This is a genomic window from Izhakiella australiensis (assembly GCF_002006995.1).
GTDB lineage: Bacteria > Pseudomonadota > Gammaproteobacteria > Enterobacterales > Enterobacteriaceae > Izhakiella > Izhakiella australiensis.
In genome coordinates, this window is sequence record NZ_MRUL01000010.1 from 57,672 (window position 1) to 115,342 (window position 57,671).

Below are 57,671 nucleotides of genomic sequence, written 5' to 3' on the forward strand. Positions count from 1 at the left end.
GCGGCGCAGCTGGGTTTACCGTTCGCTTTTGCTTCGCACTTCGCACCCGATATGCTGTTCCAGGCGCTGCATCTCTACCGCGAAAAGTTCCAGCCATCAGCCAGGCTGGAGAAACCTTACGCCATGGTGTGCATTAATGTGGTTGCCGCCGACAGCGAACGGGACGCACGCTTCCTGTTTACCTCCATGCAGCAACAGTTCATTAATCTGCGTCGTGGTAAGCCCGGACCGCTGCCCGCTCCGGTGGACAATATGGACAATATTTGGTCGCCGTCGGAGCAGTTCGGTGTTCAGCAAGCTCTGAGCATGTCCATCATCGGCGATCGAGACACGGTGCGTCAGGGGCTGGCAGGGCTGCTGCGTGAAACGCAGGCCGATGAGATCATGGTTAACGGTCAGATTTTCGATACCCAGGCGCGTTTGAACTCTTTCGCCCTGACGAAAGCAGCCTACGACGATCTGCGATAGCGGCCTTTTACCGGCATAAAAAAAGCCCGCTAAGCGGGCTTTTTTGTTTTTATATCATACTGACGTATCAGGCATCACGACGACGCACCGGCGCGCTGTCATCGCGACGGCCGCGGCCGCCTTCACGACGCTCGCCGCCGAAACCACCGCGACCACCTTCACGACGCTCACTGAAACGACGACCGCCTTCGCTGCGCTCAGCGCCACCGAAGCTACGGCCGCCATCACGCCCACCGCGGCGCTCGCCGCGTCCAGGCTGGGCATCGCCGATCAGCTGCATATTCATCGGCTTGTTCAGAATACGCGTACGGGTAAAGTGCTGCAGCACTTCGCCCGGCATGCCTTTCGGCAGCTCAATGGTCGAGTGAGAAGCAAACAGCTTGATGTTACCAATATAGCGGCTGCTGATATCGCCTTCGTTGGCAATAGCACCCACAATATGGCGAACTTCAACACCGTCATCGCGGCCCACATCAATACGATACAGCTCCATATCACCAACGTCGCGACGCTCACGGCGCGGACGGTCTCCGTCGCGCGGGGCATCACGTCCACTACGGCGATCATCGCGACGGTCATCACGACGATCGTCGCGATCGCGGAACTCACGGCGAGCAGGACGAGGCGCATCAGGCGGCAGGATTAACGGACGTTCGCCCTGGGCCATCTTCAACAGCGCAGCGGCCAGGGTTTCCATATCCAGCTCACTCTGCGGCGCAATTTTACTCAGCAGGGCGCGATACTGATCCAGATCGCTGCTTTCCAGCTGCTGCTGTACTTTTTCCGCAAATTTAGCCTGACGGCGATCGCCCAGCAGATCTGCATTCGGCAGCTCGACTTCCGGAATAGTCAGCTTCATGGTGCGCTCAATGTTGCGCAGCAGACGACGTTCGCGGTTCTCAACGAACAGCAGCGCGCGGCCAGCGCGACCTGCACGACCGGTACGGCCGATACGGTGAACGTAAGACTCGGAGTCCATCGGAATATCGTAGTTAACAACAAGGCTGATACGCTCAACGTCCAGTCCGCGAGCGGCAACGTCGGTGGCGATCAGGATATCCAGTCGGCCATCTTTCAGGCGTTCCAGCGTCTGCTCGCGCAGCGCCTGGTTCATGTCACCGTTCAGCGCGGCGCTGTTATAGCCACTGCGCTCCAGCGCTTCCGCCACTTCCAGCGTCGCGTTTTTAGTGCGTACAAAAATAATGGCAGCGTCGAAATCTTCAGCTTCCAGGAAGCGTACCAGTCCGTCGGTTTTGCGGCCCCATACGGTCCAGTAGCTTTGACTGATATCCGGACGGGTCGTTACGCTGGACTGAATGCGCACTTCCTGCGGTTCATTCATAAAGCGACGGGTGATACGGCGGATCGCTTCCGGCATAGTGGCAGAAAACAGTGCGGTCTGATGACCGTCCGGGATCTGCGCCATGATGGTTTCCACGTCTTCGATAAAGCCCATACGCAGCATTTCATCAGCTTCGTCGAGTACCAGACCGCGCAGGTTAGACAAATTCAGGGTACCGCGCTTCAGGTGGTCCAGCAGGCGGCCGGGGGTACCGACAACAATTTGTGGCCCCTGACGCAGCGCGCGCAGCTGCACGTCGTAGCGCTGACCGCCGTACAGGGCCAGCACGTTTACGCCGCGCATATATTTAGAAAATTCAGTTGCAGCTTCAGCTACCTGCACCGCCAGTTCGCGGGTCGGTGCCAGCACCAGGATCTGCGGTGCTTTCAGTTCAGGATCAATATTGTTCAGCAGCGGCAGGGAAAACGCTGCCGTTTTTCCGCTCCCGGTCTGGGCCATACCCAGTACGTCACGGCCTTCCAGCAGGTGCGGAATGCAAGCCGCCTGAATTGGTGAAGGCTTCACATAGCCCATATCGTTCAGTGCTGACAGGATGGATTCGTTCAGGCCAAGGTCGGAAAAATTGGTTTCAATATCAGTCATGTAGTACACGTGCCTCTTGGATTGCGGCGGCCAGTCTACATAACTCGTCATGAAAATCTTCAGTCATTTTCATCGAAAAGTGTGAACCGGCTCAAATTAGTAGTTTGGACGAACAACAAAGCCCTCACCCGCGAGGATGATGACTTTTAAAAACCTCAGGCAATGAAAGTTCGTCAGCTATTGCTGGTCAGATTCTGATAAATCGTCTTGTGTCTGGCCAAGGAGCGCCAGTTCCAACAATGCATATCGGTGCTCAACAAAATTATTCACGTTGTTGGCGACCGTCAGCTTGAATAACGCTTCCGCGTTATCCTTATCCCCCAGACTTAGGTAGTACTTACCTAAATAGAAGTTGGTTTCACTGAGATGTTCAGCGAGCGAGGTGTTATCCGGTGCGTCCGCCTTGAGACGTTCCATTAGCGTTTTTTCGCTGATGTCGCCCAGGTAGAACTCGACAATGTTCCATCCCCACTGGTCTCTGACCGCTTTGTCATAACGCTGCTTCAGCGCCACTTTAGCTTGTTTGGCATTCATCTCACGCTCCGTGAGATAGAGCCACAAACTGCGGAAAGGATCATTAGGATCGTCTTGATAAAACGCCAGCAGATCATCTTGCGACAATTTATACCGACCGCCATAGTAAAGCGCGATACCCCGGTTTAAATGCGCATAGTTATAAGTTGGATCAAGCTCAAGTACAGAATCAAACGCTTCGTAGGCAGCATCAAAATTGCCTGCCTGCGTTAAATATATGCCTAAGTAATTGAATACTTCAGGCATATCAGGTCTGATAGACAGCGCTTGCGAAAAATCGTTACGCGCTAATGCCCTCAAACCCAAACTATCATACAACACTCCGCGCTCATATAATAGCTGTGCGCGTTCATCATCGCTAAGTGCGCGACTGGCAAGAATTTGTTCCATGCGTGCCAGAATGACTTCCTGTTGCAGCGTCGGTTGTAAAGGAACCGCCAGCACTGCATCTTTACGCCAATTCGCGTTGCTGCATCCTGCCAGCGTTAAAGCCGTCGCAACAACACACAAGCGCAAAAAAGGCTTCATTTCCCACTCCCGAATACAAACATTGGGATAACGTTCCAGTTATCCGCCTGCCGTGCACAAGGTTTCCCGACCTCGCAATGAAACGTCGCCCTGTACATATTAGTTACCGTTACGCTGGCAGTTTTACACTGTCTAAAACAGGCTGTCATCACAATCTCAGCACTCACGGTAACCATTGTGTAACACAGAATGTACAGGACAACAGCCCCCTAAATTCGCTTATCGTGTTGTCAGCCAAAGCCGGGCGAGTTACAGGAGCTATCAGTATTCCCTGCGCTCCGACACGCACGGGCGTGCCGGAAGCGCGAGGCATACTAACTTATTACATTATTCTGCTTCAGGTGCAGCAGGCTCTGCCGGGGACGATTCGCTGGCTTCTTTAATGCTCAAACGAATACGGCCCTGGCGGTCAACTTCCAGCACCTTAACCGGTACTTCCTGGCCCATTTGCAGATAGTCAGTCACTTTCTCAACGCGCTTATCGGCGATTTGAGAGATGTGAACCAGACCTTCTTTGCCGCCGCCGATTGCCACAAAAGCGCCGAAATCAACGATGCGAACAACTTTACCGCTGTAGATACGGCCCACTTCAATTTCTGCGGTAATCTCTTCAATACGGCGGATAGCATGTTTAGCTTTGTCACCATCGGTAGCCGCGATTTTCACCGTGCCATCATCTTCGATTTCAATGGTGGTGCCAGTTTCTTCCGTCAGCGCACGGATCACCGAACCGCCTTTACCAATCACGTCCTTAATTTTGTCCGGATTGATGCGGATGGTGTGAATGCGCGGAGCGAATTCAGAGATATCGCCACGAGGCGTGCTGATCGCCTGCTCCATAACGCCGAGGATATGCAGACGGGCGCCTTTCGCCTGATTCAGCGCAACCTGCATGATTTCACGGGTGATGCCTTCGATTTTGATATCCATCTGCAGCGCAGTGATACCTTCACGGCTACCTGCAACTTTGAAGTCCATATCGCCGAGATGATCTTCATCACCAAGGATGTCGGACAGCACGACAAAGTTGTCACCTTCTTTAACCAGGCCCATTGCAATACCGGCAACGGCCGTTTTGATCGGCACGCCGGCATCCATCAGCGCCAGAGAGGCACCACAAACGGAAGCCATGGATGAAGAACCGTTAGATTCGGTGATTTCAGATACCACACGCACGGTATAAGGGAACGCTTCCTGCTTCGGCATTACCGCCAGCACGCCGCGTTTTGCCAGACGACCGTGACCAATTTCACGACGTTTTGGCGAGCCGACCATACCCGTTTCACCCACGGAGTACGGAGGGAAGTTATAGTGGAACAGGAAGCTATCGGTGCGTTCACCCATCAGCTCATCAAGATTCTGCGCGTCGCGAGCGGTTCCCAGCGTGGCGGTAACCAGTGCCTGAGTCTCACCACGGGTAAACAGCGCGGAGCCATGAGTACGGGGCAATACGCCGGTGCGCACGTCCAGACCGCGGATCATATCTTTTTCCCGGCCATCGATACGCGGTTCGCCACGCAGTACGCGACTGCGCACCACGTTTTTCTCGATGGTGTGCAGAATCTCGCCCAGTTCGTTTTCGTCCAGGGCTTCGTCTTCTGCTAACAGCGCCGCAATAGCTTCAGATTTAATCGTGCCGATCTGCTCGTAACGAGCCTGCTTATCGGTGATGCGATAAGCGTCGCTAAGACGCGATTCTGCCTGAGCCGCAACGCGCGCATTCAGCGCTTCATTAACGACTTCAGGCTGCCAGTCCCAGCGCGGTTTGCCAGCTTCAGCAACCAGTGAGTTGATGTTGTCGATCACTACCTGCTGCTGCTCATGGCCGAAAACCACGGCGCCCAGCATCTGATCTTCGCTCAGCAGCTCGGCTTCGGATTCAACCATAAGTACCGCGCCTTGAGTACCCGCGACAACCAGGTCGAGCTTGCTCTGTGCCAGTTCGTCAACCGTCGGGTTCAGTACATATTGATCGTTGATATAACCAACGCGCGCAGAACCAATCGGACCGTTAAAAGGGATACCAGAAAGCGACAGCGCAGCGGAAGCGCCGATCATAGCGACAATATCAGGGTTAACCTGCGGGTTAACGGAAACCACGGTCGCAATAACCTGCACTTCATTAACGAAACCTTCAGGGAACAGCGGACGCACAGGGCGGTCGATTAAGCGGGCAATCAGGGTTTCACCTTCGCTGGGACGGCCTTCGCGACGGAAAAAGCTTCCGGGAATGCGGCCAGCAGCGTAAGTACGCTCCTGATAGTTAACGGTTAACGGGAAAAAGTCCTGTCCGGGCTTGGCTTTCTTCTGACCGACCACGGTCACAAATACAGCGGTGTCATCCATGCTGGCCATTACGGCAGCAGTCGCCTGCCGCGCCATCATACCGGTCTCAAGGGTGACGGTATGTTGTCCATACTGAAATTTACGTACAATCGCGTTCAGCAAAATTTTATCCTTAACTTCATGGCAGAAAATACGCACCCGCGTTCTGCCGTGGATCTCTAAATCTTCTGATGCATCCTCGCGACTAATGACAACCTTCAATCCACAGGAATAAAGCCTCTCATTAGCCGCGCGAACCTCTGCAACAAAAGATCACCCATGCAACAATACATTAGTTTGGCTTGAATTGCTGCCGGTTACTTGAAAAAAGGGGCCATGATGGCCCCTTTTTAGTGAAACTCACATAAATCCGAATATATCACTACGCATTGTACTGAAAGCATCGGATTCTTAAGACTTAGCGACGCAGACCCAGGCTCTCAATCAGGCTTGAGTAACGTGCAACGTCTTTGCGTTTCAGGTAGTCCAGCAGCTTACGACGCTGAGATACCATACGCAGCAGCCCACGGCGGCTGTGATGATCTTTTTTATGCTCAGAAAAATGACCCTGCAGGTGATTGATCTGGGCAGTCAGCAGGGCAACCTGAACTTCGGTAGAACCACTGTCGTTGGTGCCGCGACCGTATTTAGCAACGATCTCAGCTTTAGCTTCTACGCTTAGAGACATAGTAAACTCCGTTATAAGTGAATGATGGCGGCCGATCTCTAATTCAGCGCACCCAGTGTAAAGCCGGCGTATTCTACTCCGCGTTTCAGTCGATAGCAAACGCAGAAACAGACACCACCCGCAGTCGGCAATCAGCACCCGGTATTCTCTCCCCGGGCGCGATTTTTAACCCGGCGAATGCTCAGGCGTCCGGATACTCAACAACCAGCCGGCGGGGAGCTACGCGACCAAGGTCATCGATTTCCGCCATGCCGATAAAGTCGCGGCCATCGCCTTCAGTGACGCGAACCAGACCATCAGGCGGCACGCCAGCAACCTGAACCGGCTGCCCCTGCTTAAAATAAGCGGCAACCGAAGACTGGATATTAACTTCGGGCAGGCTGGCCGCCGGGCTGTCCATTGGCATCAGCAAAGCATCGAGTCGATTATTAGGTGAGCACTCACTTTCATTTGTTTCGCTGACCACAGCTTGCAACTGCTCAAGCGTAATCATCTTTTCAACGGGATAGCTCGCTACCTGCAGACGACGCAGCATAGTCACGTGCGCACCGCAGCCCAGCTTTTCGCCAAGATCGTCGATAATCGTACGGATGTATGTGCCTTTGGAGCAGTAGATTTCTAATTCCAGCTCCTCAGCTTCATGGCGAATAAACACCAACTGATAAACGGTAATCGGACGCGCTTCACGTGGGACCACAATGCCTTCACGCGCATATTCATACAGTTTACGCCCCTGATACTTTAGCGCCGAATACATGGAAGGCACCTGCATTGTTTCGCCGCGGAAACTATCCAGTACATCTTGCAGCTGAGCATCGCTAAATGTCAGTGGGCGCTCACTAATAATTTGACCGTCGGCATCAGAAGTATCGGTACGCTGGCCAAGACGCGCAATAACCCGATAACGCTTATCGGAATCCAGCAAATAGCGGGAAAACTTGGTGGCCTCTCCCAGACAGATCGGCAGCATACCGGTTGCCAGCGGATCTAAGGCGCCGGTATGACCCGCCCGATTGGCGTTATAGATACGTTTGACCTTTTGCAGCGCGTCGTTTGAAGAGAGGCCCGGCGGCTTGTCCAGCAACAGTACGCCATGTACGTCACGCCCGCGGCGGCGAGGACGACTCATTAATCCTCCCTGGATTCATCATCGTCGTCATTAACCCGACGCGCATCATCATTGCGGATAACCGAGCTAACCAGGTTAGACATGCGCATCCCTTCTATCAGCGAATTATCATAAAAGAAGGTCAGTTCAGGAACGATGCGTAAACGCATTGCTTTGCCCAGCAGCGTACGAATATAGCCTGACGCCTCTTTAAGCGCTTTCAGACCATTTTTGATAGCGTCTTCATCCTGATCATTGAGGAAAGTGACAAACACTTTCGCGTAGGCCAGGTCGCGTGAAACCTCAACGCCGGAAACGGTTACCATCATTCCCAGGCGCGGATCTTTAATTTCGCGCTGCAAGATGATAGCAATCTCTTTTTGCAGCTCCTGTGCAACGCGCTGTGGGCGACCAAATTCTTTCGCCATAAAATTATCTCCAAATAATTAGGAGGCCGAGCGGCCTCCCAAAAGTGTCGTTGTCATGCGCAGTGGATTAATCAATCGTGCGTTTTATTTCGATCACTTCAAACACTTCGATCATGTCACCGGTGCGAACGTCATTATAGTTCTTCACGCCGATACCGCATTCCATACCGTTGCGGACTTCGTTGACGTCATCTTTGAAGCGGCGCAGAGATTCCAGCTCGCCTTCATAAATAACAACGTTCTCACGCAGCACGCGGATCGGGTTATGACGCTTAACCAGGCCTTCAGTAACCATACAGCCAGCAATGGCGCCGAATTTCGGTGACTTAAATACGTCACGAACTTCAGCCAGACCAATAATCTGCTGTTTGTATTCCGGCGCCAGCATGCCGCTCATCGCCGCTTTAACTTCATCAATCAGATGATAGATGACCGAGTAGTAACGCAGATCCAGGCTTTCAGCTTCAATCACCCGCCGCGCTGACGCATCGGCACGCACGTTAAAGCCCAGGATAATCGCGTTGGAAGCAGCGGCCAGCGTTGCATCGGTTTCAGTGATACCACCAACGCCGGAGCCGACGATTTTCACTTTCACTTCATCAGTTGAAAGTTTGATCAGCGAGTCGGCAATCGCCTCGACAGAACCCTGAACGTCAGCTTTCAGAACGATGTTCAGTTCAGAAACTTCACCTTCAGACATGTTGGCAAACATGTTTTCCAGTTTAGATTTCTGCTGACGCGCCAGCTTAACGTCGCGGAATTTGCCCTGGCGATACAATGCCACTTCACGCGCTTTCTTCTCATCACGAACGACAGTTGCTTCATCGCCGGCAGCCGGTACGCCCGACATGCCGAGAATTTCGACCGGAATAGAAGGACCCGCCTGGGTGACTTCACGGCCCAGCTCGTCACGCATCGCACGCACGCGGCCGTATTCAAAGCCACAAAGTACGATATCGCCTTTGTTAAGCGTACCTTCACGTACCAGCACGGTAGCAACCGGACCACGGCCTTTGTCGAGGAAAGATTCAATAACGACGCCGCTGGCCATGCCGCTGCGAATAGCAGTCAGCTCCAGAACCTCGGCCTGCAGCAGAATGACCTGCAGCAGATCATCAATTCCGGTACCCGCTTTGGCGGAAACGCTGACGAACATGTTCTCACCGCCCCACTCTTCAGGGATGATGCCGTACTGAGTCAGCTCGTTTTTAACCCGGTCCGGATCGGCTTCCGGTTTATCGATTTTGTTAACGGCAACCACTACCGGAACGCCAGCGGCTTTCGCATGCTGGATTGCTTCGATAGTTTGCGGCATCACGCCATCGTCGGCGGCAACCACCAGTACCACGATATCCGTCGCCTGCGCACCGCGCGCACGCATTGCGGTAAACGCGGCGTGTCCCGGCGTATCGAGGAAGGTGATCATGCCATTTTCGGTTTCGACGTGGTATGCACCAATATGCTGTGTAATACCGCCAGCTTCGCCAGACGCCACCTTCGTGGAGCGAATATAGTCAAGCAGCGAGGTTTTACCGTGGTCGACGTGACCCATAATGGTTACTACCGGCGCACGGGATTCCATTGCAGCGCCAGTGTCACGGTCACTCATCACCGCTTCTTCCAGCTCGTTTTCACGACGCAGGGTAACTTTGTGGCCCATCTCTTCGGCTACCAGCTGTGCCGTTTCCTGGTCGATGACCTGGTTGATAGTCGCCATCGCGCCCATCTTCATCATCACCTTGATGACCTGAGAGCCTTTTACCGCCATTTTGTTTGCCAGCTCGGCGACGGTAATCGTTTCACCGATGATGACATCACGGTTCACTGCCTGCGCGGGTTTGTTGAAGCTTTGTTGCAGGGTGCTGCCTTTGCGGTGTTTACCGCCTTTGCCGCCGCGAATAGCGGCACGCGCTTCTTCACGATCGGTTTTCGCTTCCGCGTGCTTGTTGCCTTTTTTGGCGCGCGCTGGTTTCGCACTGCGACCGTGTGAGCGACCGCCTTCTACTTCGCGATCGTTCTCATCCTCAGCCTGACGAGCATGCTGTGAGGTAGTGACGTGATAGTCAGTCTCTTCCTCGACTTCAGGTTTTTCCCATTCGCCGGCTTTTTCTTCGGCCAGACGACGGGCTTCATCAGCAGCCTTTTTGGCGCTTTCTTCCAGTTTGCGACGTGCTTCTTCTTCCGCTTTACGCTGCAGCTCAGCCGTTTCAGCTTCGCGACGCGCCTTTTCGGCCTGGTTCATTCGGGTTGCTTCGTCGATAGGTTGATTGCTCACTTTACTTTTTTCCGCTGCCTCACGTTTGGCTTTTTCTGCAGCCTCACGTTTGGCTTGCTCCTCGGCTTCACGCTTCGCTTTTTCTTCAGCTTCGCGTCTGGCTCGCTCTTCTGCTTCGCGCTGAGCCTGCTCTTCGGCTTCACGCTGCGCCTGGGCTTCAGCCTCTGCCTGCTCAGCATCAGCGGCATCACCCTTCATATAAGTACGCTTTTTACGCACTTCAATTTGTACCGACTTACTTTTACCCCCGGAACCAGGAATATTCAAGGTGCTGCGCGTTTTACGTTGCAAAGTCAGTTTACCGCCGTTGCTGTGGTCGCGGCTAAGGTGAGTCAATAAAGTCTCTTTTTCTTGTTGGCTTACAGAGTCATTTTCAGACTTGCGGATCCCCGCTTCAGCAAACTGCTGTACCAGGCGTTCTACCGGGGTCTGAATCTCTGCAGCCAGGGATTTTACAGTTACATCTGTCATGCTGTTCCTTCCTGCTACAGTTTATTACGCGTCGTCACCGAACCAGCAAATATTGCGTGCAGCCATAATCAGCGCACCGGCTTTCTCATCATCCAGCCCTTCAATATCTGTCAGATCGTCGACACCCTGTTCGGCAAGATCTTCCAGCGTACATACGCCTTTTGCTGCCAGTGTGAATGCCAGGGCACGATCCAACCCTTCAAGGTTCAGCAGATCTTCCGCAGGTTTGTTGTCGCCCAGGCTCTCTTCCTGTGCCAGCGCGAGGTTAGTCAACGCACTCTTCGCACGTTCACGCAAGGCTTCCACTGTCTCTTCGTCCAGGCCATCAATTTCCAGCAATTCGTTGATGGGTACGTAGGCCAGTTCTTCCAGTGATGAAAAGCCTTCTTCAACCAGCACCGTGGCGAACTCTTCATCAATATCGAGATGTTTGGTGAAAGCATCAATTGCCGCGTGCGCTTCAGCCTGATGTTTGGCCTGAAGATCGTCAACGGTCATTACGTTTAGTTCCCAACCGCTCAGTTGCGATGCTAAACGGACGTTCTGGCCATTACGGCCAATCGCCTGAGCCAGATTTCCGGCTTCTACGGCAATATCCATGGTGTGATTGTCTTCATCCACCACGATAGAAGCGACATCCGCCGGCGCCATCGCATTGATAACGAACTGTGCCGGATTATCATCCCACAGAACGATGTCGATACGCTCACCACCCAGCTCACTGGACACCGCCTGAACGCGCGCACCGCGCATGCCCACACAGGCACCCACGGGATCAATGCGCTTATCATTGGTTTTTACCGCAATTTTGGCGCGTGAGCCCGGATCGCGGGCGGCAGCTTTAATTTCAATCACTTCTTCGCCGATTTCCGGTACTTCAATGCGGAACAGCTCAATCAGCATCTCCGGACGCGAACGGCTGACAAACAGCTGAGCCCCGCGTGCTTCCGGACGTACCGCATAAAGGATACCGCGAATGCGGTCGCCGGGGCGGAAGTTTTCGCGCGGCAGCATGTCTTCACGAATGATTACCGCTTCGGCATTATTGCCCAAATCGAGGGTGATATTGTCACGATTTACTTTCTTCACCACGCCGGTGATGATATCACCTTCCTGCTCACGGAATTGGTCAACGACCATCGCGCGCTCGGCTTCACGCACTTTTTGCACGATGACCTGCTTGGCAGTCTGCGTAGTGATGCGGTCAAAGGTTACCGACTCAATCTGATCCTCAACATAATCATCAAGGTTAAGGTTTGCATCTTCAAACTGTGCGGCTTCCAGCGTGATTTCACGCGTTGGTTGTGTCACTTCCGTAACAATTAGCCAGCGGCGGTAGGTATCAAAGTCGCCGCTCTTGCGGTCGATGCTGACGCGAACATCGATTTCCTGCTCATATTTTTTCTTGGTTGCTGTCGCCAGTGCGCTCTCCAGCGCCTCGAAGATCTTCTCACGGGGCAGAGCTTTCTCGTTGGAAACGGCTTCAACGACAGCTAAGATTTCTTTATTCATCCTGGTTAGCCTCAATCCTGACTTTTAAAAGTGGGGGACCAGATTCGCCTTCTGAATATTGCTCAGCGCGAACACTTCATCGTTACCCTCAACGGTCACAGTGATCATTTCACCGTCGACAGACTTAATTATACCCTGCCATTTGCGGCGGTTTTGTACAGCCATACGTAATACGAGGCTGACTTCCTCCCCCTGAAAACGGACATAATGCTCAGCAGTGAACATTGGACGATCGAGCCCGGGCGAGGAAACTTCGAGGTTGTAAGCGACGCTGATCGGATCTTCAACATCCAGAACCGCGCTGACCTGATGGCTGACATCGGCGCAATCATCGACAGTAATACCGTTGTCACTATCAATATAGATGCGCAGCGTTGAAGTGCGGCCGCGCACGAACTCAATACCAACCAATTCATAGCCGAGCGCTTCAACGGGAGCCGAAATCAGCTCTGTCAATTTTTGCTCTAATGTGGACAAAGCCACCTCCAGGACATAAAAAAAGGGCTTACAGCCCAGTGATGCAATTGCCTGATAACAAAAAACCCCGATAAATCGGGGCTTTATGCGACTGGACCCTGTATGTCGCATTATGCGACACGGCACACTATCCAGAAGAATTTTTTTCAAAACTCGCCGTAATGCGCCGATAGATGCTTACAGTATATTTGAAAAAGAACTCTATGGGAAAGTGGTTGCGGGGGCCGGATTTGAACCGACGACCTTCGGGTTATGAGCCCGACGAGCTACCAGGCTGCTCCACCCCGCGTCCGAAAACGTGGCGAATATTACGCCTAACCTGCATAAAATGCAAGTAAAACTAAGATTTGGTACCGAGGACGGGACTTGAACCCGTAAGCCCAATCGGGCACTACCACCTCAAGGTAGCGTGTCTACCAATTCCACCACCTCGGCACTAATGTCTGCAAATTTTCTACTTCATTTGCAGAGAAAGCGTGATGCCAGCTTATTTAGGGATATCGTTACCCGGAGCTGGTTTAGCAGGCTGTTCCTGCGGTGCCTGCTGGCTTTGGGCAGGAGCAGTCAGATTATCCCACTCGCTGCCTTTCTGCGTTTTGTTGCTGTTCAGGTTGCCCAGCACCAGACTGATAATGAAGAACAGGGTTGCCAGCACTGCTGTGGTTCGGGTCATGAAATTACCTGAACCGGAAGAACCAAACAGCGTTGCGGAGGCGCCCGCACCAAAAGAGGCACCCATATCAGCGCCTTTACCTTGCTGCAGCATGATAAGACCGACCAGGCCAACAGCTACAATAAGGAAAACAACTAACAGAGCGTCGTACATAATCAACCTTTTTACTGGCGGAGCTAACCGCACCTGAAGTAGCTTCAAATACCCCACGGGGATGATATCACCGTCACCCACTGAAGCGGGTGAGAATACTAACTAATGCCCCCTGTCCACGCAAGCGCAATTTACATGGAAATGGTTGTTTGCAGAAAAAAACGACAACCGGGCGGCATTGTGGCCGCCTGGCGGGCAGATAAAAAGCAATTAAGCGCTGTGTGGCCAGGATCAGACCGCCTTCACTGCTTCAGCAATTTTGTGTGCCAGTTCGCTGACCAGGGTCTCATTTTCGCCCTCAACCATCACCCGAATCAAAGGCTCGGTGCCGGATTTACGCAGCAATACCCGCCCTTTGCCGTGCAGCGTTTTTTCTACTTCCCGACTCACGGCCAATACGTTTTCATCTTGCAGCGGATCATGCTTACCGCTGAAACGTACATTAACCAGCACTTGCGGCAGCAGAGCCATGCCGCTGCAGAGATCGTGCAGGCTCATGTGATTACGTACCATCGCGGTAAGCACCTGCAGTCCGGCCACAATGCCATCACCCGTGGTGGTTTTATCCAGCAAAATCACGTGCCCGGAGTTTTCGGCGCCCAATCGCCAGCCTTTCTCCTGCAGCGTTTCCAGCACGTAGCGATCGCCTACTTTCGCCCTGGCGAACGGGATGCCCAGCTGTTTTAACGCCAGCTCAAGGCCCATATTGCTCATCAGCGTACCAACCACGCCGCCACGCAGCTGTCCCTGTCGCAACCCTTCACGAGCAATAATATAGAGGATCTGGTCGCCATCGACCTTCATACCAAGGTGATCAACCATCATTATCCGGTCGCCGTCACCATCAAAGGCCAGTCCTAAATCCGCCTTCTCTGCCAGCACCCGCTCCTGCAGCATGCAGATATCCGTCGCGCCGCATTCTTTATTGATATTCATTCCATCTGGCTGAATTCCAACAGAAATCACATCGGCGCCCAGTTCGCGCAGCACATTAGGGGCGATGTGATAGGTCGCACCGTTAGCGCAGTCCACCACAATTTTCAGACCGTTAAGATTCAGCTCGCTGGGAAAGGTTCCTTTGCAGAATTCAATGTAGCGACCGGCAGCATCGACAATGCGGCTGGCTCGCCCAAGATCGGCAGATTCCACGCAGGTAAGCGGTTTTTCCATTTCGGCTTCAATCGCTTTCTCCACCTCATCCGGTAGCTTGGTGCCGTCGGTTGAGAAGAATTTGATACCGTTATCATCATAGGGATTATGGGAGGCAGAAATAACAATCCCGGCCTCGGCACGGAAAGTACGCGTCAGGTAGGCAATGGCCGGCGTTGGCATTGGACCAGTAAACGCGGCGGAAAGGCCTGCGGCAGCCAGGCCAGCTTCAAGCGCAGATTCCAGCATATAGCCCGAAATGCGCGTATCTTTGCCAATAATGACCTTTCGCGAGCCATGCCCAGCCAGGACTTTACCCGCCGCCCAGCCAAGTTTCAGTACGAAATCCGGGGTGATAGGAGATTCGCCCACTTTGCCGCGAATGCCATCTGTTCCAAAATATTTTCGGTTATTCATAGACCCTTCATCTTTCTCGTTGCCGATGTTTTAGCTGCTCGCCCGGCCAGATACAGAACATACGCTGGTGCGACTTCCGGTCATCAGTTTTCACGTTCCCGATGTTTCATTAAAGCCGCTATGCGCCCTTTTCATTGAGCGTAGCTTCAACGACACGCATAGCTTCCACCGTCTCCTTCACATCGTGAGCGCGGATAATATGCGCCCCTTGCATGGCGGCAATGACCGCGCAGGCCAGGCTACCGCTCAGGCGCTGTGTCGGGCCGACATTAAGCAGCTGTCCAATCATACTCTTACGCGACATGCCGACAAGCAGCGGCAAACCAAAATGATGGTAATCGCTCAGGTGCGCTAACAGCTGATAATTGTGGCTAAGATTTTTACCGAAACCAAACCCCGGGTCGAGCAGCATCTGCGTTTTTTTGATACCTGCCGCCTCGCAGCGAGCGATATGAGTGGTAAAGAAGTCGTCCACCGCACTGCGCACATTCTGATAATTGGGGTCCAACTGCATGGTTTTTGGCTCCCCCTGCATGTGCATCAGGCAAACCGGCAGCCCTGTTGCCGCTGCGGCCTCCAGCGCGCCCGGAAGCTGCAGTGAGCGAATATCGTTTATGATATGCGCGCCGGCGCTTGCCGCTTCACGGATAACCTGCGGCCTTGAGGTATCCACGGATATCCAGACCTCAAAACGTTGAGCAATAGCTTCAACTACCGGAATAACCCGCTCCAGCTCTTCTTCTACGCTGACGTCATGCGCGCCTGGCCGCGTTGATTCGCCGCCAATATCAATAATGGTGGCGCCGGCATTAAGCATCTCATTGGCGTGCGTCAGCGCAGCTATCAGTGTGTTGTGTTTTCCGCCGTCTGAGAAGGAGTCCGGGGTCACGTTCAAAATACCCATCACGTGGGGATGTGACAAATCCAGCTCGCTATCTCCGGCGTACAATTTCATTAACGCAGTCTCCTCAGTGCAACGGAATGATGATAAAAAAAAGCCCCGGAAGGTCCGGGGCTTAGTTTAATGGTTTACACCGGCGAAAACATCGCCGGGTAACAGATTACATGGTATTACCTGGATTAGGTGAGCGCGGTTCATCGACCGGGCGCGGCGCTTTCGGCGAACCATTATCCGAATTATCGCTACCAGACTCTTCCCATCCGGCCGGAGGACGTACTTCGCGTCGAGCCATAAGATCGTCAATCTGCGGGGCATCAATGGTTTCATACTTCATCAGCGCATCTTTCATGGCGTGAAGAATATCCATATTGTCGTTCAGGATCTCGCGAGCACGCTGATAGTTTGTTTCAACCATGTGCTTCACTTCCTGATCGATAATGCGCGCCGTTTCATCCGACATATGCTTGGCTTTTGCCACAGAGCGTCCGAGGAATACTTCGCCTTCTTCTTCCGCATACAAAAGCGGACCGAGTTTTTCAGAGAAGCCCCACTGCGTCACCATGTTACGAGCCAGATTAGTCGCAACCTTGATATCGTTAGATGCCCCGGTAGAAACATGCTCAACGCCGTAAATAATTTCTTCGGCCAGACGACCGCCATACAGTGTTGAAATCTGGCTTTCCAGCTTCTGACGGCTGGCGCTGATTGCGTCGCCTTCAGGCAGGAAGAAAGTTACGCCAAGTGCCCGGCCACGCGGGATTATAGTAACTTTATGCACCGGATCGTGCTCCGGCACCAGACGCCCGATAATCGCATGGCCCGCTTCATGATAAGCCGTTGACTCTTTCTGCGCTTCGGTCATCACCATGGAGCGACGTTCGGCGCCCATCATGATTTTGTCTTTGGCTTTTTCAAATTCAACCATGGAAACCACGCGACGATTGCTGCGCGCCGCAAACAGCGCCGCTTCGTTTACCAGGTTAGCCAAGTCCGCACCGGAAAATCCGGGTGTGCCACGGGCAATAATCGCAGCGTCAATGTCGGTCGCCAGCGGCACGCGACGCATATGCACTTTAAGAATCTGCTCGCGCCCGCGCACATCCGGCAGCCCGACCACAACCTGACGGTCAAAACGCCCCGGACGCAGCAGCGCCGGATCCAGTACGTCAGGACGGTTAGTTGCCGCAATAACGATAATGCCTTCATTACCTTCAAAGCCGTCCATCTCAACCAGCATCTGGTTAAGGGTCTGTTCGCGTTCGTCGTGACCGCCGCCCAGACCGGCGCCACGCTGGCGACCGACCGCATCGATTTCATCGATAAAGATAATGCACGGCGCCGCTTTTTTGGCCTGTTCGAACATGTCACGTACGCGTGAAGCGCCGACACCAACGAACATTTCCACAAAGTCGGAACCAGAAATAGTAAAGAAAGGCACTTTAGCTTCGCCGGCGATAGCTTTCGCCAGCAGGGTTTTACCGGTCCCCGGCGGCCCGACCATCAGCACGCCTTTTGGAATTTTACCACCCAGTTTCTGGAAGCGGCTTGGCTCTCGCAGGTATTCCACCAGCTCGCCAACTTCTTCCTTAGCTTCATCACACCCCGCTACGTCAGCAAAGGTGGTTTTAATCTGGTCCTCGGTAAGCATACGCGCCTTGCTTTTACCAAAGGACATCGCGCCTTTACCGCCGCCGCCCTGCATCTGGCGCATAAAGAATATCCAGACGCCAATCAGCAACAGCATCGGAAACCAGGAGATAAAGATAGTGGTAAGCATGCTCGGCTCTTCAGGCGGATCGCCTACCACTTTGACGTTTTTAGTCAAAAGGTTATCGAGCAACTTGGGATCGTTGACAGGAATATAGGTCGTGTATCGATTACTGTCTTTTTTGGTTACGTTGATTTCACGCCCGTTAATACGTGCCTCGCGGATCTGATCCTGATTCACTTCCTGCAGGAAGGTTGAATAATCAACCCTTCGGCTATTAGACTCGCTGGGCCCAAAGCTCTGGAATACCGACATCAGCACAACTGCGATGACCAACCAGAGAATCAGGTTTTTCGCCATGTCACTCAAGGGATTAACCTCTTCTTACAACTGTGTTAACAGACAGCGTAGGGTACTATAGTTTGCGCCCTGTCGCTACAATGTACACTTCACGCGAACGTGCGCGCGAAGCGTCCGGCTTACGAATTTTCACTTTCGTAAACAGGGAGCGAATTTCCCGGAGGTATTCATCGAAGCCTTCTCCCTGAAACACTTTCACTACAAAACTACCACCAGGTGCCAGTACATCCCGACACATTTCAAGCGCTAACTCGACCAGGTACATTGACCGTGGGATGTCAACCTCAGGCGTTCCGCTCATGTTCGGCGCCATGTCCGACATCACCGCCTGAACTTTTTCATCGCCAACGCGTTCCAACAGCGCCTTAATCACTAATTCATCACGAAAATCGCCCTGAAGAAAGTCAACGCCGACAATCGGATCCATTGGCAGAATATCACAAGCGATAATGCGCCCTTTTGATCCTATCTGCGTTACCACATATTGCGACCATCCACCCGGCGCCGCGCCAAGGTCGACAACCGCCATTCCGGGTTTAAACAGCTGATCGCTCTGCTGTATTTCATCAAGTTTAAACCAGGCGCGCGAACGCAGACCTTTTTTCTGCGCCTGCTGCACATATTTATCGCTAAAGTGTTCCTGTAGCCAGCGGCTGGAACTGGCTGAACGCTTTTTACCAGTCATACAATTTCCAACTATGATTCATCGTGGGCGATAAATAAACCGCTCAAACCAATACTGCCGATTTGGTGATATACCGGAGATGGCGGTAGAATGCTCCGTTTTCAATCCCTGTAAGTAAAAAATACGATGAATCTGAGTACTAAACAAAAACAGCACCTGAAAGGGCTGGCCCATCCATTGAAACCCGTTGTTATGCTGGGTAACAATGGCCTGACTGAAGGGGTGTTGGCCGAAATCGAACAGGCTCTTGAACACCACGAACTGATTAAAGTTAAAGTCGCCACGGAAGACCGTGAGACCAAAAGCCTGGTGGTTGACGCCATCGTACGCGAAACGGGGGCTGCGAATGTGCAGGTGATCGGTAAGACACTGGTACTGTACCGTCCATCCCAGGAGCGTAAAATTTCCCTTCCTCGCTAATTTCCCTGACCCGCCGCCCTACGTCAAGCGGCGTTACGTTGGTCGGATGAAATTGCCACGCTATTTATCAGTATAAAAGGCCGCGCTGCGGCCTTTTTCTTTTCTTTACAAAAATGCTGTGGCCGGCGGTCGCTGGCCAATTAGCCGACGACTTCAGACGTAATCAATTTTAATGATTTCGTATTCTGCATCGCCGCCCGGCGCTTTGACGATAGCGATATCATCCTGTTCTTTACCAATCAACCCACGCGCCATCGGAGAGTTAACGGAAATCAGGTTTTGTTTAAAATCAGCTTCATCGTCGCCGACAATGCGATAGGTAGATTCTTCGTCATTGTCCAGGTTTAACACCGTGACCGTTGCGCCAAAAATCACCCGGCCATTAGCATTCATTTTCGTGACGTCAATCACCTGGGCATTCGAGAGCTTGGCTTCGATCTCCTGAATTCGTCCCTCACAGAAGCCCTGCTCTTCACGGGCAGCGTGATACTCGGCATTCTCTTTCAGGTCACCGTGTTCACGGGCTTCAGCAATTGAAGCGATAATGCGCGGACGCTTTACCGACTTCAACTCTTCGAGTTCAGCACGCAGCTTTTCCGCGCCGCGTAACGTCATCGGAATCTGGTTCATCTCAATACCTCGTCAAATCAATCCTGTTTAAAACATCGTCATCCTGACCTGTGATTGCAGAAAAACGTTCTGCGCCGCTTGTTACCAAATTTACAAACGAAAGAAACCTGACCCGGAGTGCTCCCCAGGCCAGGAAATCATTTTGCATTTTGATACGTATTTTACCCGGGAGTTCCCCCCGGGTCATCGTTTACTTTGCACCTCAATGCACCGTAGTATGACAGCACCATCTGCCTTTTACCGCGAGATTATGCGATTTTTACGAATTCTTACCGGTGCAGCCTGCGCAATTTCACTTAATGCTCAAGTTGCACAGGCTGCCTCAGTTGAAAGCTATACGCAATATTTACCTGAAGGAACAAGCCTGGCGTTTTTGGCGCAGAAAGTCGGTTCCAGCACGCCATTACTGGATTACAACGGCAAGCAGATGGCTCTACCCGCCAGTACGATGAAAGTACTTACGGCTCTGGCCGCGCTGTTACAGTTGGGCCCGGACTTTCGCTTTACGACCACGCTGGAAAGTCACGGCAGCATCAGTGGCGGCACGCTGAAAGGGGATCTGATTGCGCGTTTCGACGGCGACCCGACCTTTTCCCGTCAGAATATGCGCAATATGGTCGCTCAGCTTAAAAAGCTGGGCGTCACGCATATCGATGGCAATCTGGTTATCGATACCTCGGTGTTTGCCAGCCATGACAAAGCGCCCGGCTGGCCGTGGAACGATATTTCAGAATGCTTTGATGCGCCACCGGCCGCTGCAATCGTTGACCGCAACTGCTTCTCAGTCGCGCTGCACAGCGCGCCTAAACCGGATGAAACCGCGCACGTTACCGTCGCGTCATATTATCCGGTCAGCGTGTTTAGCCAGGTTCGCACTCTGGGCCGCAACTCGCCGGATGCCCAATACTGCGAGCTGGATGTGGTAACCGGCGAGCTTAACCGCTACACGCTGACAGGCTGTATGCCGCAGCGGGCTGAACCTTTGCCGCTGGCTTTTGCTATTCAGGATGGCGCGGCATACGCAGGTCAGTTGCTGAAAGGCATGCTCTCCGACGCCGGCATTGACTACAGCGGGCATCTGGTTCGGCAAACTCAGGTCAATCAGCCCGGCACGGTGCTGGCGCAGACCCAGTCCGCGCCTTTACACAACCTTCTGCACAGCATGCTGAAGAAGTCGGACAATATGATTGCAGATGCCGTTTTTCGCACTATCGGGCATAACTATTTCGGCGTTCCGGGCACCTGGCGGGCCGGATCCGATGCGGTACGGCGTATTCTCAAGCAAAAAGCCGGTATCGATATGGGCAATAGCATTCAGGTAGACGGTTCAGGTCTGTCACGCCACGATCTGCTTTCACCAGAAACGATGATGCAGGCGTTACAATATATCGCTCAGCACGATCAGCAGCTGGACTTTATTTCCATGCTGCCGCTCGCAGGCTATGACGGCACGTTGCGCTATCGTGGCGGTCTGCATGAGGCGGGCGTCGATGGCAAACTGTCGGCCAAAACGGGGTCTTTGTCAGGGGTGTATAACCTGGCGGGCTTCCTGACAACCGCAAGCGGTCAGCGTGTAGCCTTCGTTCAGTTCCTGTCGGGGTATGCCGTTCCGCCTCAGGATCAACGGCAGCGCCGCATTCCGCTGGTGCGCTTTGAAAGCCGCCTGTATCGGGATCTTTATTCAAACTACTAAATAATAATGGGAGCCGCTGGCTCCCATTATTTATTGTCTTAACGCTGATAAATGGTTTCTACGCCTTCATCGTCGTCTTCATCCCAGTCGTCGTCCCAGTCATCTTCCTCGACTTCCTGGGCGGCTTCCAGCTGCTCACGATGATAATCGTCCCACATAAACTCAACTTTCTCAGCCGCCTGCGGCGCCTCTTCTTCCAGCTGCTTAGGATTAGCCACCAGAAAAGACATCACATCCCAGCACAGATCTTTTACGCCATTCTGGCTGGCCGCTGAAATAACATAGAGCTTCTGCTGCCAGCCTAACGCGTCAGCAATGGCCTGCGCGCGCTGCTGAGCCTCTTGCGGATCAAGCAGATCGGCTTTGTTAAATACCAGCCAGCGCGGCTTCTGGAAAAGCTTTTCGCTGTATTTTTCCAGCTCGCCAAGAATGATCCGCGCGTTTTCAACCGGATCTGATTCATCGATTGGCGCCAAATCGATCAAGTGCAATAATACGCGGCAGCGCTCAAGATGCTTCAGAAAGCGGATCCCAAGGCCGGCGCCATCAGAAGCGCCCTCAATCAGGCCGGGAATATCGGCCACCACGAAGCTCTTTTCATTATCCATACGCACCACGCCGAGGCTGGGAACCAGCGTGGTAAAGGGATAGTCAGCAACCTTTGGCTTAGCGGCGGAAACGGCGCGAATAAAGGTTGATTTACCGGCATTTGGTAACCCCAGCATGCCGACGTCGGCCAGCAGCATCAGTTCCAGCTGTAAATCGCGCTGTTCGCCGGGCGTCCCCATCGTTTTCTGGCGCGGCGTGCGGTTAACAGAGGACTTGAACCGGGTATTGCCCAGACCGTGCCATCCTCCCTTTGCGACCATCAGACGCTGATTGTGACGCATCATATCGCCCAGGGTTTCGCCAGTACCCTGATCGATAATACGGGTCCCTACCGGCACCTTGACGGTAACGTCTTTACCACGCTTGCCGGTACAGTCACGGCTCTGGCCATTCTGGCCGCGTTCGGCGCGAAATGCCTTTTCAAACCGATAGTCGATCAGGGTGTTGAGGTTTTCGTCGGCTTCAAGGTAAACGTCGCCGCCATCGCCGCCATCGCCGCCATCCGGCCCGCCTTTAGGAATATATTTTTCCCGGCGGAAGCTGACGCAACCATTGCCACCGTCACCGGCAGCCACCAGGATAGTGGCTTCATCAACAAACTTCATGTTACTTCTCCGTCTATCATTCGCCCGATGTCAGGCGCGGAAAAATCCGCGTCGGCCATCCGGGATGACACCATGCGGACTTAAAACAGCGATTACGTAAACTGCATATAAAGTGTACAACACCCTTGCCGTACATCGCTAACGCCGGTCTGGCGCAGAATGTAAAAAGCCCCGCCATCTGAGCGGGGCTTTCTGAATCGTCGTTGCACAGCGTTTAATCGCCGTGCGGCGCGATAACCATTACTCAGCAACGATGCTGACGTATTTACGGTTGTTCGGGCCTTTAACTTCGAACTTCACTTTACCATTTTCGGTTGCAAACAGCGTGTGGTCACGACCACAGCCAACGTTGGTGCCCGCATGGAATTTAGTGCCGCGCTGGCGAACGATGATGTTGCCAGCCAGAACGCTTTCACCGCCGAAACGTTTTACGCCCAGGCGTTTTGCATTTGAGTCGCGACCGTTACGAGTGGAGCCGCCAGCCTTTTTGTGTGCCATTTGTCAGATCTCCTCTTAGGCGCTGATGCCAGTGATCTTCACATCAGTGAACCACTGACGGTGACCCTGCTGCTTACGGTAGTGCTTACGACGACGAAACTTAACGATTTTAACTTTTTCGCCACGACCATGAGCAACAACTTCTGCTTTGATCACACCACCTGAAACTAAAGGCGCGCCAATTGTCACGTCTTCACCATTGGCAATCATCAGAACCTGGTCGAACTCAATCGTTTCGCCGGTTGCGATGTCCAGCTTTTCCAGGCGAACGGTCTGACCTTCGCTTACTCGGTGTTGTTTACCACCACTTTGGAAAACCGCGTACATATCAAACTCCGCTTACGCGCTTGCCGTCTTTATATTTCAGGCCGCGCAATAAATTATTCACAATAGGGCGCGAATTCTACGCAAGTTTCTTGATTAAGACAAGTGCCAGATCGCGACTATTGCAGAAAAAAAGCGCAGCACGATTCGATGCGTTTCAACCACACAATTTTCAAGTACACTCTTGGATATATCCATCGGCACGTCCGGCATATATGCCCGGAGATTGCCAGGGCACAGCCACGGTAAACGTACGCTTATCCTGGCAGCAGATTGAGTAATAGCTGAACAGACTGATGAACTTAGAACAGATAAACGAACTCACCGCGCAAGACATGGCGGACGTTAATGCAATCATCCTGGAACAACTAAATTCCGATGTGTCGCTGATCAATCAATTGGGCTACTACATCGTCAGCGGCGGAGGTAAGCGCATCCGTCCGATGATTGCCATTCTGGCGGCGCGCGCCGTCAATTACAGTGGACAACATCATACGACGGTGGCCGCACTGATTGAATTTATCCACACCGCAACCTTATTGCATGACGATGTGGTTGATGAATCGGATATGCGGCGCGGCAAAGCCACCGCAAACGCCGCCTTCGGCAATGCCGCCAGCGTACTGGTGGGTGATTTCATCTATACCCGCGCCTTTCAGATGATGACCAGCATCGGCTCGCTGCGCGTGCTGGCGCTGATGTCTGAAGCGGTGAACGTGATCGCCGAAGGAGAAGTGCTGCAGTTGATGAACTGCAACGATCCGGATATTACCGAAGAAAGCTACATGCGGGTCATTTACAGCAAAACCGCTCGCCTGTTTGAAGCGGCGGCTCAGGCCTCCGGAATTCTCGCCGGCGCAACCCCGGAGCAGGAAAAAGCGCTGCAGGATTATGGACGCTACATCGGCACCGCCTTTCAGCTAATCGATGATTTGTTGGACTACAGCGCCGATGGCAAAACTCTCGGTAAAAACGTCGGCGATGACCTTAGCGAAGGCAAGCCGACGCTGCCGCTATTACATGCTATGCAGCATGGCAGCGCCGATCAGGCTGCGATGATTCGAGGGGCGATTGAGCAGGGTAATGGCCGCCACCTGCTGGAACCGGTGCTGGAAGCCATGCACCAGTGCGGTTCGCTGGAATGGACCCGTCAGCGCGCCGAGCAGGAAGCTGACAAAGCGATCGTCGCCCTGAAAGCGCTGCCGGAATCACCCTGGCGCAGCGCGCTGGAAGGATTGGCTCATATGTCCGTACAACGTGAGTTTTGAATCAATAAATTGCGGCGAATGGTTTTCGCCGCAGCTTCTCCGTGTTTAAGCCAGTTTTCTTGCGCTGTCTGGTAATTTGCGCGTGCTGATTGCCAGCCGGTTATAGGCATTCATCAGGCCGATTGTAATATTGAGGTCGATAATTTCCTTCTCACTGAAATGTGAACGCACCTCATCGTAGAGTTCATCCGGTGCGCCCCTGCTGGCAATCAGCGTCAGCGCTTCCGCCCAGCCAAGTGCCGCCCTCTCCGCCGCCGTAAACCAGTTTCCCGCCTCACGCCAGGCGCCGGTCAGGGTAATTTTCTCCTGTGGAACCTTCATTTCCAGCAGTTCGCGCGTATGCATATCGAGGCAATAGGCGCAGCCATTGATCTGTGACACGCGCAGGAAAACCAGTTCGATTAGCGTCAGCGGCAAGCCACTTCCCAGCACATAATGACGAACGCCGCCGAGCGCTTTCATCCCTTCCGGTGAGACCCGGCTAAAATCGATTCTTTCACTCATAATGTTCTACTCCTGCGGTATGATTTCCTTTAGCAAGCCGAAGACTGGCTTGCCATCCAGACCATTGTTCCTTTTGCTATGGATTAATAAAAGTGCCAAAAAATGATAAAAATAGTGGCCCATTCAATCCTGGGCTGCTGTTGCTGAATCGCCTGCCGGGACAAAGCCTGAGCATGCAGATCCATGATGGGATCCAGCAGGCGATATTTAATGGCAACTTGCCCGCCGGTTCACGGTTACCTTCATGCCGGGATCTGGCGGCGCAGCTTGGGGTCGCGCGTGGGACGGTGCGCAGAGCCTATGATGGATTGGTAGACAACCAGTTATTGATTGCCAGAGGCGCGGCCGGAACCTTTGTCTGTCGCCATGTCCAGCCACCCTCCTTGCCAAATGCCGATCACAGCTCCCCGCGCAGCGCGGTCATCAATGACTATGACATGCCGGCACTCACCTTTCAGATGGGGGTTCCAGCCAGCGACTGCTTTCCGGCAAAAGTCTGGACGCGCCTGCTGCATAAAGAGTCCCGTCAGCTAGCCAGTCTGCCTTTCGGCTATCCCGACCCGCGCGGCAGCCTGGCCCTGCGCCATGAACTGGCGGCCTATCTGGCGATGACCAGAGGGATCCGCTGCCATCCTTCGCAAATCCTGCTGACCCAGGGGTATGCCGGCGCGCTGGGGTTAATCTTTATGGTTTTGGCGCTGCGGGGTAAAACCGGCTGGATAGAAGATCCTGGCTACCCGCTGGCGACCAGGGCGCTGCAGCTGGCGGGGATTAACACTATCCCGGTGAAAGTCGATGACGCCGGAATATGCGTTGAAGAAGGGATTAAACATGGGCGGCAAGCCGATTTTGCGCTGGTCACGCCGGGCCAGCAGGCTCCGCTGGGCGTCACGCTGACATCGCAGCGCCGACAGATGCTACTGAACTGGGCGAATGAACGGCAGGCATGGATTATTGAAGATGACTATCTCGGCGAACTGCAGCTCTATGGCCGCGCAGCCCCGGCGCTGGCTTCGCAGGACAGTGAAGGAAGAGTGCTGCATATTGGCACCTTCAGTAAAACGCTCAGCCCGCTGTTCCGCTGCGGTTATCTGGTGGTGCCGCCAGCGCTGGCCTCCCGCTTCGCTGATGCGATGGCCGCGTTTAATCCCTCCGCTTCGCCCTTACTTCACAATACCATTGCCGCTTTCATGCGTGACGGTCATTTTTTACGCCATCTGCGGCGCATGAAGCGCACCTATCGTGAAAGGCTGGAGTTAATGGCGCAGAGCCTGAAACATGAGTTTCCTCTCCTGCGCCAGGCGGGGCTTTCGCTGATCGTCGGGCTTGCTGATGCCAGCGACGATCAGGCCATCGCGCGCGAAGCGCTGAAAAACGGCATGGCCCCTTCGCCGCTTTCCAGCTGGTACGCTGCCGCGCAGCATTCCCGCCGCGGTCTGCTGCTGGGGGTTACCACCTTGCCTGCTCAGGGCTTTGATGCCTGTAGCCAGCGCCTGCGTGAGCTGGCAGACAACTTTAGCTAGCCATATCCGGCGCTGACGCTGTCGGCAATTACCCGCCTCTTCCCCTTTGCAACGTTGCAACACGAACTGTGGTGCCAGACACAAATCAGGAAATTTTATTGAAAGCGCCATAAAAACAACTTTTATTTTTTGTTATAACGCTAACTGGTAATTTAAAATGTTAACATATAAACCTAATCGCCATATTTATCATTAAATTAGCGAAACAATTAACATAACCAACTAATGACAAGGAATTTCCAGTAAATATCAAGGAGGACTTATGCAACCGCTGAAAAGCGACTGGCATTCAGCAGATATCATCGCGGCTTTACATAAAAGAAAAACCTCACTGGCGGCGCTTTCCCGCGCTTCGGGCCTCAGTTCTTCAACGCTGGCCAATGCCATTTGTCGCCCCTGGCCCAAAGGAGAATGGCTGATTGCCAACGCGCTCGGCATTCATCCGGCGGAGATATGGCCCAGCCGCTATTACGATCCGGAGTCACACAAACTGCTCGATCGTAAACGACTGATTCGACCAGAGGCAACGCATAAAAACGGCGCCGGACAGGGGCGCCAGAGCTAAAAAAAACGGACGACCTGAGTCGTCCGTTTTGTAGCAGCATGAGAAGCGTTAAAGCGTCTCTTCGCCGCTCATGCGTTGGATATCAGCGCCAAGCTCGCGCAGTTTATCTTCGATGCGATCGTAGCCGCGGTCGATGTGATAAATGCGATCTACCAGCGTGGTCCCTTCAGCAATACAGCCTGCCAGCACCAGACTGGCCGATGCACGTAAGTCCGTCGCCATAACCTGGGCGCCGGAGAGTTTTGCTACGCCATGACAGATTGCCGTATTGCTCTCAATTTCGGCATGCGCTCCCATCCTGATAAGCTCAGGCAGGTGCATAAAGCGGTTTTCAAAAATGGTTTCGGTAATCACGCCGGTTCCCTCTGCCACCAGATTTAGCAGGGTAAACTGCGCCTGCATATCCGTCGGGAACCCGGGGTGCGGCGCGGTACGCACGTTTACCGATTTAGGCCGCTTGCCATGCATGTCCAGCGAAATCCAGTCTTCACCCACGTCAATCTCAGCGCCGGCTTCGCGCAGCTTCGCCAGAACCGCATCCAGCGTATCAGGACGGGTATTGCGGCAGATTACTTTACCGCCGGAGATGGCACCCGCGACCAGAAAGGTTCCGGTTTCAATGCGATCGGGCAATACGCGATAAACGCCGCCGCCCAGCTTCTCCACGCCTTCAATGGTAATGCGATCGCTACCCATGCCGCTGATCTTTGCGCCGAGGGTATTGAGAAAGTTAGCCGTATCGACAATTTCAGGCTCGCGAGCCGCGTTTTCAATGATGGTGGTGCCGGTGGCCAGCGTGGCTGCGGACATAATGGTTACTGTCGCGCCGACGCTCACCTTATCCATCACGATATGCGCCCCTTTCAGACGCCCGTTAACTGACGCTTTAACGTAGCCCTCTTCCAGCTTTATCTGCGCGCCCAGCTGCTCAAGGCCGGTGATATGCAAGTCAACGGGACGGGCGCCGATGGCGCAGCCGCCGGGTAAAGAAACCTGTCCCTGTCCGAAGCGGGCAACCAACGGCCCGAGCGCCCAGATTGACGCGCGCATGGTTTTCACCAGCTCATAGGGCGCACAATAAATATCAACGCGGCTGGCATCCACATGCACCGAGCCATTACGCTCAACCTTTGCCCCAAGCTGGCTCAGCAGCTTCATGGTGGTATCAATGTCCCGCAGTTTCGGGACATTCTGAATTTCAACCGGCTCTTCGGCCAGCAAAGCAGCGAACAGGATCGGCAGCGCAGCATTTTTCGCTCCGGAAATAGTTACTTCACCACTCAGCCGGGTTGGCCCCTGCACACGAAATTTATCCATTGCTACTGTTCTCAGTTTACAAAAAAACGCATTTGCTGCCCGCCAGTTCGCTTGGGGTCAGGCAAGCCAATTAAAAACCGTTCAGCTTACGGTCACGCGCCCACTCAGTCGGCGTGTAGGTTTTGATGGAAACCGCATGAATACGATTATCCGCAATATATTCCATCAGCGGCGCATAAACCGCCTGCTGTTTTTTTACCCGACTCAGCTCGGCAAAAACGTCGCCAACGGCGATCACCTGAAAGTGACTGCCATCGCCGGAAACGTGTACCTCGTCTAAGGGTAACGCGCTTAAAAGCACCGATTGTATTTCGCTATTTTCCATGACCATTCTGACGTTGATTGATGATAACAGCCCCACATAGTAGAGGAATTTGCCTTTATCTTAAACAAGCAGAAAGCCCCAGACTGAGCAGGGGCTTTCTCTATCAGGCGATAAACAATTACATCGCTAGTCGACCGCCATCAGGGGCTGTAAATTATACAATGAGATAAGCGATCGCAGCCTGTCGGTGATACCGGTTACCTGCAGCGTCACATTTTGCTTTACCGCCGCTTCGCGGAGGTGAACCAGCAGCGCCAGTCCGGCAGTGTCCACCTGATCAAGGCCGCTGACATCCAGCTGACTGACGCCTTTCACCAGCTCATCACGCTGCTGCCATAGCGGCAACAGCGTCTCGTGGTTCAGCCGGCCAGTCAGCGCCAAACGACCGCCCGTGCTGGTCCAGCTTAGCGGCTGACTCATTGCTGCTTATCCAGCGTGATCGGCTGAGCGGCATAAGACTGAAGACGTTTGGTCAGCGCGTCGATCCCCTGTGTACGCAGGATATCGCTCCACTCATTTTGCTTAGTGGTGATCATGCTTACCCCTTCGGCAATCATATCAAACGCCTGCCAGTTGCCGGTAACGCTGTTCTTACGCCACTGGAAATCCAGTCGCACCGGCGGGCGGCCGTTCGGATCGAAAATCGTTACGCGGATAGCGACGATATTCGCATTATCAAGCGGCTGCTCAGGCGCGACTTTGTAGGTCTGACCGTGGTAGAGCGCCAGCGCCTGGCCATAAGCCTGGGCCAGATAATCGCCAAAGGCTTTAAAGTAGGCTTCGCGTTGGGCAGGGGTTGCCTGCTGATAATACTGCCCCAGAACCAGCGCCCCGGCGTACTTGATCTGCACGTAAGGCAGCAGCTCCTGGCGAACGATTTGGCGCAGATAATTAGGATCCTGCTTGATCTTCGGCTGTTCAGCTTTTAAACGACTGAAGGTTTTTTCCGCAGCTTGATCCATCAGCTTGTAGGGGTTGCTTTGATCAACCGCCGCATTGGCGGCCAAAGGAGCAATCGCCAACAGGGCAATCATCATTAAACGTTTAAACATGCCAATCCTCATTTAGGCTGTGTCGGAGCAGACAGTTCAGGCGGAGTGCCGTCCTGGCCGGGCTGCTGACCTTTTTTACCACCCTCATCGTTGCTCTTATACAGGAACTGCCCGATGAGATCTTCCAGCGCTAACGCCGACTTTGTATCCTGAATGGTACTGCCTTCTTTCAGCATTGCAGTTCCCATTTCCGGATCGGAGAAACCAACATTTAAAGCCAGAAACTGCTCGCCGAGTAGGCCCTGCGTGCGCACGGCCAGCGAACTGGTGTCCGGCAGCTGGTTATACTTATCCTCAATCGCCATGGTAACGCGCGGCAGGTAGGTTTTGGCATCGAGCGAAATATCGGTAACCCGGCCGATTACCACACCGCCAATTTTCACCGGCGATCCGGTTTTCAGGCCGCCAATGTTGTTAAAGTTCGCGTAAAGACGCCAGGTAGGTTCATTACCCAGCGATTTTACATCCGCAACGCGCAGACAGAGAAAAATTGCCGCACAGAGTGCCAGAAGTAAAAAAACGCCAACCCAAATTTCACTCTTTTTAGTTTGCATTGCATCAGTTCCCAAACATCAGTGCCGTCAGCACAAAATCCAGCCCCAGTACCGCCAGTGATGCGTGTACTACGGTACGAGTCGTCGCCCGGCTAATTCCTTCCGAGGTCGGAATGGCATCATAGCCATTAAACAAGGCTATCCAGGTCACGGTAATGGCGAACACCGCGCTTTTGATTACGCAGTTCACAATATCTTTGCGCAGATCAACGGCGTTCTGCATTGCCGTCCAGAAAAAGCCGCTATCGATGCCTTTCCAGGTAACACCAACCAGCGCGCCGCCCAGTATGCCGACAGCGACGAAAATCAGCGCCAGCAGCGGCATACTTATAAATCCGGCCCAGAAGCGCGGCGAAACCACCCGACGCAGCGGATCCACCGCCATCATTTCCATGCTGGAGAGCTGCTCAGTGGCTTTCATCAGGCCAATCTCGGCCGTCAGCGCCGAACCCGCACGTCCGGCAAACAGCAGCGCCGTAACCACCGGCCCTAGCTCACGCAGCAGCGATAGCGCCACCAGCATACCGAGGCTGGTTTCTGCGCTATAGGTGGTGAGCACCAGGTAACCCTGCAGTCCGAGCACCATACCGATAAACAAGCCGGAAACCACGATAATTAGCAATGACAGCACGCCCACGCTGTAGAGCTGTTTGACAAGCAGCGGCGCGTGTTTACGAAACTCAGGCCGCCCGATCAGCGCGTGGAAAAGCATCAGCCCGGCGCGGCCGAAAGAGGCGCAGGTTTGAATGCCGCGTCGTCCCAGCGAGGCCAGAAAACGAACTAACATGGTCAGATTAACTCCCTGATCCGATTAAATCCTGCAGGTATTCACCTGCCGGAAAACGAAAAGGCACCGGCCCGTCAGCTATACCGTCGATAAACTGCCGTACGCGGCTATCTGTGTTTTCTTTTAGTTGTTCAGCGGTCCCCTCGGCTATCACCTTGCGACCCGCAACAATGTAGGCATAATCGGCGATGCTCAGCACTTCCGGCACGTCATGGGACACCACGATACAGGTGACACCCAGGGCATGATTGAGTTCATCAATCAGCTTAACCAGCACCCCCATGGTGATAGGATCCTGTCCGACAAAAGGCTCGTCAAACATAATCAGGTCCGGCTCAAGCGCGATGGCACGCGCTAAAGCGACGCGACGCGCCATGCCGCCAGACAGTTCCGATGGCATCAGCTGCGCTGCGCCGCGCAGGCCGACCGCTTCCAGCTTCATCATCACCGTTGCATGCAGCAACGGTTCAGGCAGCCGGGTATGCTCGCGCAAAGGCCAGGCAACATTATCGAAAACGCTGAGATCGGTAAACAGTGCGCCAGACTGAAACAGCATGCTCATTTTCTTTCTGGCAGCGTACAGTCGTGAGCGCGACAGCGTGGGAATATTATCGCCCTGGAACCAGATTTCGCCTTTATCAGGCTGTAGCTGTCCGCCGATAAGCCTGAGCAGCGTCGTTTTGCCGATCCCGGATGGTCCCATAATGGCCGTCACTTTCCCTTCAGGCACCGTCAGCGATACATCGTCAAAGATGACGCGATCGCCGCGACTAAAGGTGACGCCGCGAACTTCAACCAGATTCCCTGGCGTCTGCTCCATAATGACCTCTGTTGATCTGGTAATAGTAATCAAGTGTAGATGGTACCCCATTAAATTCTGAAGAGGCGACTTTTACAGAAACTTACCCCGCAAGACGATGAATCCCGGCATAAGTTTTACTTTTTCTTTTCAGGGCGTCAGAATCACATCCATTATTATGACCTTGCCCACCATCGTCTATACAAAACGACAATGGTTTTGCAGAAAGGATCCTTCATGCTTGTTGCTACCGCCCTTCTGGTAATCGGTTTGGTGCTGCTGGCCTATGGTGCAGACCGACTGGTTTTTAGCGCCTCGATCCTTTGCCGCTCCCTGGGCGTTCCTCCGCTGATTATCGGAATGACGGTAGTCGGAATTGGAACCTCGTTACCCGAATTCATTGTTTCACTGTCGGCAGCCAATCACGGTCAGCTTGATATGTCGGTAGGCACGGCGATGGGATCGAACATTATCAACATTTTGCTGATCCTCGGCGGCGCGGCGCTGCTCCATCCCCTGACCGTACAATCCAACCTGATCAGACGTGAACTGCCGCTAATGCTGCTGGTAACCTTACTCAGCGGCTTTTTACTGTTTGATAATCAGCTGAGCCGGCTGGATGGCCTGCTGTTAATCATAATGGCATTAGCCTACCTGCTGGCGATTATCCATATTGCTAAAAGCGCCGCCCATAACAATAACGATACCCTGACCCGTGAGCAGATGGCGGAACTGCCGCGTGGCGATACCGGCAACACCGTGGCATTTCTCTGGCTCGCGGTGGCGCTGATTATGCTGCCGGTGGCAACCAACATGGTTATTGATAACGCCACGGTGGTTGCCGATTATCTCGGCGTTAGTGAACTGGTCATTGGCCTGACGATAATCTCGGTCGGCACCAGCCTGCCTGAACTGGCTACGGTGATTGCCGGGGCGCTGAAAGGTGAAGATGATATTGCGATTGGCAATCTTATTGGTTCTAACATTTATAATATTGCTATCGTACTGGGCGTGCCGACTATGCTGCATCCTGGTAGCATTGATAACGATGCTTTTGACCGTGACTACTGGATTATGCTTGGCGTCAGCGCGTTGTTTACGCTGATCTGCCTGCAGCGACGCCGTCGTATCGGACGGGTAACAGGCGCCCTGTTACTCTGTGGTTTTATCCTCTGGGTGACGCTGCTTTACTTCTTCCCCTCAGAGAACTTCTGGTAAGGACTGAATTATGCCCCACAGCGAGCTTGAACCGGGTTTTGACTTTCAACAGGCCGGCAAAGAGGTGCTGCGCATTGAGCGCGAGAGCCTTGAACAGCTGGACAACTACATCAACGACGATTTCAGCCGCGCCTGCGAAAAGATATTTTACTGCCACGGCAAAGTCGTTGTGATGGGCATCGGCAAATCAGGTCATATCGGCAAAAAAATGGCGGCGACGTTCGCCAGCACCGGATCTCCTGCTTTTTTTGTCCACCCGGCTGAAGCCAGTCATGGCGATCTGGGCATGGTCTCGTCGAGCGATGTGGTCATTGCCATTTCAAACTCCGGCGAGTCAGCGGAAATTCTGGCCCTCATCCCGGTGCTCAAGCGCCTGAGGGTATCGCTTATTTGTATCACCAGCCGCCCGGAAAGCAGCATGGCAAGCGCTGCGGATATTCATCTGTGCGTCAAAGTGCCGCAGGAAGCCTGCCCGCTGGGATTAGCGCCAACCAGTAGCACCACCGCGACGCTGGTAATGGGCGATGCGTTGGCCGTCGCGCTGCTGAAAGCGCGCGGCTTCACCGCCGAGGACTTCGCCCTCTCCCATCCAGGCGGCGCACTCGGGCGTAAGCTACTGCTGCGCGTCGATGATATCATGCACACCGGAGATGAAATTCCTCACGTCAGCCGCGATGCCAGCCTGCGTGATGCTCTGCTGGAAATTACCCGTAAACACCTTGGTATGACGGTCATCTGCGATGATTTAATGCAGATTGAAGGTATTTTTACCGATGGCGATTTGCGCCGCGTGCTGGATATGGGCGTCGACTTCCAGCAGGTGCGTATCGACAACGTTATGACGCCAGGCGGCATCCGGGTACGACCGGCAACGCTGGCGGTCGATGCGTTGAATATTATGCAAAATAAAAATATTACCGCGGTGCTGGTTGCAGATGGCGATCTGTTACTGGGCGTGATTCATATGCACGACCTGCTGCGTGCTGGCGTGGTATAAGCTGATAAACGAGAAATTAAGCAAAATGGTCATGGTTGAAACCTGTTACGGTCCGGTCAGTAGTGACGTGCTACAAAAAGCCCGTGCTATCAAGCTATTGATTTGCGATGTTGATGGCGTGATGTCTGATGGCGTTATCTATCAGGGCAACAACGGTGAGGAATTAAAAGCGTTCAACGTGCGCGATGGCTATGGCGTGCGTTGTTTGCTGACCTCGGGCATCGAAGTCGCTATTATTACCGGCCGCAAAGCAAAACTGCTGGAAGACCGCTGCGCCACGCTGGGGATTACACATCTTTACCAGGGTCAATCCGATAAGCTTTTGGCCTTCGCTGAACTTGTGGATAAACTATCGTTGGCGCCTGAACAAATCGCCTATATCGGTGACGACCTGATAGACTGGCCGGTCATGGCACGGGTTGGGCTTAGCGTCACCGTTGCCGACGCTCATCCGGCGCTGCTGCCGCGAGCGGATTACACCACCCGGATTGCCGGCGGACGCGGCGCGGTACGTGAAATTTGCGACCTGATATTAATCGCACAGGATAAGTTTGATGAGGCCAAAGGGCAGTCAGTATGAGTAAATTAAAACGCTGGATAACGCTCATTCTGGCTTTGATAGCCCTGATTCTGATCGGCTGGAATATGGCCGACAACAGTAATGAACCTGAGAATCAGAACAACAATAATAATAACGAGCCTACTTATACCAGCGATCGCTCAGATACGGTGGTATACAGTCCAACCGGTTCGCTAAATTATAAGCTGATATCAGATAAGGTAACTTACTTTACCAAAGATGACGTCAGCTGGTTCGATAAGCCGGTAATGACGGTATTCGACGAAAACAAAGTGCCGATCTGGTCCGTGCGGGCTGATAAAGCCCGTTTAACCAACGATCGCATGCTCTATCTATACGGCCATGTAGAGGTGAACAGCCTGACCAGCACCTCGCAGCTGCAGCGAATTATTACAGATAATGCAGTGATCAATCTGACAACGCTGGACGTTACCTCAGACGATAAGGTCACACTTTATGGTACCAGCTTTAACTCAACCGGCATGAAGATGCGCGGTAATTTGCGGAAGAAAACGGCCCAGCTGATTGAAAAGGTCCAAACCTCTTATGAAATCCAAAACCAAAAACAGCATTAAGTTTTTCCTGGCCGGCTCCCTTTTAGCCGCTGCGCTACCAGCACTGGCGCTCACCGGCGACACGGATAAACCGGTTCACATTGATTCACAGAATCAGGCTCTGGACATGCAGGGCAACGTGGCGACCTTTACCGGTAACGTCGTCGCCACCCAGGGATCGATCAAGATTACCGCAGATAAAATCGTGGTCACCCGCCCCGGCGGCGACAGTAGCAAAACGATTATTGATGCCTATGGCAATCCGGCCACCTTTTATCAGATGCAGGACAATGGCAAGCCGGTACAAGGGCACGCCTCTAAACTTCACTATGAACTGGCCAACGATTTTGTTGAGCTAACCGGCAATGCGTTTCTGCAACAGCAGGACAGCAGCGTTAACGGCGATCGCATCACCTATCTGGTTAAGCAGCAAAAAATGCAGGCATTCAGCAACTCAGGCAAGCGCGTAACCACGGTTCTGGTTCCGTCTCAGTTGCAGGATAAAAACAAAAATGGTCAGCAAAAAAAGAGTAACTAACGCTATATGGCAACCTTAATTGCAGAAAATCTGGCGAAAGCCTACAAAGGTCGCCGGGTTGTTGAAGATGTCAGCCTGACGGTGAACTCAGGTGAAATCGTCGGTTTGCTGGGGCCTAACGGCGCCGGCAAAACGACCACGTTTTATATGGTGGTGGGTATTGTGCCGCGCGATGCCGGCCGGATAGTCATTGATGATGACGATATCAGCATTCTGCCTCTTCATGCCCGCGCCCGGCGAGGTATTGGCTACCTACCGCAGGAAGCATCCATTTTCCGCCGTCTGACGGTTTACGATAACCTGATGGCGGTGCTGCAGATCCGTGACGATCTGACTAGCGAGCAGCGTGAAGATCGCGCCAACGATCTTATGGAAGAATTCCACATAGGACACCTGCGCGATAGCCTTGGTCAGTCGCTGTCAGGCGGTGAACGCCGTCGGGTTGAGATAGCCCGCGCGCTGGCAGCTAACCCCAAATTTATTCTGCTTGATGAACCCTTCGCCGGCGTCGATCCAATCTCCGTTATCGATATAAAAAAAATTATCGAACACCTGCGTGATAGCGGTCTCGGCGTGCTGATCACCGACCATAACGTGCGTGAAACCTTGGCGGTGTGCGAGCGCGCCTATATTGTCAGCCAGGGACATATGATCGCCCACGGAACGCCTGAGGAAGTGCTGGCCAATGAACAGGTGAAACGCGTTTATTTGGGCGAAGAGTTCAGACTCTGATAAGGTGTTCATAATGGGTCAGTATTACGGGGAGATGACATCCTGACTATGAAGCAAGGCTTGCAACTCCGGCTCAGTCAGCAGCTCGCCATGACACCTCAGCTACAGCAGGCTATTCGCTTGCTGCAGCTTTCAACGCTTGAACTTCAGCAGGAAATCCAGCTGGCGCTTGAAAGCAACCCGCTTCTGGAACAAACCGAAACTAACGACGAAATCGATACCCGCGCAGTGCCGGAGAATGACGACTTAGACACCCGTGAGGCACTTGAACAAAAAGAGATGCCGGACGAGCTGCCTCTGGACGCGACCTGGGATGAGATTTACACCGCAGGAACCCCCTCCGGAACGGGAACCGACTATCACGACGAAGAGCTGCCGGTTTATCAGGGCGAAACCACGCTAACGCTGCATGACTACTTAATGTGGCAGGTTGAGCTCACGCCCTTTTCCGAGACTGACCGGGCAATAGCCACTTCGATTGTTGATGCCGTTGACGATACCGGTTATCTGACCGTATCGCTGGAAGACATACTCGACAGCATTGGCAACGACGAGCTGGAGATGGAAGAGGTCGAGGCGGTACTAAAACGTATTCAGCGCTTCGATCCTGTTGGCGTCGCCGCCCGTGACCTGCGCGATTGCCTGCTGGTGCAGCTTTCGCAGTTTGTTGCCGAAACGCCCTGGCTAAAAGAAGCGCGCATGGTGGTCAGTGAGCATTTAGATCTGCTGGCAAATCATGACTTTCGCACCCTGATGCGCGTCTCGCGGCTCAAAGAAGACGCGCTTAAAGGCGCCATGCGGCTTATCCAGTCGCTCGATCCTCGTCCGGGCCAGTCGATCAATACCAGCGAACCGGAATACGTCATTCCCGATGTGCTGGTACGCAAAGTTCAGGACCGCTGGTTAGTAGAGCTGAACGCCGATAGCATTCCGCGACTCAAAATTAACCAGCAGTATGCCGCACTCGGCAACAGCACCCGCAGCGATAGCGACAACCAGTTTATTCGCAGCAATCTGCAGGAAGCCCGCTGGCTGATCAAAAGCCTTGAGAGCCGTAATGAAACCTTGCTAAAAGTGTCGCGCTGCATTGTAGAACAGCAGCAGGCGTTCTTTGACCAGGGCGAAGAATATATGCGTCCAATGGTGCTGGCGGACATCGCCAGCGCGGTGGACATGCACGAGTCAACTATCTCCCGGGTTACCACGCAAAAGTATCTGCACAGCCCGCGCGGTATTTTTGAACTTAAATACTTTTTCTCCAGCCACGTTAACACCGAAAGCGGCGGTGAAGCATCTTCAACAGCGATTCGCGCACTGGTGAAAAAATTTGTCTCAGCGGAAAACCCCGCTAAGCCCCTCAGCGACAGCAAGCTGACTACCCTGCTCTCGGAACAGGGCATCATGGTAGCGCGCCGCACTGTCGCGAAATATCGTGAATCTTTATCCATCCCGCCCTCAAACCAGCGTAAACGTCTGGTCTGAACGAACTGATAAGGAAGCAACTATGCAGCTAAATATCACTGGGCAAAATGTCGAAATCACCGATGCATTACGTGAATTCGTTAATACTAAGTTTGCCAAACTGGAACAATTTTTTGACAGAATTAATCAGGTCTATATTGTTCTAAAGGTAGAGAAGCTTTCGCAGATAGCGGAAGCCACGCTGCACGTAAATGGAGGCGAGCTGCATGCAACCTCAGAAGAGCGAGATATGTATGCTTCTATTGATGGCTTAGTTGATAAACTGGCTCGCCAGCTAAACAAACATAAAGATAAACTGAAACAGCACTAACCTTAGCAAATAGCGACACAACGGGCACGGCGCCATAAGGCGACATTCCGCCCAGTAACCCATCGGCTCGCCCTTGAGGCGAGCCGTTAATCAATCAGGCGTACGTTGGGTTGAACCTGACGCAGTACTGACCCAGGGTTCAGGGATGAGTAATGTAAAGCAATACACCAGGCGTAAATGAACACCTAAGTGAAACTATGATGAATACTGATCAAACACTGGAACTTAACGTGGTACTAAGCCAGGCCTGCACCCGCAGCGGTGTGCATTGCCAGAGTAAGAAAAGGGCGCTGGAGATTATCAGCGAACTGGCCGCGCAGCAGCTGAACCTGCCTCACCAGACTATTTTCGAATCAATACTTACCCGCGAGCGCATGGGCAGTACCGGTATTGGTAACGGCATTGCCATTCCGCACGGCAAGCTGGAGGAGGACACGTTACGCGCCGTTGGCGTGTTCATTCGTCTCGATCAGCCCATTGCTTTTGACGCTATTGATAACCAGCCAGTCGATCTGCTGTTTGCATTGCTGGTGCCGGCGGATCAGTGTAAGACGCATTTGCACACCCTGTCGCTGGTGGCAAAGCGCCTGGCCGATAAATCAATCTGCCGTCGTCTGCGCGCCGCGCAAAATGATGAAGAGCTCTATCAGATAATCACAGAAGGTAATGAAGAAAATCAGTAAGGCAGTCTGCTGCAACTCAGGAGAAAGCACATGGTGCTGATGATCGTCAGTGGTCGATCGGGGTCAGGTAAGTCCGTTGCCCTGCGCGCACTTGAAGACATGGGGTTTTATTGTGTAGATAATTTGCCGGTGGAGCTGCTGCCCGCGCTAGCCAACTCGCTGACCGAACGGCAAACCTCCGCGGCGGTGAGCATAGACGTGCGCAACATGCCGGAGACGCCGGAAATTCTGGAAACCGCGCTGACCGATCTCCCCGGTACTTTCTCGCCGCAGCTGCTGTTTCTTGATGCCGATCGCAGCACTTTAATCCGGCGCTACAGCGATACGCGCCGACTGCATCCGCTCTCCAGCAAAAACCTGTCGCTGGAAAGCGCCATTGATGAAGAAAATAAACTGCTGGAGCCTTTGCGCTCCAGAGCTGACCTGATTATCGACACCTCCGAAATGTCAGTCCACGAACTGGCGGAAATGCTGCGCACCCGGCTACTGGGCAAACGCGAGCGCGAACTGACGATGGTGTTTGAATCCTTCGGTTTTAAACACGGCATTCCCATTGATGCCGACTATGTATTTGACGTACGTTTTTTACCTAATCCACACTGGGACCCGAAACTACGCCCGATGACCGGACTGGACAGGCCGGTCGCGGCCTTCCTCGATCGCCACACGGAAGTTCATAATTTTATTTATCAGACGCGCAGCTACCTGGAACTGTGGTTGCCGATGCTTGAGACCAATAATCGTAGCTATCTCACCGTCGCCATTGGATGCACCGGCGGAAAGCACCGTTCGGTTTATATCGCAGAGCAGCTGGCTGATTATTTCCGCTCACGCGGCAAAAACGTCCAGTCCCGCCACCGGACCCTGGAAAAACGTAAATCATGACCGTTAAGCAAACCGTTGAAATTAAAAATAAGCTGGGTATGCACGCCCGCCCGGCAATGAAGCTTTTCGAACTGGTGCAAAGTTTTGACGCAGAGGTTTTGCTGCGCAATGAAAGCGGTACAGAAGCCGAAGCCAGCAGCGTGATCGCTCTGCTGATGCTGGACTCGGCAAAAGGGGGCCACATTGAAATAGAGGCCAGCGGCCCCGAAGAGCAGCAGGCGCTGGCCGCCGTCATCGAGCTGTTTGATGCCGGTTTTGACGAAGATTAAGACAGTGAGTTATAGCAGCTTATGTTCGCGCAGGAAGCCTTCCCCACCCAGCTGACGCATCTGCCGCATGATCCACAGCTGGCGCTGGCGTAAATAAGCGGAAGGGGCATCAGCATGAAAGCGCAACGGGCTGGGCAATACCGCGGCCAGCAGCGCAGCCTCCGCTGAAGTCAGCTTACTGGCGGGCTTATGAAAATAGCGGCGCGACGCCTCTTCTACGCCAAATACGCCCTTACCAAATTCAGCCACGTTAAGATAGACGGTTAAAATACGCCGTTTGCTCCAGACGGTTTCAACGCCTACGGTGAGCCCGGCTTCCAGCCCTTTACGCACCCAGCTATGACCATCCCAAAGAAACACGTTCTTAGCCGTCTGCTGAGAAATCGTTGACGCGCCGCGCATCTGTCCGTCACGGCCGTCATCCAGCACTGACTCAATGGCTTCAACATCAAAACCCCAGTGAACAGGAAACTTTTGATCTTCTGAAGCGATAACTGCCAGCTTCATCCAGGGTGATATCTCATCGCTGCCAACCCAGTCAGAGTGAGCTACATAGCCGAAGTCGCCCCGTAGCCACGCGCCGATTTGACGCTCAGCCATCACCGCGGAAAACGGCACCGGTAAGAAAGCAAAGAGTATGATGCCTGCCGCCCAGATCGCCAGAATGCCCAGAACAGCTCTGATTATCAGGCTTTTCACTCGCCGCCAACCGTTCCCTTTTTTCAAAATGTGTTCTCCGGGGTGAATTGCCAGCAATCCAGATAAATGGCAAGAACCTGCAAGGTCATCGACAGGCTGTAAGTTTACCTTCAGCACGACGTCTTTTTACGCGATTAAGCGATGCTATCAACTACTCGTCCGCAGTCTATTGCATCATCTGCGATATGCCAACTGCGCGGCGCTTTTGCTATGGCTGCCAGCGGCCGGGCTAACTGTTAAAAAGCGCAATATTCACTACAATGATTAGTTAACCCATTTAATCAATAACGTTTAACATCATTTTTTCCCGCCCTCGATTTTTCCTGGTTTATTCAAAAAAACCACTTAACTATTCATCATTTGTTACGACACAAACCTGTACATTATGAAGATATGCTTCGCAAAAGCTGCCGACATATCGCCATAAAATCCCCCCGGGCTCGACGACAAGTTGCCGCTTAACTTGTCAAAATAACCGGCAGACGCAAAAAAAACTATTTTTTTAAAATACATAAAGTTGCAATGAGATTGCCGTCTATTTTTTAATAAAGAAGCACAAATTAATTGCAGATTTTGTATGAAAACCGGTTAGTTAAACCTGTCATTGCTTTAATTGGCACAAGCGGTCAAATTTAATCCGATCGCCCGTGCAAAATGATTAGCTGCTTGACAGTATCAGTAAATTAATGTTTCCTATACCTGCACGTGGTCCTACATCACACATTTTAATGGTTCTTTAACCTGGCCTGACAAAATTTGCTACTGTAGTGACTAGACGTTTTATCCAATACCGCCCGACGCAGCCAGACTCTAACTATCAGATTGCGTCGGTCATAGTTTCCCTGGTGTTGGCGCAGTATTCGCGCACCCCGGCCTCGGCTGGGGTCATTTTTTTTCTACGCCAGCCAACCAGTTGCGCAGTACGGCAACATCATGCCGCCACTCTGTTTTTAATTCTTCCACCCATTCCTGAACGTTATCCCACCACGCCGGCAGCTCGGGGCTTTGGATCTGTTTTGCCAGCTGCTGCAAATGCACCAGGCCAACCGACCCCGCCGCGCCCTTAATCTTATGGCCTTCCTCAGCAATGCCTTTCTGGTCGCGCGCCATCATGTTGGAATCCAGCACCTCCAGGTACCCCGGCATCATCTTTTCAAATATTGCCAGGCTCTGGTGAACCAGCGAAGGCCCGACCAGCTCAATGTATTGCTCCAGCACCGTCAGATCTAAGAGTGCCGTCTGCCCCGATTCATTCGCAGCCTCAGGCTGCGTTTCAGCGGCAGCGTCTTGCTGAACATCCCAGTACTTTTTGATCATCGCCGCCAGCGCCGGCACCGCAAGCGGCTTACTCAGCACATCGTTCATTCCGGCATCAAGATACTCTTTTTTATCTTTGAGCACGTTTGCCGTCAGCGCTATTAGCGGCGGCAGTTCCTGGTTTGCATGACGCCGACGGATCTCTCTGGCAACCTCCATACCGCTCATATCAGGCAGCTGAATGTCCAGTAAAACCAGGTCGAACTCCTGCGGATCAAACATATCCAGCGCCGCCTGCCCCGTCATCGCCACTTCAACGCTGCTACCGAGCTTTTCCAGTACCGAACGCGCGACAATAACGTTAAGCTCGATATCTTCTACCAGCAGAACGTTGAGCGCCGGCAGCGGCATTTCATCGGCGGATTCGGCGTCATCCACTTCTTCAGCGGCGCGCGGGGCATGAATAGTCAAAGAAAAGCATGCGCCTTCGCCCGGCACGCTGCGTACGCTGATATCGCCGCCCATGCTCTGGGCCAGTCGACGGGAAACCGCCAGACCAATCCCGGTGCCGGTAGCAGGCTTACCGCCATGCTGATCTTTTACCTGATAATACATGGCGAAGATTTTATCCTGCTCGTCTTCGGGGATCCCCATGCCGGAGTCCTCAACCTCGAAACGCAGGCTATCTTCGCCCTGGTAGGCGACCCGCACCACAATCTCGCCCTGGCGGGTAAACTTCACCGCATTACCGATCAGGTTCCACAGAATCTGCCGCAGACGCGTACCGTCAGTGATAATTTGGTGCGGCAGCGGCAAAACTGGCGCCATCACAAATTTCAGGCCTTTCGGCTGCGCCAGCAGGCCAGACAGGTTCTCAAGGTCGGCAAGGAAGCTGGTAAAATCGATCGGCTGTAAATCGAGCTGTACCTTACGACGCTCAATTTTATCCATCTCGATAACATCATTAAAAATATTGCCAAGGGTGACGGCCGACACGTGGATAGTTTTCAGGTACTTAAGCTGTTCCTGATTTAATTCGGTATCCAGCAGAATACGGCTCAGGCCGACAATGCCATTAAGCGGCGTACGCAGCTCGTGGCTGATCGTTGAGATAAAGGTAGTCTTTTCCCGGCTGGCATTTTCCAGTGCGTCCTGATAGCGCTTACGCTCGGTAATATCGCGTCCGAATCCCATCAGGCCGCTACGCTTACCAACCCTGTCGTAATAGGGGACTTTACGAATTTCAAAACAGGCTTTGCGCCCGTCCGGATATTGCAGCCACTGCTCGTAGGTCAGCGAAACGTTATGACGGAAAACTTTCTCATCGGTTTCCATCACCTTGGTCGCCGCCTCTTCATCGTAGACGTCTTCTGGCGACAGGCCGATCAGCTGCTTTTCACTTTTACCGGTAAGCAGTTCCACCGCCCGGTTGCAGCCGGAAAACTGCTGATCGCTATTGCGATAGAATACCAGGTCAGGGGAAGCATCGAGAAAAGAACGCAGAAAGGTTGATTGCTGCTCCAGCTCGATCTGCGCTTGTTCGCGCCGCGCCATTTCTTCCTTAAGCTTTTCGACGACCAGCAGGCGCGCTTCTTCAGCCTTGATGCGGTCGGCTATCTCCTGATTCAGCCGGGTAATGGTATCCTGCATTTGCTGGTTTAATTCCATATCGCGCTGGCGCATTTCTCCCAGCTTGTCGACCAGACGCGCCAGCCGCTGCCGTGATTCCTCCAGCTGCTCCACCACAACCGACAGAAAGTAGACAGCCCAGGGGGTAATCAGCAGACCAAAAAATACCGAGCGCACCACATCAATACTTTCGACGCGACCGTGTAAAAGCATGGTCACCGCCATCTGAACAACCATCGCCAGCACCACCAGCACGGAAGCCAGCAGCAGGGAAAAACGCACCAGCCCGAGTTTAACCATCAGGTCAACGTAGTATTGCGCCAGCAATCTAATCTGTTTCATATGTCCGTCCTGACAACAAGATGCGGTTAATCATACCGTATAACTGACGCTCACGCCTTTGTGCAGCGCGATTCCGTTAGTCCGTCGCCGAATACATTTTCGGCGAAAAACCGTGACTTTCTGCACCATCAGAGTGCATTAAATGAATTATTTAGCACTGACCTTATCCGGCTATTGACTAATTTCATTAACCGCATAATCTGAGCAACCGGGCTGAATATGTTCGCCCTCACACCACTGTTGATTTACTGTACGATATCGCATGATTTTCGTCCCGCACCGCTTTTATCCAAACGAATAAAAATTCACAATAAACGCTATTCCAGTCACTAACCCGGTGATTAATTTTACTAATACTGACTACCGCTTTAATGCAAATAAGCACTCAGCATAAAAACAGTTTTTTTATAGGGCTGGAATAAATATTTAAGCATATTATGCTGGATAAAAAAGCAATGGCAGCATAACGATGAACTATGCATCCTGCTGGATAGTGAGACAGCTCACATAATCCACCTGCATGACACTATGATGAAGTTAAGAAAAAAAGACAATAAATTAAGTTAAATCAATAAGATAAATTCAAATAAAGTTATAAAGTTCGATTAACAAGCCTATTTGACCTGACTACGCTTTCCCGATAAGTTGGAAATCCGCTGGAAGCTTTCTGGATGGGTGCTTGACCCATCATAATTATGCAGTAATTGAGATTCCCTCAGAAGCAAGTCCTCTATACTTGTCTGAACGATGCGCAAAACAGGAAGAAGGGTGACCAATGTGTAAGCGTGGATGCGCAAACCCGTCACCGGCCCTTTCTATGCCTGACCGCCGTCGGAATCGGGAGTCCACAGAGCCTGGGGAGGTTCACAAATATGTTGTATGATAAATCCCTTGAAAAGGATAACTGTGGTTTCGGTCTGATCGCCCATATAGAAGGCGAGCCCAGCCACAAAGTAGTGCGTACTGCCATCCACGCACTCGCCCGAATGCAGCACCGTGGTGCAATCCTCGCCGATGGCAAGACCGGCGACGGCTGCGGCTTACTGTTGCAAAAACCTGACCGCTTCTTCCACGTCATCGCCCAGGAGAAAGGCTGGCGGCTGGCAAAAAATTACGCTGTCGGCATGCTGTTTCTTAACCGGGACTTGCAGCAGGCCGAACAGGCTCGCCACATTGTTGAAGAAGAAGTGCTGCGTGAAACCCTGTCAATCGTTGGCTGGCGCGAAGTGCCGACCAATCAGGAAGTGCTGGGCGAAATCGCCCTCTCCTCGCTGCCGCGCATCGAACAGCTGTTTATTAACGCTCCGGCCGGCTGGCGTCCGCGCGACATGGAGCGCCGCTTGTTTATGGCCCGCCGTCGCATCGAGAAACGCATTGAAGCGCTGGAAGATAAAGAATTCTACATCTGTAGCTTTTCGAACCAGGTCAACATTTATAAAGGTCTGTGCATGCCGGCGGATTTGCCGCGCTTCTATCTTGACCTGGCTGACCTGCGCCTCGAATCAGCCATTTGTTTATTCCACCAGCGCTTTTCAACCAATACCGTTCCGCGCTGGCCGCTGGCGCAGCCGTTCCGCTATATGGCGCACAATGGCGAAATCAATACCATCGCCGGTAACCGTCAGTGGGCGCGCGCGCGCGCTTATAAATTTAACACCCCGCTGATACCTGATTTGCAGAATGCCGCGCCTTTCGTTAACGAAACCGGCTCCGACTCCAGCTCAATGGACAACATGCTTGAGCTGTTTTTGGCCGGCGGTATGGATCTGGTCCGCGCCATGCGCCTGCTGGTGCCGCCAGCCTGGCAAAACAATCCGGATATGGATCCGGAACTGCGCGCCTTCTTTGACTTTAACTCCATGCATATGGAGCCCTGGGACGGCCCTGCTGGCATCGTTATGTCCGATGGACGCTATGCCGCCTGTAACCTTGACCGTAACGGGCTACGCCCGGCGCGCTACGTGATTACCAAAGATAAGCTGATTACCTGCGCCTCCGAAGTCGGTATCTGGGACTATCAGCCGGATGAAGTGGTAGAAAAAGGCCGCGTTGGCCCCGGCGAACTAATGGTTATCGATACCCGCGCCGGCCGTATTCTGCACTCGGCCGAAACCGACCACGACTTACAGATCCGCCATCCTTATAAAGAGTGGATGGAAAAGAACGTTAAGCGCCTGGTGCCATTTGAAGACCTGCCCGATCAGCAGGTAGGTAACCGCCAGCTGGACGACGATCAGCTGGCCACCTTTCAGAAGCAGTTCGCCTATAGCAGCGAAGAGCTTGACGCGATCGTGCGCGTGCTCGGCGAAAATGGCCAGGAAGCGGTCGGCTCCATGGGCGATGACACACCGTTTGCCGTGCTTTCCAGCCGCCCGCGCATTATCTATGACTACTTCCGCCAGCAGTTCGCTCAGGTCACTAACCCGCCGATCGATCCGCTGCGTGAAAATCACGTGATGTCACTGTCAACCAGCATTGGCCGCGAAATGAACGTATTTTGCGAAGCGGAAGGCCAGGCGCACCGCGTGACCTTTAAGTCGCCGATTCTGCTCTACTCCGACTTCCGGCAGCTCACCACGATGGAAGGCGAGTATTATCGCGCCGATACGCTCGATTGTATTTTCAACCCGGCGCAACAAACCCTGGAAGACGCGATTTATCAGCTGTGCGATACGGCGGAGCAGATGGTGCGCTCCGGTACCGTGCTGCTGGTGCTTTCCGATCGCAATATCAGCCCGGAGCAGCTGCCGGTGCCGGCGCCGATGATCGTTGGCGCAGTGCAGGCTCGTCTGGTCGATAAAAATCTGCGCTGCGATGCCAACATCATCGTTGAAACCGCCAGCGCCCGCGATCCCCACCATTTTGCGGTGCTGCTTGGTTTCGGTGCGACGGCTATCTATCCATGGCTGGCCTACGAGTCACTGGCAAAAATGGCCGACAGCGGCGTCATCGAGAAAGATTACCGCAGCATCATGCTGAACTACCGTAACGGCATTAATAAAGGCCTTTACAAGATCATGTCCAAAATGGGCATTTCAACCATTGCGTCCTATCGCTGCTCGAAGCTGTTTGAAGCGGTGGGGCTGCATAATGACATCACCGCCTTTTGCTTCCAGGGCGTAACCAGCCGCATCGGCGGCGCCAACTTCGCCGATTTTCAGCAGGATCTGGTTAACCTGGCCAAGCGCGCCTGGCTGCAACGTAAGCCGCTCGACCAGGGCGGACTGCTTAAATACGTCCACGACGGCGAATATCACGCCTATAACCCGGATGTGGTCGCCACCCTGCAAAAAGCGGTCAACAGCGGCGAATACAGCGATTACCAGCAGTATGCCCGGCAGGTAAATGAACGTCCGGTTGCCACGCTGCGCGATCTGCTGGCGCTGAATCCGGACGGCCAAAGCGTACAGCTTGACGATGTGGAGCCAGCCAGCGAACTGTATAAACGTTTTGATACCGCGGCAATGTCTATTGGCGCGCTCAGCCCGGAAGCGCATGAATCGCTGGCCGAAGCGATGAACAGCCTCGGTGGCTTCTCAAACTCCGGCGAGGGCGGCGAAGATCCGGCGCGCTACGGTACCAATAAAGTGTCGCGCATCAAGCAGGTCGCCTCCGGTCGCTTCGGCGTCACCCCGGCCTATCTGGTTAATGCCGATGTTATCCAGATTAAAGTCGCTCAGGGCGCCAAACCCGGCGAAGGCGGTCAGCTGCCGGGCGATAAAGTAACGCCTTATATCGCCAAACTGCGCTATTCCGTACCCGGCGTAACGTTAATTTCACCGCCGCCGCATCATGATATCTATTCGATTGAAGATCTGGCGCAGCTGATTTTCGATCTTAAGCAGGTCAATCCGAAAGCGATGATTTCGGTGAAGCTGGTTTCTGAGCCAGGGGTCGGCACCATCGCCACCGGCGTTGCTAAAGCCTATGCTGACCTGATCACCATCGCCGGCTACGACGGTGGAACCGGCGCCAGCCCGCTCAGCTCGGTCAAATACGCCGGCTGTCCCTGGGAACTGGGGCTGGTTGAAACGCAGCAGGCGCTGGTTTCTAACGGCCTGCGCCATAAGATCCGCCTGCAGGTCGATGGCGGTCTTAAAACCGGTCTGGATATCATTAAAGCGGCGATTCTGGGCGCCGAGAGCTTCGGCTTCGGCACCGGTCCGATGGTCGCGCTGGGCTGTAAATATCTGCGAATCTGCCACCTGAATAACTGCGCGACCGGCGTAGCGACCCAGGATGAAAAACTGCGCAAGAACCATTACCACGGGCTGCCACTGCGCGTAACTAACTACTTCCAGTTTATCGCCCGCGAAACGCGGGAAATCATGGCGCAGCTGGGCGTGAAGCGTCTGGTCGACCTGATCGGTCGCACCGACCTGCTGAAGGAGCTGGAAGGTTTTACCGCCAAGCAGCAAAACCTGGATCTTTCACGCCTGCTGGAAACCGCAAAACCGATGCCGGAAAAGGCACTTTATTGCACGGAAGGTAACCCGGCCTTTGATAAAGGGGTATTGAATAAAGCGCTGCTGGAGCAGGCCATGCCGTTTGTGGAAGCCCGCCAGAGCAAAACCTTCTGGTTTGATATTCGGAATACCGACCGTTCGGTAGGGGCAACGCTCTCCGGTGCCATTGCCGCTCAGCATGGCGATCAGGGACTGGCGGCCGATCCTATCCGCGTACACTTCAACGGCACGGCGGGTCAGAGCTTCGGCGTCTGGAACGCCGGCGGCGTAGAGCTGGTACTTACCGGCGACGCCAACGACTATGTTGGTAAAGGTATGGCTGGCGGCATGCTGGCTATCCGTCCTCCGGTGGGCTCGGCGTTCCGCAGCCACGAGGCGACTATCGCCGGCAATACCTGCCTGTACGGCGCAACCGGCGGCAAGCTGTTCGCCGCTGGCCGCGCCGGCGAACGTTTTGCCGTACGTAACTCCGGCGCCATTACCGTGGTGGAAGGCATTGGCGACAATGGCTGTGAATATATGACCGGCGGCATCGTCTGCGTGCTTGGCCGTACCGGCGTCAACTTCGGCGCCGGCATGACCGGCGGTTTTGCCTACGTGCTGGACGAGGACGGTGAGTTCCGTAAACGGGTGAATGCCGAGCTGGTTGAAGTGCTGAATGTTGACGAATTACCCATCCACGAAGAGCATCTTCGCGGTCTGATTACCGAGCATGTTCAAATCACCGGCTCAACGCGCGGCGAGGAGATTCTCGCTAACTGGCCGGCCTTCTCTGGCAAATTTGCGCTGATTAAGCCTAAATCCAGCGATGTGAAGGCGTTGTTAGGTCATCGTAGTCGTTCCGCAGCTGAGCTGCGGGTGCAGGCGCAGTAAGGGGTTATAGTTCATGAGCCAGAACGTTTATCAGTTTATCGACTTACAGCGGGTTGACCCGCCAAAAAAGCCGCTGAAAATACGTAAAATCGAGTTTGTTGAGATTTACGAGCCGTTTTCGGAAGGCCAGGCGAAGGCGCAGGCCGATCGCTGCCTTTCCTGCGGTAACCCGTACTGCGAATGGAAATGCCCGGTGCATAATTACATTCCTAACTGGCTGAAGCTGGCTAACGAGGGAAGGATTATTGAGGCAGCCGAGCTTTCTCATCAAACCAACAGCCTGCCGGAAGTTTGCGGACGCGTTTGCCCACAGGACCGCCTGTGCGAAGGTTCATGCACGCTGAATGACGAATTCGGCGCCGTTACCATCGGCAACATTGAACGCTATATCAATGATAAGGCGATGGAGATGGGCTGGAGGCCGAATCTTGGCCAGGTAAAACCAACCGGCAAACGCGTTGCCATTATCGGTGCCGGCCCGGCGGGCCTGGCCTGTGCTGACGTGTTAGCGCGTAACGGCGTACAGGCGGTGGTCTTCGACCGTCATCCGGAAATCGGCGGGCTACTGACCTTTGGCATTCCTTCGTTCAAACTGGAAAAAGAGATCATGGTTCGCCGCCGTGAAATCTTTACCGGTATGGGCATTGAGTTTCGCCTGAATACCGAAGTTGGCCGCGACGTGCAGATAAACGATCTGCTTAGTGATTATGACGCGGTATTCCTCGGCGTTGGCACCTACCAGTCAATGCGCGGCGGCCTTGAAAACGAGGACGCTTCAGGGGTATATGACGCCCTGCCTTTCCTGATAGCCAATACCAAAAACGTCATGGGTTTCTCACAAAGCGCAGAGGCGCCTTTTGTTGATATGAACGGCAAGCGCGTCGTTGTTCTCGGCGGTGGCGACACCGCGATGGACTGCGTGCGTACGTCAATCCGTCAGGGCGCAACCCATGTCACCTGCGCCTATCGCCGTGATGAAGAAAACATGCCAGGCTCGCGCCGCGAAGTGAAAAATGCCCGTGAAGAGGGCGTTGAATTCCAGTTCAATATCCAGCCGCTGGCAGTGGAAATCAATGCTAACGGCAACGTCTGCGGTGTGAAAATGGCGCGCACGGAAATGGGCGAGCCGGATGCTAACGGCCGTCGTCGGGCAGAAATTGTGCCGGGCTCCGAACATGTACTGCCAGCGGATGCGGTGATCATGGCGTTTGGTTTCCGTCCCCATGCCATGAGCTGGCTGGAAAAGCATAGCGTGGAGCTGGATAAGCAGGGGCGGATCATTGCTCCGGAAGGAAGCGATAATCCGTTTCAGACCAGCAACCCGAAAATCTTTGCTGGCGGCGATGCGGTTCGCGGCTCGGACCTGGTGGTTACCGCCATTGCAGAAGGTCGTAAGGCCGCAGATGGCATTATGAACTACCTCGAAGTCTGACCGCTTCAGGCGGTCAGTAAACAGAAAAGGCCTGATTCCGGCAGCGGATTCAGGCCTTTTTAATTGTGCTTTGCCTCTGGCGTCTGTTAGCCCGAGGGTTACCCTTACTTCACCACTCGCAGTGAAGGGCGTCCGCCACGCGGCGGCGGCTCGTCATCCGGACCGCCATCGTCATCGCTGACGTCAGCGTCATCAGGACGATCGCCATCAATAACCGACATTACCGTTTCCGGCCCCTCTTCCTGGGTATCGGCAGGATCGAATTCAGCACCATCATAGGCCGGTTCAGGTTCAAACATGGTACCTGCGCCGTTTTCCCGCGCGTATATCGCCAGCACCGCAGCAAGCGGAACGGTGACCTGACGCGGCACGCCGCCGAAGCGCGCGTTAAAGCTCACTTCGTCGTTGCCAAGCGCCAGGTTGCCTACCGCGCGCGGCGCAATATTCAGTACGATCTGCCCGTCACGAGCATACTCCAACGGCACCATTACGCCCGGCAGATTGATATCGACCACCAGATGCGGCGTTAGCTGATTATCAAGAAGCCAGTCGTAAAAAGCCCGTAGCAGATAAGGGCGACGGGGGGTTAGCTGTGACATTTCCATCAGGATCAGCCCCGCGTTTGCAGGCGCATTTCGCGTTCAGCTTCGGTCAGTGAAGCCAGGAAAGAGTCACGCTCAAAGACGCGCGTCATATATCCTTTCAGCTCTTTAGAACCGCTGCCCAGCAGCTCTACGCCGAGCAGCGGCAAGCGCCACAGCAGCGGAGCCAGATAGCAATCGACCAGGCTGAATTCTTCACTGAGAAAATAAGGCGTGCGGGCGAACAGCGGCCCGATGGCCAGCAGCTCTTCACGCAGCTGTTTGCGCGCGGCTTCAGCATCCTGAGCGTTGCCACGTTCAATGGTGCGCATCAGGCTGTACCAGTCGTGTTCAATGCGGTGCATCATCAGGCGACTTTCACCGCGAGCCACTGGATAGACCGGCATCAGCGGCGGATGCGGAAAACGCTCATCAAGGTATTCCATGATGATGCGGGATTCATACAGCGTCAGCTCACGATCTACCAACGTTGGTACAGTACGGTACGGATTGAGGTCAATCAGATCCTGCGGCAGGTTATCCATTTCGACCTGCTCAATCTCCACGCTGACGCCTTTTTCAGCCAGTACAATACGGACCTGATGGCTGAAAATATCAGTTGGACCAGAAAACAGCGTCATTACCGAACGTTTGTTGGCAGCGACAGCCATGTAAACCTCCAAGTTTATCCAGAAAATTACTGCGAATAGCCAACCACGAGGTGACTAACCTGTTCATTATAATGGCTCCGGGTACACACAGGTCCCGAACCGGCTTTCTGCGCAGAGTAAAGCAGGCATAATGCCCCATATAAACAGGCCCAAAGTGTCAGATAGTCTACCAGATTTTAGACAGTTTGTGGCGGAGCAGATGCGGAATTGTCGGCAAAATCGCGCAAAGATACGAAAGATAAGCGTTATATAGAAAAAACCCGGCATATAGCCGGGTTTTTTTGTGTAACAGGATCTGCCAGAGCAGATACCAATTAACGTTTGGAGAACTGCGGACGGCGACGTGCTTTGCGCAGACCCACTTTTTTACGTTCAACCTGACGAGCATCACGCGTCACGAAACCAGCTTTACGCAGTTCGGCACGCAGGGATTCGTCATATTCCATCAGTGCACGGGTGATACCGTGACGGATCGCTCCAGCCTGACCAGAGATGCCACCACCTTTAACGGTGATGTACAGGTCCAGTTTGCCGACCATATCAACCAGTTCCAGCGGCTGACGAACTACCATGCGGGCAGTTTCGCGACCGAAGTACTGTTCCAGCGAACGCTGGTTGATAACGATGTTACCGCTACCCGGCTTAATAAAGACGCGAGCGGAAGAGCTTTTGCGGCGACCAGTGCCGTAGTTTTGAGTTTCAGCCATTGCCTGTAATCCCGATTAAATGTCAAGAACTTGCGGTTGCTGTGCCGCGTGGTTGTGCTCGTTGCCCGCGTAAACTTTCAGCTTACGGAACATTGCACGACCCAGCGGGCCCTTCGGCAGCATGCCTTTAACCGCGATTTCAATCACACGCTCAGGACGGCGGGCAATCATCTCTTCAAAAGTCGCCTGCTTGATACCACCGATGTGACCGGTATGATGATAATAGACTTTATCCAGACGCTTGTTACCCGTTACGGCAACTTTGTCAGCGTTGAGCACGATGATGTAATCACCGGTATCAACGTGCGGCGTATATTCCGCTTTATGCTTACCGCGCAGACGGCGCGCCAGTTCAGTCGCCAGACGGCCTAAAGTTTTGCCAGTGGCGTCAACAACATACCAGTCACGCTGTACGGTTTCTGGCTTAGCTGTAAAAGTTTTCATTAAAAGCTTACCCAATAGTAGTTACACGTTGGTGAAATCCCAAACGCTTGAATAAACGGTTGAGGCTCACACGACCATCTTGTCCAGCAAGCCCACCCCCTCAGGCAAGGTTGCCGGCGCAGCAAAGTTTTGGGAAAAAAACTTTGTCGTAACGTGGGGTCGCAAGATTATAGAGAAGTCGATATGAAAGATCGACCCCTTTTTGCACGATATTGCGCCGGAGATTGTCTCAGGGAAGATGAGGAAGACGCAGATATTCTTCACTCTGCATCTCCTGCAAACGGGAAACGCAGCGCTGGTATTCAAACTTCAGCCGCGCGCCCTGATAAATCTCATAAAGCGAGGCTTCCGCCGAGATAACCAGCTTAACGTGCCGCTCATAAAACTCATCAACCAGCGCCAGAAAGCGGCGAGCCTGATCCTCAGTTTTGTAAATCATCACCGGAACGTTGAACAGCAGAACGCTATGGAAGCGGCGCGAAAGCTCAATATAATCATGCTGGCTGCGCCCTTCCCCGCACAGCGCGTTGAAATCAATGGCCAGAACCCCCTGAGCGCTCCCCAACGTCTTAATAGTACGATGGTTAATATCAAGCGTTTGCTCGTCGCCGCGCGTCCTGCCTGCCAGCGCAACGAACATTTTCTCCATCGCCGCCTGACTGGCATCGTTCAGCGGCGCCATCCAAAGATGCGCGGACGTCAGGGTGCGCAAACGATAATCGATACCGGCATCGACGTTCATAACGTCGCAATAACGCTTTATCAGTTCAATTGCCGGTAGAAATCGCGCCCGCTGCAGTCCGTTACGATACAGTTCATCCGGCGGAATGTTAGAGGTTGCCACCAGCGTTATCCCCCTGGCAAACAGCGCCTCCATCAGCGTACCTAACAGCATGGCGTCAGTGATATCTGAGACAAAAAACTCATCAAAACAGAGTAAATCGGTTTCTGCTTTAAAGCTGTCAGCCACTATTTGTAGCGGATCGCTCTGGCCCTGAAGTTCAGTAAGCGACTGATGCACGCGCAGCATAAAGCGATGAAAGTGAAGACGCAGCTTGCGCTCTCCAGGAATGGACTGAAAAAACATGTCCATCAGCCAGGTCTTACCTCGCCCGACGCCCCCCCACATATAAAGGCCGCGAACCGGCTCAATCGTCTGGTTTTTTCCTTTACCAACCAGCTTCTGCAGTCTGCCAAACAGGCCATTGCCCGCGTCAGCTGACGTAGCGCGTCCTTCGCTAAAAGCCTGCCAGATGCTATCCAGGCGGGTTACCGCCGCCAGCTGAACGTCATCCGGCTGATATTCGCCGCTCTCAAGCGCCTGCTGATAGCGCGCCAGCGGGGAGGTGATGTGCATAGTCACGGCCAGGTCCCTGAATAAATTGAAATGCCACAGGATATACTATCGAAAAGAACATTTTCCACGCGGGCTGACCGCGACAGGATTCCACTTCCGTAAGATTAACGGTTATAGTGGTGTAAGTGGAAGCCCTTACGGACAACGAAGATATTTGGGAGTCATTATGACCTGGGAATATGCGCTCATTGGTTTAGTCGTTGGCATTATTATTGGTGCCCTGGCAGTGCGTTTTGGTAACCGCAAGCTACGTGAGCAGCGCCATATGCAGTACGAACTGGAAAAAACAAAAGCGGAACTGGCAGATTATCGGGAAGAGCTGACAAATCATTTTGCCCGCAGCGCCGAGCTGCTGGATAACATGGCCCGCGATTATCGCCAGCTTTATCAGCATATGGCAAAAGGTTCTAACGACCTGCTACCAAACCTGCCGGGAGAAAAGAACCCCTTTGCTTATCAGCTGACCGGCTCGGAAGCCGATAATGATAATGATCAGGTTCCGGTGCAAATGCCGCGTGATTACTCAGACAGTGGCGCTTCCGGCCTGCTGCGCGGTGAGCGCCCGAAGCGTGATTAAAGGTTGAATCAAGGGCGCGCACTGCGCCCTTTTTACTTTCAGGCATCTAAACCGGAACCCTTTTCCTATCTGTCGGTCACAACATCCAGACTCTGTGTTGTTATCAATCTATTCCGGACCTATTTCACTGCGTAGCGAGTGTCGTAACGATGAAGAAAAAAGCATTTCTGTTAAGCGCCCTGACGCTGGCAATTGGTATCAATCTGCCCCTCGCCCCTCAGGCACAGGCGACATTACCTGCTCAGATTCAAGGTCAGCAGTTGCCAAGTCTGGCGCCGATGCTGGAGAAAGTTCTCCCGGCCGTGGTCAGCGTGCATGTTGAAGGGACGGAAACGGAAGCTCAGGATCAGATTCCTGAACCGCTAAAACGGTTCTTTGGTCAGCAAGGTCAGAATGCGCAGCCGCAGCCGTTTGAAGGACTGGCTTCTGGCGTGGTGATCAACGCCGAAAAAGGCTATGTGCTCACCAATAACCACGTCGTTAACGGCGCCAATAAAATCAGCGTCCAGCTGAGCGATGGCCGCGAATATGACGCCAAACTGGTCGGCCATGATGAGCAGACCGACATCGCGCTGCTGCAGCTCAAAGATGCTAAAAACCTCACTCAGATTAAAATCGCTGACTCCGATAACCTGAAGGTCGGTGATTTTGCCGTGGCTATCGGCAACCCCTTCGGCCTCGGCCAGACGGCGACCTCCGGCATTGTCTCCGCGCTGGGCCGCAGCGGCCTTAATCTCGAAGGTCTGGAAAACTTCATTCAGACCGATGCGGCCATCAACCGCGGCAACTCCGGCGGCGCGCTGGTTAACCTCAACGGTGAGCTGATCGGCATCAACACCGCCATTCTGGCCTCTTCCGGCGGCAATATCGGTATTGGATTTGCCATTCCCAGCAATATGGCGATGAACCTGGCGCAGCAGCTAATTGAGTTCGGCGAGGTCAAGCGCGGCCAGTTGGGTATCAAAGGTACCGAAATGACCGCCGATATGGCAAAAGCATTCAATGTCGATCAGCAGCGCGGCGCGTTCGTTAACGAGGTTCTGCCAGGCTCCGCTGCGTCTAAAGCCGGTATCAAAGCCGGAGACATCATCACATCCGTTGACGGTAAAGCCATCTCCAGTTTTGGCGAACTGCGGGTAAAAATAGGCACCTCTGCGCCGGGTAAAGAAGTGAAAGTCGGACTGCTGCGCGACGGAAAACCGCAGACGGTAAGCGTTAAACTCGACAGCGGCAGCCAGTCCACCAAAACCCCTGAACTGCTGACGCCGGCGTTGCAGGGCGCCAGCCTGAGCGACGGCGCCACTAAAGATGGTAGCAAGGGCGTTAAGGTCGACAACGTAGATAAGTCGACGCCCGCCGAGCAGGTTGGGCTGCAAAAAGATGATGTTATCGTTGGGGTCAACCGCACCCGCGTACAAAATCTTGCTGACCTGCGTAAAGCGCTGGAAGGCAAGCCGTCTGTGCTGGCGATGAATGTTATTCGCGGAAATGAGAATATTTATCTGCTGATGCGTTAAAGGCGAGTGAAAATCATGACGCGGACACCTGCGTGTCCGCGTAACTCGTGTTATCCTTCCTGCCGTTATCCACTCACCACATTAAGCCATGTTTTTCAAACTTCTGCGTTCGATCATTATCGGGCTGGTGGTTGCAGGCCTCCTGCTGGCAGCCGTTCCGGCTTTACGGCTGGGTAAGGCGCTGTTTGCCCCGACCGATGATAGCGTTGATGAAACACCCATTAGTTATAATGCCGGTGTGCGACGAGCCGCGCCCGCAGTGGTCAATGTCTATAACCGCAGCGCCAACACCAATGATGACAGCCTCGGCATCCATACGCTGGGCTCTGGCGTTATCATGGACAGTCGGGGTTATATCCTCACCAATAAGCATGTGATTAACGACGCCGAGCAGATTATCGTCGCGCTGCAGGATGGCCGAATTTTCGAAGCGATGCTGGTCGGTTCCGATTCGCTTACCGATCTTGCAGTACTAAAAATTAACGCCACTAACCTTCCCGTCATCCCGATAAATCCGCATCGGGTTGCCCATATTGGCGATCTGGTGATGGCGATCGGCAATCCGTATAACATTGGGCAAACGGTCACGCAGG

The 57,671-nt window shown here is 53.4% G+C and carries 56 protein-coding genes and 2 tRNA genes (2 of these 58 cut by a window edge); 22 read left to right on the top strand and 36 right to left on the bottom strand.

Going from position 1 to position 57,671, the window contains the following annotated elements; all coding sequences use genetic code 11:
- On the top strand, positions 1-468 hold the end of the coding sequence (locus tag BTJ39_RS14675; protein ID WP_078003446.1) for a luciferase-like monooxygenase. It extends 546 nt beyond the left edge of the window; 468 of the gene's 1,014 nt are visible here — the last part of the coding sequence; its start codon lies beyond the left edge, outside the window; the stop codon is at positions 466-468.
- A gap of 67 nt (positions 469-535) precedes the next feature.
- Here BTJ39_RS14675 and BTJ39_RS14680 read toward each other — a convergent pair whose 3' ends face one another.
- The 17 genes from BTJ39_RS14680 to rlmE all read right to left on the bottom strand — a co-directional run bounded on the left by BTJ39_RS14680 (position 536) and on the right by rlmE (position 18,805).
- Positions 536-2,413, bottom strand: coding sequence for a DEAD/DEAH family ATP-dependent RNA helicase (locus BTJ39_RS14680; protein ID WP_139356357.1), 1,878 nt, complete (start codon positions 2,411-2,413; stop codon positions 536-538).
- Positions 2,406-2,486 carry a protein YrbN gene (yrbN, locus tag BTJ39_RS25430; protein WP_139356359.1) on the bottom strand — a complete coding sequence of 27 codons (81 nt, stop codon included), beginning with the start codon at positions 2,484-2,486 and terminating at the stop codon, positions 2,406-2,408. The genes BTJ39_RS14680 and yrbN overlap by 8 nt, the downstream gene beginning before the upstream one ends.
- Before the next feature lie 104 nt (positions 2,487-2,590).
- Positions 2,591-3,475 carry a lipoprotein NlpI gene (gene nlpI / locus BTJ39_RS14685; protein WP_078003448.1) on the bottom strand — a complete coding sequence of 295 codons (885 nt, stop codon included), beginning with the start codon at positions 3,473-3,475 and terminating at the stop codon, positions 2,591-2,593.
- A 327-nt stretch (positions 3,476-3,802) separates the two neighbouring features.
- Positions 3,803-5,923, bottom strand: coding sequence for a polyribonucleotide nucleotidyltransferase (gene pnp, locus BTJ39_RS14690; protein WP_078003534.1), 2,121 nt, complete (start codon positions 5,921-5,923; stop codon positions 3,803-3,805).
- Positions 5,924-6,218: 295 nt separating this feature from the next.
- A complete protein-coding gene (gene rpsO / locus BTJ39_RS14695) occupies positions 6,219-6,488 on the bottom strand; it encodes a 30S ribosomal protein S15 (protein ID WP_075183007.1) in 270 nt (89 codons plus the stop codon).
- A 181-nt stretch (positions 6,489-6,669) separates the two neighbouring features.
- A complete protein-coding gene (truB, locus tag BTJ39_RS14700) occupies positions 6,670-7,617 on the bottom strand; it encodes a tRNA pseudouridine(55) synthase TruB (RefSeq protein ID WP_078003449.1) in 948 nt (315 codons plus the stop codon).
- The gene (rbfA, locus tag BTJ39_RS14705; RefSeq protein WP_078003450.1) at positions 7,617-8,024 is read right to left on the bottom strand and encodes a 30S ribosome-binding factor RbfA; all 408 of its coding nucleotides are present in this window, start codon (positions 8,022-8,024) and stop codon (positions 7,617-7,619) included. The genes truB and rbfA overlap by 1 nt, the downstream gene beginning before the upstream one ends.
- 67 nt (positions 8,025-8,091) lie before the next feature.
- A complete protein-coding gene (gene infB, locus BTJ39_RS14710) occupies positions 8,092-10,770 on the bottom strand; it encodes a translation initiation factor IF-2 (protein ID WP_078003451.1) in 2,679 nt (892 codons plus the stop codon).
- 24 nt (positions 10,771-10,794) lie between these two features.
- On the bottom strand, positions 10,795-12,282 hold the full coding sequence (nusA, locus tag BTJ39_RS14715; protein WP_078003452.1) for a transcription termination factor NusA: 1,488 nt from the start codon (positions 12,280-12,282) through the stop codon (positions 10,795-10,797).
- Positions 12,283-12,306: 24 nt separating this feature from the next.
- Positions 12,307-12,759 carry a ribosome maturation factor RimP gene (gene rimP / locus BTJ39_RS14720; protein ID WP_139356358.1) on the bottom strand — a complete coding sequence of 151 codons (453 nt, stop codon included), beginning with the start codon at positions 12,757-12,759 and terminating at the stop codon, positions 12,307-12,309.
- A gap of 212 nt (positions 12,760-12,971) precedes the next feature.
- Positions 12,972-13,048, bottom strand: a tRNA-Met gene (locus tag BTJ39_RS14725).
- A 59-nt stretch (positions 13,049-13,107) separates the two neighbouring features.
- Positions 13,108-13,194 (bottom strand) — tRNA-Leu (locus tag BTJ39_RS14730).
- 52 nt (positions 13,195-13,246) lie between these two features.
- A complete protein-coding gene (gene secG, locus BTJ39_RS14735; RefSeq protein ID WP_078003453.1) occupies positions 13,247-13,585 on the bottom strand; it encodes a preprotein translocase subunit SecG in 339 nt (112 codons plus the stop codon).
- A 231-nt stretch (positions 13,586-13,816) separates the two neighbouring features.
- Positions 13,817-15,151, bottom strand: a complete 1,335-nt coding sequence (gene glmM, locus BTJ39_RS14740) for a phosphoglucosamine mutase (protein WP_078003454.1) — start codon at positions 15,149-15,151, stop codon at positions 13,817-13,819.
- 118 nt (positions 15,152-15,269) lie between these two features.
- Positions 15,270-16,106, bottom strand: a complete 837-nt coding sequence (gene folP / locus BTJ39_RS14745) for a dihydropteroate synthase (protein ID WP_078003455.1) — start codon at positions 16,104-16,106, stop codon at positions 15,270-15,272.
- A 106-nt stretch (positions 16,107-16,212) separates the two neighbouring features.
- Entirely contained in the window at positions 16,213-18,120 is a 1,908-nt protein-coding gene (ftsH, locus tag BTJ39_RS14750) for an ATP-dependent zinc metalloprotease FtsH (protein ID WP_078003456.1), read from the bottom strand.
- Positions 18,121-18,175: 55 nt separating this feature from the next.
- Positions 18,176-18,805: a 23S rRNA (uridine(2552)-2'-O)-methyltransferase RlmE gene (rlmE, locus tag BTJ39_RS14755; protein ID WP_078003457.1), complete on the bottom strand. Its 630-nt coding sequence runs from the start codon at positions 18,803-18,805 to the stop codon at positions 18,176-18,178.
- A 126-nt stretch (positions 18,806-18,931) separates the two neighbouring features.
- On the opposite strand from rlmE, the gene yhbY reads away from it, so the two are divergent.
- Positions 18,932-19,225, top strand: a complete 294-nt coding sequence (gene yhbY, locus BTJ39_RS14760; protein ID WP_078003458.1) for a ribosome assembly RNA-binding protein YhbY — start codon at positions 18,932-18,934, stop codon at positions 19,223-19,225.
- Between the two features lie 153 nt (positions 19,226-19,378).
- Here the strand turns inward: yhbY and greA are convergent, their stop codons facing one another.
- Positions 19,379-19,855, bottom strand: coding sequence for a transcription elongation factor GreA (gene greA / locus BTJ39_RS14765; protein WP_078003459.1), 477 nt, complete (start codon positions 19,853-19,855; stop codon positions 19,379-19,381).
- 250 nt (positions 19,856-20,105) lie between these two features.
- On the opposite strand from greA, the gene dacB reads away from it, so the two are divergent.
- Positions 20,106-21,548, top strand: coding sequence for a serine-type D-Ala-D-Ala carboxypeptidase (gene dacB / locus BTJ39_RS14775; protein WP_078003536.1), 1,443 nt, complete (start codon positions 20,106-20,108; stop codon positions 21,546-21,548).
- 38 nt (positions 21,549-21,586) lie between these two features.
- On the opposite strand, the gene cgtA is transcribed toward dacB, so the two are convergent.
- The 3 genes from cgtA to rplU form a co-directional block, all read right to left on the bottom strand.
- A complete protein-coding gene (cgtA, locus tag BTJ39_RS14780; protein WP_078003461.1) occupies positions 21,587-22,762 on the bottom strand; it encodes an Obg family GTPase CgtA in 1,176 nt (391 codons plus the stop codon).
- 240 nt (positions 22,763-23,002) lie between these two features.
- Entirely contained in the window at positions 23,003-23,260 is a 258-nt protein-coding gene (rpmA, locus tag BTJ39_RS14785) for a 50S ribosomal protein L27 (RefSeq protein ID WP_078003462.1), read from the bottom strand.
- 15 nt (positions 23,261-23,275) lie between these two features.
- Positions 23,276-23,587, bottom strand: a complete 312-nt coding sequence (gene rplU / locus BTJ39_RS14790; protein ID WP_078003463.1) for a 50S ribosomal protein L21 — start codon at positions 23,585-23,587, stop codon at positions 23,276-23,278.
- A 293-nt stretch (positions 23,588-23,880) separates the two neighbouring features.
- Between rplU and ispB the strand changes: the two genes are divergently transcribed.
- Entirely contained in the window at positions 23,881-24,852 is a 972-nt protein-coding gene (gene ispB, locus BTJ39_RS14795; RefSeq protein WP_078003464.1) for an octaprenyl diphosphate synthase, read from the top strand.
- 45 nt (positions 24,853-24,897) lie between these two features.
- On the opposite strand, the gene BTJ39_RS14800 is transcribed toward ispB, so the two are convergent.
- Complete coding sequence (locus BTJ39_RS14800) at positions 24,898-25,356, bottom strand: carboxymuconolactone decarboxylase family protein (protein ID WP_078003465.1); 459 nt, start codon at positions 25,354-25,356, stop codon at positions 24,898-24,900.
- Positions 25,357-25,448: 92 nt separating this feature from the next.
- Between BTJ39_RS14800 and pdxR the strand changes: the two genes are divergently transcribed.
- Both pdxR and BTJ39_RS14810 read left to right on the top strand, forming a co-directional pair.
- A complete protein-coding gene (gene pdxR, locus BTJ39_RS14805) occupies positions 25,449-26,879 on the top strand; it encodes a MocR-like pyridoxine biosynthesis transcription factor PdxR (RefSeq protein ID WP_078003466.1) in 1,431 nt (476 codons plus the stop codon).
- A gap of 262 nt (positions 26,880-27,141) precedes the next feature.
- Positions 27,142-27,444, top strand: coding sequence for a helix-turn-helix domain-containing protein (locus BTJ39_RS14810; protein WP_078003467.1), 303 nt, complete (start codon positions 27,142-27,144; stop codon positions 27,442-27,444).
- A 48-nt stretch (positions 27,445-27,492) separates the two neighbouring features.
- Here BTJ39_RS14810 and murA read toward each other — a convergent pair whose 3' ends face one another.
- The 7 genes from murA to mlaF all read right to left on the bottom strand — a co-directional run bounded on the left by murA (position 27,493) and on the right by mlaF (position 32,299).
- A complete protein-coding gene (gene murA / locus BTJ39_RS14815) occupies positions 27,493-28,761 on the bottom strand; it encodes a UDP-N-acetylglucosamine 1-carboxyvinyltransferase (protein WP_078003468.1) in 1,269 nt (422 codons plus the stop codon).
- Positions 28,762-28,831: 70 nt separating this feature from the next.
- Positions 28,832-29,086, bottom strand: a complete 255-nt coding sequence (gene ibaG / locus BTJ39_RS14820; protein ID WP_078003469.1) for a BolA family iron metabolism protein IbaG — start codon at positions 29,084-29,086, stop codon at positions 28,832-28,834.
- A 126-nt stretch (positions 29,087-29,212) separates the two neighbouring features.
- On the bottom strand, positions 29,213-29,506 hold the full coding sequence (mlaB, locus tag BTJ39_RS14825; RefSeq protein ID WP_078003470.1) for a lipid asymmetry maintenance protein MlaB: 294 nt from the start codon (positions 29,504-29,506) through the stop codon (positions 29,213-29,215).
- Positions 29,503-30,138 carry a phospholipid-binding protein MlaC gene (gene mlaC, locus BTJ39_RS14830; protein WP_078003471.1) on the bottom strand — a complete coding sequence of 212 codons (636 nt, stop codon included), beginning with the start codon at positions 30,136-30,138 and terminating at the stop codon, positions 29,503-29,505. Before mlaC ends, mlaB begins: the two co-directional genes overlap by 4 nt.
- An 8-nt stretch (positions 30,139-30,146) precedes the next feature.
- On the bottom strand, positions 30,147-30,692 hold the full coding sequence (mlaD, locus tag BTJ39_RS14835; protein WP_078003472.1) for an outer membrane lipid asymmetry maintenance protein MlaD: 546 nt from the start codon (positions 30,690-30,692) through the stop codon (positions 30,147-30,149).
- 4 nt (positions 30,693-30,696) lie between these two features.
- A complete protein-coding gene (gene mlaE / locus BTJ39_RS14840) occupies positions 30,697-31,479 on the bottom strand; it encodes a lipid asymmetry maintenance ABC transporter permease subunit MlaE (RefSeq protein WP_078003473.1) in 783 nt (260 codons plus the stop codon).
- Positions 31,480-31,486: 7 nt separating this feature from the next.
- Entirely contained in the window at positions 31,487-32,299 is an 813-nt protein-coding gene (gene mlaF, locus BTJ39_RS14845) for a phospholipid ABC transporter ATP-binding protein MlaF (RefSeq protein WP_078003474.1), read from the bottom strand.
- A gap of 216 nt (positions 32,300-32,515) precedes the next feature.
- Between mlaF and BTJ39_RS14850 the strand changes: the two genes are divergently transcribed.
- The 11 genes from BTJ39_RS14850 to npr all read left to right on the top strand — a co-directional run bounded on the left by BTJ39_RS14850 (position 32,516) and on the right by npr (position 40,526).
- Positions 32,516-33,496, top strand: a complete 981-nt coding sequence (locus tag BTJ39_RS14850) for a calcium/sodium antiporter (RefSeq protein ID WP_078003475.1) — start codon at positions 32,516-32,518, stop codon at positions 33,494-33,496.
- A gap of 10 nt (positions 33,497-33,506) precedes the next feature.
- Complete coding sequence (gene kdsD, locus BTJ39_RS14855) at positions 33,507-34,493, top strand: arabinose-5-phosphate isomerase KdsD (RefSeq protein WP_078003476.1); 987 nt, start codon at positions 33,507-33,509, stop codon at positions 34,491-34,493.
- A gap of 25 nt (positions 34,494-34,518) precedes the next feature.
- Positions 34,519-35,073, top strand: coding sequence for a 3-deoxy-manno-octulosonate-8-phosphatase KdsC (gene kdsC, locus BTJ39_RS14860; protein WP_078003537.1), 555 nt, complete (start codon positions 34,519-34,521; stop codon positions 35,071-35,073).
- A complete protein-coding gene (gene lptC, locus BTJ39_RS14865) occupies positions 35,070-35,648 on the top strand; it encodes an LPS export ABC transporter periplasmic protein LptC (RefSeq protein WP_078003477.1) in 579 nt (192 codons plus the stop codon). The genes kdsC and lptC overlap by 4 nt, the downstream gene beginning before the upstream one ends.
- Positions 35,620-36,165 (top strand): lipopolysaccharide ABC transporter substrate-binding protein LptA, encoded by a 546-nt coding sequence (gene lptA / locus BTJ39_RS14870; protein ID WP_078003478.1) that lies wholly within the window; start codon positions 35,620-35,622, stop codon positions 36,163-36,165. The genes lptC and lptA overlap by 29 nt, the downstream gene beginning before the upstream one ends.
- A gap of 6 nt (positions 36,166-36,171) precedes the next feature.
- On the top strand, positions 36,172-36,897 hold the full coding sequence (lptB, locus tag BTJ39_RS14875; protein WP_078003479.1) for an LPS export ABC transporter ATP-binding protein: 726 nt from the start codon (positions 36,172-36,174) through the stop codon (positions 36,895-36,897).
- 48 nt (positions 36,898-36,945) lie between these two features.
- The gene (gene rpoN / locus BTJ39_RS14880; RefSeq protein ID WP_078003480.1) at positions 36,946-38,379 is read left to right on the top strand and encodes an RNA polymerase factor sigma-54; all 1,434 of its coding nucleotides are present in this window, start codon (positions 36,946-36,948) and stop codon (positions 38,377-38,379) included.
- Between the two features lie 22 nt (positions 38,380-38,401).
- Positions 38,402-38,689 (top strand): ribosome hibernation promoting factor, encoded by a 288-nt coding sequence (gene hpf / locus BTJ39_RS14885; RefSeq protein ID WP_078003481.1) that lies wholly within the window; start codon positions 38,402-38,404, stop codon positions 38,687-38,689.
- A gap of 200 nt (positions 38,690-38,889) precedes the next feature.
- Positions 38,890-39,372 carry a PTS IIA-like nitrogen regulatory protein PtsN gene (gene ptsN / locus BTJ39_RS14890; RefSeq protein ID WP_176110327.1) on the top strand — a complete coding sequence of 161 codons (483 nt, stop codon included), beginning with the start codon at positions 38,890-38,892 and terminating at the stop codon, positions 39,370-39,372.
- A 30-nt stretch (positions 39,373-39,402) separates the two neighbouring features.
- Complete coding sequence (rapZ, locus tag BTJ39_RS14895; protein WP_078003483.1) at positions 39,403-40,257, top strand: RNase adapter RapZ; 855 nt, start codon at positions 39,403-39,405, stop codon at positions 40,255-40,257.
- On the top strand, positions 40,254-40,526 hold the full coding sequence (gene npr / locus BTJ39_RS14900; RefSeq protein WP_078003484.1) for a PTS phosphocarrier protein NPr: 273 nt from the start codon (positions 40,254-40,256) through the stop codon (positions 40,524-40,526). The genes rapZ and npr overlap by 4 nt, the downstream gene beginning before the upstream one ends.
- 9 nt (positions 40,527-40,535) lie before the next feature.
- On the opposite strand, the gene mtgA is transcribed toward npr, so the two are convergent.
- Positions 40,536-41,252, bottom strand: coding sequence for a monofunctional biosynthetic peptidoglycan transglycosylase (mtgA, locus tag BTJ39_RS14905; protein WP_078003485.1), 717 nt, complete (start codon positions 41,250-41,252; stop codon positions 40,536-40,538).
- A gap of 858 nt (positions 41,253-42,110) precedes the next feature.
- Complete coding sequence (arcB, locus tag BTJ39_RS14910) at positions 42,111-44,453, bottom strand: aerobic respiration two-component sensor histidine kinase ArcB (RefSeq protein WP_078003486.1); 2,343 nt, start codon at positions 44,451-44,453, stop codon at positions 42,111-42,113.
- Between the two features lie 872 nt (positions 44,454-45,325).
- Between arcB and gltB the strand changes: the two genes are divergently transcribed.
- Positions 45,326-49,792, top strand: a complete 4,467-nt coding sequence (gene gltB / locus BTJ39_RS14920; RefSeq protein ID WP_078003488.1) for a glutamate synthase large subunit — start codon at positions 45,326-45,328, stop codon at positions 49,790-49,792.
- 13 nt (positions 49,793-49,805) lie between these two features.
- Positions 49,806-51,224, top strand: a complete 1,419-nt coding sequence (locus BTJ39_RS14925) for a glutamate synthase small subunit (RefSeq protein ID WP_078003489.1) — start codon at positions 49,806-49,808, stop codon at positions 51,222-51,224.
- 104 nt (positions 51,225-51,328) lie between these two features.
- Here the strand turns inward: BTJ39_RS14925 and sspB are convergent, their stop codons facing one another.
- From sspB to zapE, 5 genes are all read right to left on the bottom strand, one after another.
- Positions 51,329-51,829 (bottom strand): ClpXP protease specificity-enhancing factor, encoded by a 501-nt coding sequence (sspB, locus tag BTJ39_RS14930; protein WP_078003490.1) that lies wholly within the window; start codon positions 51,827-51,829, stop codon positions 51,329-51,331.
- 5 nt (positions 51,830-51,834) lie between these two features.
- Positions 51,835-52,476 (bottom strand): stringent starvation protein SspA, encoded by a 642-nt coding sequence (gene sspA, locus BTJ39_RS14935; protein ID WP_078003491.1) that lies wholly within the window; start codon positions 52,474-52,476, stop codon positions 51,835-51,837.
- Between the two features lie 314 nt (positions 52,477-52,790).
- Positions 52,791-53,183: a 30S ribosomal protein S9 gene (gene rpsI, locus BTJ39_RS14940; protein WP_078003492.1), complete on the bottom strand. Its 393-nt coding sequence runs from the start codon at positions 53,181-53,183 to the stop codon at positions 52,791-52,793.
- 15 nt (positions 53,184-53,198) lie between these two features.
- Positions 53,199-53,627 carry a 50S ribosomal protein L13 gene (rplM, locus tag BTJ39_RS14945; RefSeq protein ID WP_078003493.1) on the bottom strand — a complete coding sequence of 143 codons (429 nt, stop codon included), beginning with the start codon at positions 53,625-53,627 and terminating at the stop codon, positions 53,199-53,201.
- Positions 53,628-53,856: 229 nt separating this feature from the next.
- Entirely contained in the window at positions 53,857-54,984 is a 1,128-nt protein-coding gene (gene zapE, locus BTJ39_RS14950; protein WP_078003494.1) for a cell division protein ZapE, read from the bottom strand.
- A 166-nt stretch (positions 54,985-55,150) separates the two neighbouring features.
- Between zapE and zapG the strand changes: the two genes are divergently transcribed.
- From zapG to degS, 3 genes are all read left to right on the top strand, one after another.
- Positions 55,151-55,561, top strand: coding sequence for a Z-ring associated protein ZapG (zapG, locus tag BTJ39_RS14955; RefSeq protein WP_078003495.1), 411 nt, complete (start codon positions 55,151-55,153; stop codon positions 55,559-55,561).
- Positions 55,562-55,710: 149 nt separating this feature from the next.
- A complete protein-coding gene (gene degQ / locus BTJ39_RS14960; RefSeq protein ID WP_078003496.1) occupies positions 55,711-57,078 on the top strand; it encodes a serine endoprotease DegQ in 1,368 nt (455 codons plus the stop codon).
- A gap of 88 nt (positions 57,079-57,166) precedes the next feature.
- Positions 57,167-57,671: the start of an outer membrane-stress sensor serine endopeptidase DegS gene (gene degS, locus BTJ39_RS14965; protein ID WP_078003497.1), read on the top strand. The gene runs 554 nt beyond the window's last position; the window shows 505 of its 1,059 coding nt (coding positions 1-505); it begins with the start codon at positions 57,167-57,169; the stop codon falls past the right edge of the window.

Bases quoted from the DNA above. Each gene is read 5' to 3' on its own strand.
- BTJ39_RS14680 (WP_139356357.1), bottom strand. From the start codon at position 2,413: ATGACTGATATTGAAACCAATTTTTCCGACCTTGGCCTGAACGAATCC.
- yrbN (WP_139356359.1), bottom strand. From the start codon at position 2,486: ATGAAAATGACTGAAGATTTTCATGACGAGTTATGTAGACTGGCCGCC.
- nlpI (WP_078003448.1), bottom strand. From the start codon at position 3,475: ATGAAGCCTTTTTTGCGCTTGTGTGTTGTTGCGACGGCTTTAACGCTG.
- rpsO (WP_075183007.1), bottom strand. From the start codon at position 6,488: ATGTCTCTAAGCGTAGAAGCTAAAGCTGAGATCGTTGCTAAATACGGT.
- truB (WP_078003449.1), bottom strand. From the start codon at position 7,617: ATGAGTCGTCCTCGCCGCCGCGGGCGTGACGTACATGGCGTACTGTTG.
- rbfA (WP_078003450.1), bottom strand. From the start codon at position 8,024: ATGGCGAAAGAATTTGGTCGCCCACAGCGCGTTGCACAGGAGCTGCAA.
- infB (WP_078003451.1), bottom strand. From the start codon at position 10,770: ATGACAGATGTAACTGTAAAATCCCTGGCTGCAGAGATTCAGACCCCG.
- nusA (WP_078003452.1), bottom strand. From the start codon at position 12,282: ATGAATAAAGAAATCTTAGCTGTCGTTGAAGCCGTTTCCAACGAGAAA.
- secG (WP_078003453.1), bottom strand. From the start codon at position 13,585: ATGTACGACGCTCTGTTAGTTGTTTTCCTTATTGTAGCTGTTGGCCTG.
- glmM (WP_078003454.1), bottom strand. From the start codon at position 15,151: ATGAATAACCGAAAATATTTTGGAACAGATGGCATTCGCGGCAAAGTG.
- folP (WP_078003455.1), bottom strand. From the start codon at position 16,106: ATGAAATTGTACGCCGGAGATAGCGAGCTGGATTTGTCACATCCCCAC.
- ftsH (WP_078003456.1), bottom strand. From the start codon at position 18,120: ATGGCGAAAAACCTGATTCTCTGGTTGGTCATCGCAGTTGTGCTGATG.
- rlmE (WP_078003457.1), bottom strand. From the start codon at position 18,805: ATGACTGGTAAAAAGCGTTCAGCCAGTTCCAGCCGCTGGCTACAGGAA.
- yhbY (WP_078003458.1), top strand. From the start codon at position 18,932: ATGAATCTGAGTACTAAACAAAAACAGCACCTGAAAGGGCTGGCCCAT.
- greA (WP_078003459.1), bottom strand. From the start codon at position 19,855: ATGAACCAGATTCCGATGACGTTACGCGGCGCGGAAAAGCTGCGTGCT.
- dacB (WP_078003536.1), top strand. From the start codon at position 20,106: ATGCGATTTTTACGAATTCTTACCGGTGCAGCCTGCGCAATTTCACTT.
- cgtA (WP_078003461.1), bottom strand. From the start codon at position 22,762: ATGAAGTTTGTTGATGAAGCCACTATCCTGGTGGCTGCCGGTGACGGT.
- rpmA (WP_078003462.1), bottom strand. From the start codon at position 23,260: ATGGCACACAAAAAGGCTGGCGGCTCCACTCGTAACGGTCGCGACTCA.
- rplU (WP_078003463.1), bottom strand. From the start codon at position 23,587: ATGTACGCGGTTTTCCAAAGTGGTGGTAAACAACACCGAGTAAGCGAA.
- ispB (WP_078003464.1), top strand. From the start codon at position 23,881: ATGAACTTAGAACAGATAAACGAACTCACCGCGCAAGACATGGCGGAC.
- BTJ39_RS14800 (WP_078003465.1), bottom strand. From the start codon at position 25,356: ATGAGTGAAAGAATCGATTTTAGCCGGGTCTCACCGGAAGGGATGAAA.
- BTJ39_RS14810 (WP_078003467.1), top strand. From the start codon at position 27,142: ATGCAACCGCTGAAAAGCGACTGGCATTCAGCAGATATCATCGCGGCT.
- murA (WP_078003468.1), bottom strand. From the start codon at position 28,761: ATGGATAAATTTCGTGTGCAGGGGCCAACCCGGCTGAGTGGTGAAGTA.
- ibaG (WP_078003469.1), bottom strand. From the start codon at position 29,086: ATGGAAAATAGCGAAATACAATCGGTGCTTTTAAGCGCGTTACCCTTA.
- mlaB (WP_078003470.1), bottom strand. From the start codon at position 29,506: ATGAGTCAGCCGCTAAGCTGGACCAGCACGGGCGGTCGTTTGGCGCTG.
- mlaC (WP_078003471.1), bottom strand. From the start codon at position 30,138: ATGTTTAAACGTTTAATGATGATTGCCCTGTTGGCGATTGCTCCTTTG.
- mlaD (WP_078003472.1), bottom strand. From the start codon at position 30,692: ATGCAAACTAAAAAGAGTGAAATTTGGGTTGGCGTTTTTTTACTTCTG.
- mlaE (WP_078003473.1), bottom strand. From the start codon at position 31,479: ATGTTAGTTCGTTTTCTGGCCTCGCTGGGACGACGCGGCATTCAAACC.
- mlaF (WP_078003474.1), bottom strand. From the start codon at position 32,299: ATGGAGCAGACGCCAGGGAATCTGGTTGAAGTTCGCGGCGTCACCTTT.
- BTJ39_RS14850 (WP_078003475.1), top strand. From the start codon at position 32,516: ATGCTTGTTGCTACCGCCCTTCTGGTAATCGGTTTGGTGCTGCTGGCC.
- kdsD (WP_078003476.1), top strand. From the start codon at position 33,507: ATGCCCCACAGCGAGCTTGAACCGGGTTTTGACTTTCAACAGGCCGGC.
- kdsC (WP_078003537.1), top strand. From the start codon at position 34,519: ATGGTCATGGTTGAAACCTGTTACGGTCCGGTCAGTAGTGACGTGCTA.
- lptC (WP_078003477.1), top strand. From the start codon at position 35,070: ATGAGTAAATTAAAACGCTGGATAACGCTCATTCTGGCTTTGATAGCC.
- lptA (WP_078003478.1), top strand. From the start codon at position 35,620: ATGAAATCCAAAACCAAAAACAGCATTAAGTTTTTCCTGGCCGGCTCC.
- lptB (WP_078003479.1), top strand. From the start codon at position 36,172: ATGGCAACCTTAATTGCAGAAAATCTGGCGAAAGCCTACAAAGGTCGC.
- rpoN (WP_078003480.1), top strand. From the start codon at position 36,946: ATGAAGCAAGGCTTGCAACTCCGGCTCAGTCAGCAGCTCGCCATGACA.
- hpf (WP_078003481.1), top strand. From the start codon at position 38,402: ATGCAGCTAAATATCACTGGGCAAAATGTCGAAATCACCGATGCATTA.
- ptsN (WP_176110327.1), top strand. From the start codon at position 38,890: ATGAATACTGATCAAACACTGGAACTTAACGTGGTACTAAGCCAGGCC.
- rapZ (WP_078003483.1), top strand. From the start codon at position 39,403: ATGGTGCTGATGATCGTCAGTGGTCGATCGGGGTCAGGTAAGTCCGTT.
- npr (WP_078003484.1), top strand. From the start codon at position 40,254: ATGACCGTTAAGCAAACCGTTGAAATTAAAAATAAGCTGGGTATGCAC.
- arcB (WP_078003486.1), bottom strand. From the start codon at position 44,453: ATGAAACAGATTAGATTGCTGGCGCAATACTACGTTGACCTGATGGTT.
- gltB (WP_078003488.1), top strand. From the start codon at position 45,326: ATGTTGTATGATAAATCCCTTGAAAAGGATAACTGTGGTTTCGGTCTG.
- BTJ39_RS14925 (WP_078003489.1), top strand. From the start codon at position 49,806: ATGAGCCAGAACGTTTATCAGTTTATCGACTTACAGCGGGTTGACCCG.
- sspB (WP_078003490.1), bottom strand. From the start codon at position 51,829: ATGGAAATGTCACAGCTAACCCCCCGTCGCCCTTATCTGCTACGGGCT.
- sspA (WP_078003491.1), bottom strand. From the start codon at position 52,476: ATGGCTGTCGCTGCCAACAAACGTTCGGTAATGACGCTGTTTTCTGGT.
- rpsI (WP_078003492.1), bottom strand. From the start codon at position 53,183: ATGGCTGAAACTCAAAACTACGGCACTGGTCGCCGCAAAAGCTCTTCC.
- rplM (WP_078003493.1), bottom strand. From the start codon at position 53,627: ATGAAAACTTTTACAGCTAAGCCAGAAACCGTACAGCGTGACTGGTAT.
- zapE (WP_078003494.1), bottom strand. From the start codon at position 54,984: ATGCACATCACCTCCCCGCTGGCGCGCTATCAGCAGGCGCTTGAGAGC.
- zapG (WP_078003495.1), top strand. From the start codon at position 55,151: ATGACCTGGGAATATGCGCTCATTGGTTTAGTCGTTGGCATTATTATT.
- degQ (WP_078003496.1), top strand. From the start codon at position 55,711: ATGAAGAAAAAAGCATTTCTGTTAAGCGCCCTGACGCTGGCAATTGGT.